At 62.0% G+C, this 56,781-nt stretch carries 50 protein-coding genes (2 of these 50 running past the window's edge); 19 read left to right on the top strand and 31 right to left on the bottom strand.

The genetic code is table 11. The annotated features are described in order from the left end of the window. Positions 1-363 carry the start of a CDP-diacylglycerol--serine O-phosphatidyltransferase gene (gene pssA, locus J3P92_RS13045; protein WP_420763939.1) on the bottom strand. The gene continues 981 nt to the left of window position 1, outside the view, so 363 of the gene's 1,344 nt are visible here — the first part of the coding sequence; it begins with the start codon at positions 361-363; its stop codon lies beyond the left edge, outside the window. Positions 364-486: 123 nt separating this feature from the next. Between pssA and J3P92_RS13050 the strand changes: the two genes are divergently transcribed. Both J3P92_RS13050 and J3P92_RS13055 read left to right on the top strand, forming a co-directional pair. Continuing rightward, complete coding sequence (locus tag J3P92_RS13050; RefSeq protein WP_434564105.1) at positions 487-1,053, top strand: TetR/AcrR family transcriptional regulator; 567 nt, start codon at positions 487-489, stop codon at positions 1,051-1,053. A gap of 87 nt (positions 1,054-1,140) precedes the next feature. Beyond that, positions 1,141-1,620, top strand: coding sequence for a DUF1348 family protein (locus J3P92_RS13055; protein ID WP_434647386.1), 480 nt, complete (start codon positions 1,141-1,143; stop codon positions 1,618-1,620). A 113-nt stretch (positions 1,621-1,733) separates the two neighbouring features. Here the strand turns inward: J3P92_RS13055 and J3P92_RS13060 are convergent, their stop codons facing one another. Beyond that, positions 1,734-2,804: a M28 family peptidase gene (locus J3P92_RS13060; RefSeq protein ID WP_434647389.1), complete on the bottom strand. Its 1,071-nt coding sequence runs from the start codon at positions 2,802-2,804 to the stop codon at positions 1,734-1,736. A 245-nt stretch (positions 2,805-3,049) separates the two neighbouring features. Here J3P92_RS13060 and J3P92_RS13065 point away from each other — a divergent pair, with 245 nt between their 5' ends. Then, positions 3,050-3,451 (top strand): hypothetical protein, encoded by a 402-nt coding sequence (locus tag J3P92_RS13065; RefSeq protein ID WP_420763936.1) that lies wholly within the window; start codon positions 3,050-3,052, stop codon positions 3,449-3,451. Between the two features lie 267 nt (positions 3,452-3,718). On the opposite strand, the gene J3P92_RS13070 is transcribed toward J3P92_RS13065, so the two are convergent. Beyond that, positions 3,719-4,240: an SgcJ/EcaC family oxidoreductase gene (locus J3P92_RS13070; protein WP_420763935.1), complete on the bottom strand. Its 522-nt coding sequence runs from the start codon at positions 4,238-4,240 to the stop codon at positions 3,719-3,721. A gap of 174 nt (positions 4,241-4,414) precedes the next feature. Between J3P92_RS13070 and J3P92_RS13075 the strand changes: the two genes are divergently transcribed. From J3P92_RS13075 to J3P92_RS13090, 4 genes are read left to right on the top strand one after another with little or no spacing between them, the layout of a single operon-like run. Beyond that, positions 4,415-5,599 carry a sensor histidine kinase gene (locus J3P92_RS13075; RefSeq protein ID WP_434647391.1) on the top strand — a complete coding sequence of 395 codons (1,185 nt, stop codon included), beginning with the start codon at positions 4,415-4,417 and terminating at the stop codon, positions 5,597-5,599. Continuing rightward, the gene (locus J3P92_RS13080) at positions 5,596-6,264 is read left to right on the top strand and encodes a response regulator (protein WP_434647394.1); all 669 of its coding nucleotides are present in this window, start codon (positions 5,596-5,598) and stop codon (positions 6,262-6,264) included. The genes J3P92_RS13075 and J3P92_RS13080 overlap by 4 nt, the downstream gene beginning before the upstream one ends. Beyond that, on the top strand, positions 6,261-8,573 hold the full coding sequence (locus J3P92_RS13085; protein ID WP_434647397.1) for an ATP-binding protein: 2,313 nt from the start codon (positions 6,261-6,263) through the stop codon (positions 8,571-8,573). The genes J3P92_RS13080 and J3P92_RS13085 overlap by 4 nt, the downstream gene beginning before the upstream one ends. Further along, positions 8,570-9,052, top strand: coding sequence for a response regulator (locus J3P92_RS13090; protein ID WP_420763931.1), 483 nt, complete (start codon positions 8,570-8,572; stop codon positions 9,050-9,052). The genes J3P92_RS13085 and J3P92_RS13090 overlap by 4 nt, the downstream gene beginning before the upstream one ends. 33 nt (positions 9,053-9,085) lie before the next feature. Here J3P92_RS13090 and J3P92_RS13095 read toward each other — a convergent pair whose 3' ends face one another. The 3 genes from J3P92_RS13095 to nirB all read right to left on the bottom strand — a co-directional run bounded on the left by J3P92_RS13095 (position 9,086) and on the right by nirB (position 12,604). Continuing rightward, on the bottom strand, positions 9,086-9,526 hold the full coding sequence (locus J3P92_RS13095; RefSeq protein WP_434647400.1) for a CBS domain-containing protein: 441 nt from the start codon (positions 9,524-9,526) through the stop codon (positions 9,086-9,088). 145 nt (positions 9,527-9,671) lie between these two features. Then, the gene (gene nirD / locus J3P92_RS13100) at positions 9,672-10,043 is read right to left on the bottom strand and encodes a nitrite reductase small subunit NirD (protein ID WP_420763929.1); all 372 of its coding nucleotides are present in this window, start codon (positions 10,041-10,043) and stop codon (positions 9,672-9,674) included. Continuing rightward, positions 10,043-12,604: a nitrite reductase large subunit NirB gene (nirB, locus tag J3P92_RS13105; RefSeq protein WP_434647403.1), complete on the bottom strand. Its 2,562-nt coding sequence runs from the start codon at positions 12,602-12,604 to the stop codon at positions 10,043-10,045. The genes nirD and nirB overlap by 1 nt, the downstream gene beginning before the upstream one ends. A 501-nt stretch (positions 12,605-13,105) precedes the next feature. Between nirB and J3P92_RS13110 the strand changes: the two genes are divergently transcribed. Further along, positions 13,106-14,089 carry an SDR family oxidoreductase gene (locus J3P92_RS13110; protein ID WP_434647406.1) on the top strand — a complete coding sequence of 328 codons (984 nt, stop codon included), beginning with the start codon at positions 13,106-13,108 and terminating at the stop codon, positions 14,087-14,089. Here J3P92_RS13110 and J3P92_RS13115 read toward each other — a convergent pair. The 3 genes from J3P92_RS13115 to J3P92_RS13125 form a co-directional block, all read right to left on the bottom strand. Continuing rightward, positions 14,078-15,685 carry an alpha-amylase family protein gene (locus tag J3P92_RS13115; protein WP_434647409.1) on the bottom strand — a complete coding sequence of 536 codons (1,608 nt, stop codon included), beginning with the start codon at positions 15,683-15,685 and terminating at the stop codon, positions 14,078-14,080. The genes J3P92_RS13110 and J3P92_RS13115 overlap by 12 nt on opposite strands. 10 nt (positions 15,686-15,695) lie before the next feature. Continuing rightward, positions 15,696-17,222 carry an alpha-amylase family glycosyl hydrolase gene (locus J3P92_RS13120; RefSeq protein WP_434647411.1) on the bottom strand — a complete coding sequence of 509 codons (1,527 nt, stop codon included), beginning with the start codon at positions 17,220-17,222 and terminating at the stop codon, positions 15,696-15,698. Between the two features lie 233 nt (positions 17,223-17,455). After that, positions 17,456-18,085, bottom strand: a complete 630-nt coding sequence (locus J3P92_RS13125) for a TetR/AcrR family transcriptional regulator (protein ID WP_434647414.1) — start codon at positions 18,083-18,085, stop codon at positions 17,456-17,458. Between the two features lie 84 nt (positions 18,086-18,169). Here J3P92_RS13125 and J3P92_RS13130 point away from each other — a divergent pair, with 84 nt between their 5' ends. Continuing rightward, entirely contained in the window at positions 18,170-18,802 is a 633-nt protein-coding gene (locus tag J3P92_RS13130; RefSeq protein ID WP_434611488.1) for an NAD(P)H-dependent oxidoreductase, read from the top strand. An 11-nt stretch (positions 18,803-18,813) separates the two neighbouring features. Here J3P92_RS13130 and J3P92_RS13135 read toward each other — a convergent pair whose 3' ends face one another. Then, positions 18,814-20,376, bottom strand: coding sequence for a L,D-transpeptidase family protein (locus J3P92_RS13135; protein ID WP_434647417.1), 1,563 nt, complete (start codon positions 20,374-20,376; stop codon positions 18,814-18,816). A 162-nt stretch (positions 20,377-20,538) separates the two neighbouring features. On the opposite strand from J3P92_RS13135, the gene J3P92_RS13140 reads away from it, so the two are divergent. Both J3P92_RS13140 and J3P92_RS13145 read left to right on the top strand, forming a co-directional pair. Next, positions 20,539-21,219: a murein L,D-transpeptidase catalytic domain family protein gene (locus tag J3P92_RS13140; RefSeq protein WP_434564106.1), complete on the top strand. Its 681-nt coding sequence runs from the start codon at positions 20,539-20,541 to the stop codon at positions 21,217-21,219. Positions 21,220-21,342: 123 nt separating this feature from the next. Then, positions 21,343-22,344: a class I SAM-dependent methyltransferase gene (locus tag J3P92_RS13145; protein ID WP_434647419.1), complete on the top strand. Its 1,002-nt coding sequence runs from the start codon at positions 21,343-21,345 to the stop codon at positions 22,342-22,344. Here the strand turns inward: J3P92_RS13145 and J3P92_RS13150 are convergent. Next, complete coding sequence (locus J3P92_RS13150; protein WP_434647422.1) at positions 22,301-27,406, bottom strand: dermonecrotic toxin domain-containing protein; 5,106 nt, start codon at positions 27,404-27,406, stop codon at positions 22,301-22,303. The genes J3P92_RS13145 and J3P92_RS13150 overlap by 44 nt on opposite strands. Positions 27,407-27,631: 225 nt before the next feature. Then, positions 27,632-28,234 carry a LysE family translocator gene (locus tag J3P92_RS13155; RefSeq protein WP_434647424.1) on the bottom strand — a complete coding sequence of 201 codons (603 nt, stop codon included), beginning with the start codon at positions 28,232-28,234 and terminating at the stop codon, positions 27,632-27,634. Positions 28,235-28,529: 295 nt separating this feature from the next. Here J3P92_RS13155 and J3P92_RS13160 point away from each other — a divergent pair, with 295 nt between their 5' ends. After that, on the top strand, positions 28,530-30,065 hold the full coding sequence (locus J3P92_RS13160) for a family 10 glycosylhydrolase (RefSeq protein WP_434647427.1): 1,536 nt from the start codon (positions 28,530-28,532) through the stop codon (positions 30,063-30,065). Between the two features lie 6 nt (positions 30,066-30,071). On the opposite strand, the gene J3P92_RS13165 is transcribed toward J3P92_RS13160, so the two are convergent. From J3P92_RS13165 to J3P92_RS13195, 7 genes are all read right to left on the bottom strand, one after another. Next, entirely contained in the window at positions 30,072-30,905 is an 834-nt protein-coding gene (locus J3P92_RS13165) for an AraC family transcriptional regulator (RefSeq protein ID WP_420763917.1), read from the bottom strand. Positions 30,906-30,996: 91 nt separating this feature from the next. Further along, a complete protein-coding gene (locus J3P92_RS13170) occupies positions 30,997-31,422 on the bottom strand; it encodes a GlcG/HbpS family heme-binding protein (RefSeq protein ID WP_434647429.1) in 426 nt (141 codons plus the stop codon). A gap of 68 nt (positions 31,423-31,490) precedes the next feature. Continuing rightward, positions 31,491-32,273: an ABC transporter substrate-binding protein gene (locus J3P92_RS13175; protein WP_420763915.1), complete on the bottom strand. Its 783-nt coding sequence runs from the start codon at positions 32,271-32,273 to the stop codon at positions 31,491-31,493. A gap of 142 nt (positions 32,274-32,415) precedes the next feature. Further along, on the bottom strand, positions 32,416-32,766 hold the full coding sequence (locus tag J3P92_RS13180) for a RidA family protein (protein ID WP_434558848.1): 351 nt from the start codon (positions 32,764-32,766) through the stop codon (positions 32,416-32,418). Next, entirely contained in the window at positions 32,763-34,136 is a 1,374-nt protein-coding gene (locus J3P92_RS13185) for an FAD-dependent oxidoreductase (RefSeq protein WP_434647431.1), read from the bottom strand. Before J3P92_RS13185 ends, J3P92_RS13180 begins: the two co-directional genes overlap by 4 nt. Next, complete coding sequence (locus tag J3P92_RS13190) at positions 34,129-34,458, bottom strand: (2Fe-2S)-binding protein (protein WP_420763912.1); 330 nt, start codon at positions 34,456-34,458, stop codon at positions 34,129-34,131. The genes J3P92_RS13185 and J3P92_RS13190 overlap by 8 nt, the downstream gene beginning before the upstream one ends. Beyond that, complete coding sequence (locus tag J3P92_RS13195) at positions 34,448-35,572, bottom strand: NAD(P)/FAD-dependent oxidoreductase (protein ID WP_420763911.1); 1,125 nt, start codon at positions 35,570-35,572, stop codon at positions 34,448-34,450. Before J3P92_RS13195 ends, J3P92_RS13190 begins: the two co-directional genes overlap by 11 nt. Before the next feature lie 155 nt (positions 35,573-35,727). Between J3P92_RS13195 and J3P92_RS13200 the strand changes: the two genes are divergently transcribed. Next, positions 35,728-36,633 (top strand): LysR substrate-binding domain-containing protein, encoded by a 906-nt coding sequence (locus J3P92_RS13200; protein WP_434647434.1) that lies wholly within the window; start codon positions 35,728-35,730, stop codon positions 36,631-36,633. 245 nt (positions 36,634-36,878) lie between these two features. On the opposite strand, the gene J3P92_RS13205 is transcribed toward J3P92_RS13200, so the two are convergent. From J3P92_RS13205 to J3P92_RS13215, 3 genes are all read right to left on the bottom strand, one after another. Next, positions 36,879-37,514, bottom strand: a complete 636-nt coding sequence (locus tag J3P92_RS13205; RefSeq protein WP_434647437.1) for a hypothetical protein — start codon at positions 37,512-37,514, stop codon at positions 36,879-36,881. Between the two features lie 11 nt (positions 37,515-37,525). Continuing rightward, the gene (locus tag J3P92_RS13210) at positions 37,526-38,752 is read right to left on the bottom strand and encodes an RtcB family protein (RefSeq protein WP_434647440.1); all 1,227 of its coding nucleotides are present in this window, start codon (positions 38,750-38,752) and stop codon (positions 37,526-37,528) included. Between the two features lie 75 nt (positions 38,753-38,827). Then, positions 38,828-39,769 carry an AraC family transcriptional regulator gene (locus tag J3P92_RS13215; protein WP_420763907.1) on the bottom strand — a complete coding sequence of 314 codons (942 nt, stop codon included), beginning with the start codon at positions 39,767-39,769 and terminating at the stop codon, positions 38,828-38,830. A gap of 213 nt (positions 39,770-39,982) precedes the next feature. Here J3P92_RS13215 and J3P92_RS13220 point away from each other — a divergent pair, with 213 nt between their 5' ends. Continuing rightward, entirely contained in the window at positions 39,983-40,756 is a 774-nt protein-coding gene (locus J3P92_RS13220) for an L-iditol 2-dehydrogenase (RefSeq protein WP_434605761.1), read from the top strand. Positions 40,757-40,951: 195 nt separating this feature from the next. After that, entirely contained in the window at positions 40,952-41,803 is an 852-nt protein-coding gene (locus J3P92_RS13225; RefSeq protein WP_420763905.1) for a CAP domain-containing protein, read from the top strand. Between the two features lie 104 nt (positions 41,804-41,907). On the opposite strand, the gene J3P92_RS13230 is transcribed toward J3P92_RS13225, so the two are convergent. Then, positions 41,908-42,774: a LysR family transcriptional regulator gene (locus J3P92_RS13230; protein WP_434647443.1), complete on the bottom strand. Its 867-nt coding sequence runs from the start codon at positions 42,772-42,774 to the stop codon at positions 41,908-41,910. Positions 42,775-42,875: 101 nt separating this feature from the next. Between J3P92_RS13230 and J3P92_RS13235 the strand changes: the two genes are divergently transcribed. From J3P92_RS13235 to J3P92_RS13245, 3 genes are read left to right on the top strand one after another with little or no spacing between them, the layout of a single operon-like run. Next, complete coding sequence (locus J3P92_RS13235; RefSeq protein WP_434647446.1) at positions 42,876-44,222, top strand: acyclic terpene utilization AtuA family protein; 1,347 nt, start codon at positions 42,876-42,878, stop codon at positions 44,220-44,222. Next, on the top strand, positions 44,222-44,545 hold the full coding sequence (locus J3P92_RS13240; protein ID WP_434647447.1) for an AtuA-related protein: 324 nt from the start codon (positions 44,222-44,224) through the stop codon (positions 44,543-44,545). Before J3P92_RS13235 ends, J3P92_RS13240 begins: the two co-directional genes overlap by 1 nt. Positions 44,546-44,599: 54 nt before the next feature. Then, complete coding sequence (locus J3P92_RS13245) at positions 44,600-45,907, top strand: CitMHS family transporter (RefSeq protein WP_434647449.1); 1,308 nt, start codon at positions 44,600-44,602, stop codon at positions 45,905-45,907. A 3-nt stretch (positions 45,908-45,910) separates the two neighbouring features. Here the strand turns inward: J3P92_RS13245 and J3P92_RS13250 are convergent, their stop codons facing one another. Then, positions 45,911-46,810, bottom strand: a complete 900-nt coding sequence (locus tag J3P92_RS13250) for an NAD(P)/FAD-dependent oxidoreductase (RefSeq protein WP_434647451.1) — start codon at positions 46,808-46,810, stop codon at positions 45,911-45,913. Between the two features lie 135 nt (positions 46,811-46,945). Here J3P92_RS13250 and J3P92_RS13255 point away from each other — a divergent pair, with 135 nt between their 5' ends. Then, positions 46,946-47,395, top strand: coding sequence for an Rrf2 family transcriptional regulator (locus J3P92_RS13255; protein ID WP_434605773.1), 450 nt, complete (start codon positions 46,946-46,948; stop codon positions 47,393-47,395). 73 nt (positions 47,396-47,468) lie between these two features. Here J3P92_RS13255 and mqo read toward each other — a convergent pair whose 3' ends face one another. The 7 genes from mqo to J3P92_RS13290 all read right to left on the bottom strand — a co-directional run. Continuing rightward, the gene (mqo, locus tag J3P92_RS13260; protein WP_434647452.1) at positions 47,469-49,112 is read right to left on the bottom strand and encodes a malate dehydrogenase (quinone); all 1,644 of its coding nucleotides are present in this window, start codon (positions 49,110-49,112) and stop codon (positions 47,469-47,471) included. A gap of 379 nt (positions 49,113-49,491) precedes the next feature. Further along, positions 49,492-50,697 (bottom strand): DUF1624 domain-containing protein, encoded by a 1,206-nt coding sequence (locus J3P92_RS13265; RefSeq protein WP_434647453.1) that lies wholly within the window; start codon positions 50,695-50,697, stop codon positions 49,492-49,494. A 186-nt stretch (positions 50,698-50,883) separates the two neighbouring features. Continuing rightward, a complete protein-coding gene (locus J3P92_RS13270) occupies positions 50,884-52,254 on the bottom strand; it encodes an ATP-binding response regulator (protein ID WP_434647455.1) in 1,371 nt (456 codons plus the stop codon). Continuing rightward, positions 52,238-53,395, bottom strand: a complete 1,158-nt coding sequence (gene ercA, locus J3P92_RS13275) for an alcohol dehydrogenase-like regulatory protein ErcA (RefSeq protein WP_434651123.1) — start codon at positions 53,393-53,395, stop codon at positions 52,238-52,240. Before ercA ends, J3P92_RS13270 begins: the two co-directional genes overlap by 17 nt. Positions 53,396-53,525: 130 nt before the next feature. Next, positions 53,526-53,597 carry a pyrroloquinoline quinone precursor peptide PqqA gene (gene pqqA / locus J3P92_RS13280; protein WP_003243383.1) on the bottom strand — a complete coding sequence of 24 codons (72 nt, stop codon included), beginning with the start codon at positions 53,595-53,597 and terminating at the stop codon, positions 53,526-53,528. A 282-nt stretch (positions 53,598-53,879) separates the two neighbouring features. Further along, a complete protein-coding gene (gene exaC / locus J3P92_RS13285; protein ID WP_434647456.1) occupies positions 53,880-55,400 on the bottom strand; it encodes an acetaldehyde dehydrogenase ExaC in 1,521 nt (506 codons plus the stop codon). 269 nt (positions 55,401-55,669) lie between these two features. Beyond that, positions 55,670-56,781 carry the 3' portion of a PQQ-dependent methanol/ethanol family dehydrogenase gene (locus J3P92_RS13290; RefSeq protein ID WP_434647458.1) on the bottom strand. Its footprint extends 664 nt past the window's final position, so only the last 1,112 of its 1,776 coding nucleotides appear in the window; its start codon lies off the right edge, out of view; the stop codon is at positions 55,670-55,672.

Raw genomic sequence — 56,781 nt, forward strand, 5'->3', positions numbered from 1 at the left:
CACGCCGTAGATCGGCACTTCGCTGGCATGGGCGCGGGTCTGTTTTTGATACCACGCCGAGTTGCCCGGCTGTTTTTTGGCCCCGATCAGCCCACGTTGCGCCCGCAACCAGTCCACCACCACCGCAATGTCCAGTTCGGGACGTGCGGTTTTGGCGGCATGCAAGGCATCGAGGATTTCCTGGCCGGCCTCGTCCTCTTGCAGGTAGAGGGCGACGATGTAGATGCGCTGGGTGGCCTGGGCGATTTTCTCAAGCAGGCAACGGCGAAACTCGGCGGCACCGTCGAGGATCGTCACGGCGTCGGCGGTGAGTGGAAAGCTGCGCAGCTTGGGCAGCAAGGAACGTTTGAAAAGCGACGGCATAGGGCTCGCAAAAAGTCGATTCCGAAGAACCGATGAGCTTACACCATGACGCGTGGCTTGGGGTCTCCCCGTCGAGATGAAAAATATTTGACCAAGGAGAATGACCGTTCTACTTTAAGTCGCATGAACGAAATCACTGGCACTGAAACACGAGACATCATCCTTGATGTCGCCGAAAAGTTGATCTACAGAAGTGGCATCGCGGCCACCGGCATGGATCTTCTGGTAAAAACCGCCGGCGTCTCCAGGAAGAGTATCTACCGCTACTTCGCCAACAAGGAGGAGCTCGTCGTCGCGGCGCTCAAGCGCCGTGATGAACGCTGGATGCAGTGGTTCAGCAGCGAAGTGGGCAAGGCGCCGACGCCCCTCGCACGTTTGCTCAGCCTGTTTCCCGTGCTCAAGGGCTGGTTCCAGAGCGAAGGCTTTCGTGGTTGTGCATTCATCAACACCAGCGGCGAAACCGGCGACCCTCAGGATCCGGTCCGCCAGGTTGCGAAAATGCACAAACAGGCATTGCTCGACTATGTGACCCGCTTGTGTACCGAACAGGGTATTGAGCAGCCGCACGTGCTTGCCCGACAGCTGCTCATCCTGATTGACGGCGCCATTACCCTCGCGCTCGTCATGGGCGATCACGATGCTGCCGATCAGGCCCAAGACGTCCTGAAGATGTTGTTGGCGATTGAATAAGCAACACGTGTAAACCGCAGGACCGCTCGTAAAGACCCTCGCTGTAAAGCAATCGTGCAACCCACGTTCATTATCTGGAGATTGGCCATGTCGTCCTCTGCCGAAGTTCGCCCACCGCTGCCACCTTTCACCCGTGAAACTGCTATCGAAAAAGTTCGCCTGGCCGAAGACGGCTGGAACGGTCGTGACCCGCAGAAAGTATCGCTGGCCTACACTCTCGATACTCAATGGCGTAACCGCGCTGAATTCGCCCATAACCGGGAAGAAGCGAAGGCCTTTTTGACCCGCAAGTGGGCCAAGGAACTTAACTACCGGCTTATCAAGGAGCTCTGGGCCTTTACTGGCAACCGTATTGCCGTGCGCTACGTCTATGAATGGCACGACGACTCGGGCAACTGGTTCCGCTCCTACGGCAATGAAAACTGGGAATTCGATGAGAACGGCCTGATGGCCAACCGCTACGCCTGCATCAACGACATGCCGATCAAGGAAAGCGAACGTAAATTCCATTGGCCGCTGGGCCGTCGGCCGGACGATCACCCAGGCCTTTCTGAGCTGGGGCTGTAACCAAACCCTAGTGGGAGCGAGCCTGCTCGTGAATGCGGTGTATCAGCCAATGCAATATTGGATGGGCCGCCGCCTTCGCGAGCAGGTTCGTTCCCACATTGATCCCCGTGGCGTCAGGCACTACGTCGATTCGACAAGAATTCCAGCAATGTCACCGCGCAAGCCTCGATACTGCCTTCCACGATCAGCTCATAGCCGTGGGTATTTTCGGTCGGGATTGCGATACAACCGCCTTGGGCGGACGCCCCGCTGCTCATGATCGCACTGGCGTCACTGGCGAAATCCGCCAACAAGGCAAATTGTGGTGTCAGCCCGCTGCGTTTACCGGCCTGGTACAGCTGGTCGACGAGCCCACGGTGGTAACAGCCATTCTTGTCACCCGTGTTGATGATCGGATCGACGCCCAATCGGGTGGCATATTCCGCGACCACGGGGCCGACCTCGACCGCCACCGTGGCGTCCCCGGGCAAATGGCTGGCGGCATAAAGGGCGCCGGCATTGGACTCTTCTTCCTGGGTGGTAAAAACAAAATAAACGTCGTGTGGCAGCTCTTTACGGCGCTCGGCCAAGAGCTTGGCGGCCTGGAGCGCAGCCACCATGGGCGCGCGGTCGTCCAGGAAATGCGCGGCGATGGCGTCGCCGACCCGGAACGGTCGTCGCCAGTGCTGGCTCAACACCACCCGCGTGCCGGGGCGTACCCCATGGGCCTGCAATTGCTCGCTCGTGCGACGGGTAATCACATGGACGTCACCCCAATTGACGTTTCCCGACAACACGTCCGCGCCCTGGTGGGTTTCACCGGTGCTGTGCATCGACCCGAACGACAACACGCCAGGAATGAAATCCCGGTCGCCAAGAATGTCCACTGGGCAGACCCCGAAGTTGATCGGATTGGCACCGCCCAGGGCCACCACTCGCAACGTGCCGTCAGACTCGATGCGTTTGACCAGCATGGCGATCTCGTCCAGGTGCGCCATGATCCGGATCGACTGATGCGGCTTCGTGTCCGGCCGGGCGCCCTTGATCAGCCCGATGACATTGCCCGCCGGGTCGACCCAGGTTTCGTCGCAATGCGGTTTCAGCTCCCGAAGGCAGATGTCGCGCACTTCATGCTCCTGCCCGCCGGGCCCACGGGCCATCAGCAGCTCTTCCAGCAGCGGCAAGGTAGACGGATTGGGTTGCATCAAATGGGTTCTCCTTTTTCCAGGCGCGGCCCACTGACGAAGCGGGCCGCGACGTGTCTGTCTTCTTGAACACGCCTGGCCTTGGAAAATTTGATCGGATCCTGGCGAAACTGACGAGCGGCCCCCCATGAAGTGCGGACAGGCGGCCTTCCCGAAGGGTTGACCGACACGCCGTCAGGCATCACATTGCCTGGATCGTCCCTACGCCGAAGGCGGTTTGTCGTGTTGCAGAGCTTGTGGAGCCCATGACCGCGTCGATGCCCATCCGCCCCCCCTGCCCGCCTGGTGTCTGTGATTGCGGGCGTGATGCGTTGCTGCAAACGCCGGGCAGCGATCTGCGCATCCTTTGCCTGAATCGCCAGGAAGAGAAACGCCTGCTTGAGCGATTGGAAAATATCCAGAGCCTGGACGAGCTTGAACGGTTGCAGCAGCGGCTGTTCGAGAACCTGGGTGTGCGGGTAACCATCGAGCCCGGCTATAACGAGGTTCGGACGATGCGCGGTATTGCCATCGAATTCCAGGAGCAGCCGGGGCTGTGCCGCAAGATTCGCCAGTCGATCCCGGCTGCGATTCGCCGGGGGCTGGAGAAGCGGCCTGAGATTGCCTGGCGGTTGCTGGACTCGCGGGATCTGTTTCGGGGTGGTTGAGGCTGCTCTTGGCCGGTTTGTATATCCGTCATCCTGGTAACGGATATACCTCCACTTCAGAGAACCACATTCAAAAATCCACGGTCGCCGAAACCAGATAAGTCCGAGGCGTCGCAGCGTCAACCCCGGCTCACTGTCATCCGAAGCCCCCGCCGAACTTCAATACCGCTTATCCCCGACGTTCTCGACATTGGCGCGCAAACCTTGGCGCAGAGTGGGATGTGCCGACGGTGCCGGGGCTGACATATGACAAAGGCACCGGCGGTCTCAATGGCTGGCGTGGAGGGTCTTGGGCACTTCAGGCATGGCCGATGAGTGATGGTTGATGATTTTCCACTGCCCGTCGAGTCGTTCATAGAGGAAGGTGTACCGCGCCTGGACCTCTCGCTTGGAACCGTCGGCCTGGGTCAGCGTGAACGTGTAGACCCCGCTGTCCATCGCAGCGTCGGCGCCCAGGTGACGGATCTCCCGGTAGTTGATTACCCCGACCGGCTTGGCCGCCAGGAAGTGCACGAAGTAATCCTGGATCTGGTCCGGTGTGCTGCGCACCTTGTTGGAAACAGTCGGTTGCAATACCGCATCCGGCGCGTAGAGGGCGGTCACCGCGCTGGCGCTGCCGGTTTGCAGTGCTGCGTTCCAGCGGTCGAAAAGCCCCGCTATTTCCCGGTCGGTTTGCTTTTGCGGTTGCTCGACGACGGTGCGATAGACGAACGGCGCGGTCTCCGCAGCCTGGACAAAGGGAGCAGCCAGCACGAAAAAAGCGGCGATGGCACAGGTTTTCATTTTCATCGTTGTGGTCCTTTGGGTTTCAATGGCCCCACTTTGCCAATCCCCGCAGCGCTCGCCATCGGCCAACCGGTGCTGATCGCCTATGCCATTCGGCAGATAGGCCAGGTGCCGATCCCAAGGTCTAATGTCGCCATCGCGAACCAGGCCGGTTCACGTCCACGCTGGAGTTCCCCCATGCAAAGCCCACCCCACGACCCTGGCAGCGCCCTGGCGATCCGCAGCCAATACCGCCAGTCGCAAAGCCGCGCGGCACGTTTGGGCCTTCTGTTGGGCACCGGGCACGAATTGACCCGCCTGCCCTTGGCGCAAATGCGCGAGCGCGCGGTGCAGCGAGCGTGCGCATTCGTCGCCATGGACCATGGCTTGTTGCTGGAGTGGACGCCGCAAGCCACGTTGCAAACCGTTGCCAGTCACGGCAGCGGCGATGGGCTCGATTTGCTTGCCCAGCTCGCGCAGCCGTCGGCGCCCGAACCGCAGTGGTTGGACTGTCCGGGGAAAACCCTGGCGCAGGTTCTGCGCGTGCCGCTGCGAGGCGCGGACGGCATCGTGTTCGGTGCCCTGCTGCTGGGTAACAGCGTGCCCCTCGGGGCCCCCGACAAAGAGGACATCGAGTCGCTGCAATTGCTCGCGACGCTGCTGGCGGCGCACCTGGAAAACAGCCGGCTGCTCCAGGCGCTGCAAGCCCGTGAGCGGACCATGTCCGAGCTGGTCCATCGGCTATTCAGCGCCCAGGAAGACGAACGCAAGCGCGTGGCCTATGACCTTCACGATGGCCTTGCGCAGAACCTCGCGGGGCTGCATCAGCGCCTGCAAGGTTTCGCCGGCCGCTGCCCGCCGCTGTCGTCGACGCTGGACAGCGAACACCAGGCCATCCTCGACCTGGCCCAGCGTTGCGTCGGCGAGAGCCGGCAGTTGATCGGCGGCCTTCGCCCCCATGTACTGGACGATTTTGGCTTGTACACCGCCATCGACAAGGAAGCCGATCGCCTGCGTGACGCCGGGCTGGCGGTGGACTGGGTCGAGCACAGCGCTGCGCGGCTGTCGGGAAACGCCGAGATTGCCCTGTTCCGCATCGCCCAGGAAGGCATCAACAATATCCTCAAGCATGCCCAGGCCAGGCATGTTTGCCTTGGCTTGGTGGTGCGTGACGGACGGGCAACGTTGCGGGTCGAGGACGATGGCCGCGGGTTTGCCCTCGAACCGCCCATCGAAAGCCATGGCTCCAGCCACCTGGGCCTGGCGGCCATGCAGGAACGTGCCAGCCTCCTGGGAGGCCATCTGGACTGTCGCAGCGAACGCAACGGTGGTACTCGCCTGTTGGCCAGCGTGCCCCTGCCAACCCATGGAGGCCAATCATGAACCGTCCTCTGCGCGTGCTGTTGGCCGATGATCACGAAGTGACCCGTACCGGTTTCATTTCAATGCTTTGCGGTATCGAGGGCTTCGAGGTGGTCGGCCAGGCCAGAGACGGCCAGGAGGCACTCGATTTGTGCCAGCAGCTGCAACCGGACATCGCGATCCTGGATATTCGCATGCCGGTGCTCAATGGCCTCGGCGCGGCGCGCATCCTGAAACAACGCCAGCCGCAGCTCAAGGTCATGATTTTCACCATGGACGACAGCCCCGACCACCTGGAAGCGGCCATCGGCGCGGGCGCCGTCGGTTATCTGCTCAAGGATGCCAGTCGCGCCGAGTTGATCGACGCGCTCAGAAGGGTCGCCGAGGGAGAGGAAGCCTTGAACAGCTCGGTCAGCGCCCGCCTCTTGCGGCGCATGGCCGAGCGCGGCGCCGGAGGTACGGCTCAGGTCCAGGCCCTGACCGCCCGTGAGCGGCAGGTGCTCGGCCTGGTCGCCAGTGGTTTCAGCAATCGTGAAATCGGCGAAAAACTCGGCATCGCCCCCGGCACCGCAAAGGCCCATGTCGAGCGGGTCATCGGCAAGCTTGGCGCCGCCGACCGCACCCAGGCCGCGGTGCGCGGTGTCGCCCTGGGGTTGGTCGCGCAACCGTCGGGGCAATGGCCATGAAGATCCTCGCGGCCCGTCGCTGGGCCGACCTGCCCTTGCGGGGCAAGGCATTGGTGGTGATTTCCCTGCCGCTGGTTGTCCTGTTGCTGTCACTGGTGCTGATCTACATCACCGAGCGCCAGACCGCACGCGCCGAAGAGGATGTGCGCCGGGTGCTGCTGGTACAGGGCGACATCCAGGCGGTGCACACCCTACTGGCCGAAGCAGCCGCCAGCGTGCGCGGTTACCTGCTGACCCGCCGCGAAGATTTCCTGCCCGGCTACGAACAGGCCACCCCAAAGATCCAGGCCGCACTGCAACGCCTGGATCATAATATCCGCGACGCCAGAATGCGCGAGCACCTAAAGACCATCACACCGCTGATCACTGAAAAGCTCAACGGACTGGTCTCCCTGCGCACCGGCAAAGGCGACGACACCGCGACCATCACCGCCATCCTGATCGAAAACAAACAAGTGCTGGACGTGCTGCGCGAGCAGATCAGCGCCATGCGTATCCGTGAGGACGCCCTGCTCACCGACCGCAGCGCCGCCGCTTCCGCTACGCGCATGCGCCTGTTGTTCGCGACTCTGCTGGCGGCGCTGTGCGGACTGTTCGGCGCCATCGTTGCAGTGCTGTTCCTGTCCAAGGGCATCGTCGCCCGGGTCCAGAAGGTGCAAGGCAACGCCCAGCGTCTGGCGCTGGGCCAACCGCTGTTGCCACAACCACCGGAGCGCGATGAGATCGGCCAGTTGGGCACGCGCCTGGTGGAGGCTGGGCAATTATTGGCCGAGCGGGAACGAGCCTTGCGCGACAACGAAGAACGCCTGCGGCTGATCATCGATGGGGTGAAGGACTACGGGATCTTCGCCCTGGACGCCCAAGGCCACGTGATCACTTGGAACGTCGGCGCCGAACGGATCAAGGGCTATACCGAACAGGAAGTGCTCGGCCGGCATTTCTCGTTGTTCTACCTGGCCGAAGAATGCCCGGCGCATCCGGACATGGCCTTGCTCGCGGCCACCCGCGAAGGTCATTACATGGAAGAAGGCTGGCGATGCCGCAAGGACGGCAGTCGTTTCTGGGCCAGCGTGGTGATTACCGCCCAATATGACAGCACCGGCGCCCTGCGAGGCTTCTCCAAGATCACCCGGGACATCACCGACCGACGTGCCGCCGAGATAGCCCTGCGCACGGCCCGTGAAGAAGCCGAAAGCGCCAGTCGCGCCAAGAGTGAGTTCTTGTCGCGCATGAGTCATGAACTGCGCACGCCGTTGAATTCCATCCTGGGCTTCGCGCAACTGCTGGACATGGATTCCATTGCCGGCCAGCGCCCGCAAGTCAGCCACATCCTGCGCGCCGGTCAGCACTTGCTGGCGTTGATCAACGAGGTACTCGACATCGCCCGGATCGAAGCCGGCCGCCTGCCTCTGAACATCGAACCGATCGGATTGCCGGCGGTGCTGCACGAGGCGTTGACGCTGGTGTCGCCGATGGCGGCCGACGCCGGGATCCATCTGGCCGAGCTTGCATCGCTGCCCGAGGGCAGCGGCGTGCTTGCCGATCGCCAGCGCCTGGTGCAGGTATTGCTGAACCTGCTGTCCAATGCCATCAAATACAACCAGCCGGGTGGCGAAGTACGCATTGAGGTCACGGCTGAAGCTCCCCATGTCAGTATCGCCATCAGCGACACCGGGCGTGGCATCGCCCCCGAGCTGTTGGATCAGCTGTTCAAGCCATTCGAGCGCCTCGGCGCGGATCCCCAGGTCGAAGGCACCGGGCTCGGCCTTTCGCTGAGCAAGAGCCTGCTGGAGATGATGCAAGGCAGCCTGCAAGTGCGCAGCGATCCGGGACAAGGCTGTTGCTTCACGTTGCGACTGCCCGGCGCCCGGGTATCCGGCGCTCACCTGCCGCCCATGGTTGCGCTGGAAGTGGCACGCCCACGCACCGAATTCGACGGCAAGGTGCTGTGCATCGAGGACAACCTGTCTAGCCTCGCCCTGATCGAGACCCTGATGCAACGCCGTCCAGGCATTCAGTTGCTGTCCAGCATGCAAGGCCAGATGGGCCTCGACCTGGCTCGCCAGCACGCGCCGCAATTGATCCTGCTGGACGTGACGTTGCCCGATCTGGATGGCCTGGAAGTTCTTCGCCGCCTGCGCCAATCCCCGACCACGGCCTACACGCCGGTGTTGATGATCACCGCCGATGCCAGCGACCTGTCCCACCGGGCCCTGCTTGACGCCGGCGCCACGGCGATCCTCACCAAACCCATTCATATCCAGGCCTTCCTTGGCCACCTTGAGCGTTATCTACCGGAGTCCGCATGAATCGCGACCTGCGCATCCTGATCATCGACGATCAGCGCCCCAACCTGGATCTGATGGAGCAATTGCTCGCCCGCGAAGGGCTGCACAATGTACTGAGCAGCACCGAACCGCTGCGCACCCTTGACCTGTTCAACAGTTTCGAGCCGGACCTGGTCATCCTGGACCTGCACATGCCTGCGTTCGATGGCTTCGCAGTGCTGGAGCAGCTCAACCGGCGGATCCCGGCCAATGATTACCTGCCGATCCTGGTCCTGACGGCCGACGCGACCCGCGACACCCGCCTGCGTGCCCTGGCGCTAGGCGCGCGCGACTTCATCAGCAAACCCCTCGATGCGCTGGAAACCATGTTGCGCGTGTGGAACCTGTTGGAAACCCGCGCCCTCTATAAATCCTTGCGCACCTTGATTCCCGCCCAACAAATCGAATTGTTGCGCCAGCACCGGCCAAGCGCTGATGCGGCCCAGCACGGAAGCGATTGAATGGCTCTCTTGCCACAAGGGCACAGCAGGTGCTCAATGCCCGCGAATGTAATGCTCCAACTGCCGGATCAGGTCCGCTTGTTCGACGATCGCTTCCTTGACCAGGTCGCCAATGGACAACAGCCCGATCAGCTCGCCGTTTTCCAGCACCGGCAAATGCCGCAGGTGGCTGTCGGTCATGACCGCCATGCAGCGGTCGATGCTCTGCTGGCTGTCGGCGGTGATCACCGGCGTGCTCATGATGGTGCGCACCGCAGTGCCCACGGATGAACGGCCCTTGAGGACCATCTTGCGCGCGTAGTCCCGCTCGCTGAACACCCCCACCACCTGCCCGCCTTCGATCACCGGCAGCGCACCGACATTTTTCTCGGCCATGATCTGCAACGCTTCGAGCACGGTCTGATCCGGTGCGATGCTGTGGACCTGCTGGTTCTGTACGCTCTTGAGCCTTACCAGTTGCGCGGCGGTCTTCATTGCTAATCCCCAATCTCAAACAAAAGTGGCCGCTGTCGTGGCGAGGGAGCTTGCTCCCGCTGGGCTGCGCAGCGGCCCAAAAAATCTTACGGTCGCTACGCAACCGAGCGGGGATAAATCCCCTCGCCACAATCAGGCAAGCTAATCAGCCCTCGCCTATTTCCACCACATCGCCATTCAAGCGCACCGGCCAGACGCGCAAGCGCTGCTCCGGGTACTCCAGGCAAAGGCCGTCTTCCAGGCGGAAATGCTGTTTGTACATCGGCGAGGCAATGACCAGTTCGCCCTTGATATTGCCCAACAGGCCGCGGCCGATGACGTTGGCGCCGGACTTCGGATCGCGATTATCGACGGCGTACAGTGGCTTGTCCGCATGCTCTGGGAGATAGAGCAGCGCCACTTGGCTGCCGTCGTGCCAGGCGACCACGCCGGAGTTGGGCACCAGGTCCTCGCGGCTGCACAGGGCACGCCATTGCACGGATTCTTGGGCGATACGAACGACGTTTGGCTGGCTCATCAGAGCACCTCCTCGGTGACGGGAATCAAGTGAAGTTCGCCGGCATGCACCGGCCGGCGCTGGCCGCGTTCGCGGACGAAATGAACGTCTGGATCGCCGCGCTTGTCGTTGACGAAGGTGCGGAAGCGCTTGAGCTTTTCCGGGTCCTTCAGGGCGTTGGCCCATTCGCATTCGTAGCGATCGACCACCAGTTGCATCTGCGCTTCGAGCTCGGCGCCCAGGCCCAGGCTGTCGTGAATGATCACGTCCTTGAGATAGTCCAGGCCACCTTCCAGGCTCTCGCGCCACACCGAGGTGCGTTGCAGCTTGTCGGCGGTGCGGATGTAGAACATCAGGAAGCGGTCGATGTAACGGATCAGCGTCGCATCGTCCAGGTCGGTGGCGAACAGTTCGGCGTGACGCGGACGCATACCGCCATTGCCGGCCACATAGAGGTTCCAGCCCTTTTCAGTGGCGATCACGCCGACGTCCTTGCTCTGGGCTTCGGCGCACTCACGGGTGCAGCCAGACACCGCGAACTTGAGCTTGTGGGGCGAGCGCAGGCCTTTGTAGCGATCCTCGATGGTCAGGGCCATTTGCACGCTGTCCTGCACGCCGTAGCGGCACCAGGTGCTGCCCACGCAGGATTTTACCGTGCGCGTGGATTTGCCGTAGGCGTGGCCGGTTTCGAACCCGGCTTCGATCAATTCGGCCCAGATGTCCGGCAACTGGTGCAGCTGCGCGCCGAACAGGTCGATGCGCTGTCCGCCAGTGATCTTGGTGTAAAGGTCGTATTTCTTGGCAACCACGCCGATGGCGATCAGTTTGTCGGCGGTGATTTCTCCACCGGCGATGCGCGGCACCACCGAATAGGTGCCGTTCTTCTGCATGTTCGCCATGAAGGTGTCGTTGGTGTCCTGCAACGGCACCAGGTGCGGGTCCATGATCGGCTGGTTCCAGCACGACGCCAGGATCGAGCCCACGGCCGGTTTGCACAGGTCGCAACCGGTGTGGCCACGACCGTGTTTGGCGAGCAATTCTTCGAAACTGATGATGCCTTCCACGCGCACCAGGGCATACAGTTCCTGGCGGGTATAGGCGAAGTGCTCGCACAGGCTCTTGTCGACGCTGACGCCGCGGGCGATCAGTTCGTGCTCGAAGACTTGCTTGACCAGCGCCGCGCAGCCGCCACAACCGGTGCCGGCCTTGGTGTCGCACTTGAGCTGGCCGAGATCGGTGCAGCCGCCGTCGATGGCCGAGCAGACCGCCCCCTTGGTGACGTTGTGGCACGAGCAGAGGGTGGCGGTCTCGGGTAAAGCCGCCGGGCCCAGTGTCGGGGCGCCTTCGGACGATGGCAGGATCAGGCTGGCGGCGTCCTTGGGCAACGCGATGCCGTTCTGCATGTACTGCAGCAAGGTGTCGTAGTAGCTGTTGTCGCCTACCAGCACCGCGCCGATCACGCGCTTGCCGTCAGCGTCGATTACCAGGCGACGGTAGCTGGCGCTGGTTTCGTCGATGAACTGGAAGCTGCGCGAACCCGGCGTGTTGCCGTGTGCGTCGCCGATGGAGCCGACGTCCACGCCCAGCAGTTTGAGCTTGGTGGACATGTCCGCGCCGGTAAACGCCTCGCCGGCTTCGCCGCACAGGCGCGACGCGACGTTGCGGGCCATCTGGTAGCCCGGCGCGACCAGGCCAAAAATGCTGCCGTTCCACGCCGCACATTCGCCGATGGCGTAAATGTCCGGGTCGCTGCTCTGGCAATGGTCGTCGATTACCACGCCACCGCGGGGGCCGATCGGCAATTGGCATTGACGGGCCAACGCATCCTGGGCGCGAATACCGGCGGAAAACACGATCAAGTCGGTTTCGAGGAAATCGTCGTTGCCGAAGTTCATCCGATAACGGTACTGCTCGCCCGCGCTGATCGATTGGGTGCCCTTGGACAAATGCACGCCAACGCCCAGTTTCTCGATGCGCGCCTTGAGTGCCAGGCCGCCTTGCTCGTCCAATTGCACGGGCATCAACCGGGGGGCGAATTCCACGACGTGAGCTTCCAGGCCGAGGCTCTTCAAGGCATTGGCCGCTTCCAGGCCCAACAATCCGCCACCGACCACCACGCCACGACGGGCGTTGCTGGCGGCGGCGCGGATCGCATCGAGGTCTTCGAGGGTGCGGTAGACCAGGCAAGAATCACCCTCGGCGCCCTGGATCGGCGGCACGAACGGATAGGAACCGGTGGCGAGCACCAGCTTGTCATAGCCGAGGCGTTCAGTGGCGGTGACCACCTCACGCGCCTGGCGGTCGATTTCCAACACCGGCATGCCCAGGTGCAACGTCACACCCGGCGTCTGGTACAACGTCGCTTCGCCAAGGGCCAGGGATTCGGCGTCTCGCCCAGAAAAATATTCGGACAGATGCACGCGGTCGTAGGCCCGCATCGGCTCTTCGCTGAAGACATGCACGCGGTAATGGTTGAGGGCACCGCGCTCGATCAGTTGCTCGACGCAGTGATGGCCGACCATGCCATTGCCGATCACGATCAGCGTTTGCAGTTTGTTCAGGGAAGCAACGTTGGAATTCATAAAAGCACCCGACAAAAGCCCATCACGGTTTTTTGAAAGCAAAAAAAAGACGCCTGAAACCTTGCGGTTCCAGGCGTCTTTGCCTGTTCTGTGCGGTATCGACCCGGCGGCTGCGCCCTGATCTACCGTTATCCCCCGGCCTGCTGGCGCTCGATCTTCGTTGACCGACGGGGCTACCCACTCGATTGTGTTCACGGTGGGCCTGGACAAGGTCTTGCAGCGAGCGTGCCAAACCTCATCAGCAATCGCATATTCGCCGCCAGCCCCCTGTGGGAGCGGGCTTGCTCGCGAAGGGGTCAGCTCGGCTACCCGAAACCCGTGGGCGACATCCGCCTGTTCCTTTGCCTTGCGATGGTGCGATCGGGCACCGACGGCTTCATATAAGTGCAACCCTGAGAGCCCGCGCGCAAAAAATCCTGAACCTACGCTGGCCGGGATTTTCACAATAACTGGAACCCAACAGCGCCAGAGGGCGCAGGCTATTGATCGGATGTGAACGCAATGGATGAGCGAAACCCACCTGTCGTTGTCATCAGTGGATCCACCGCCGGCGTCGGTCGTGCGACCGCCCACCGGTTTGCCGCGGCGGGCTACCGCGTCGGGTTGCTGGCCCGGGGCGAACAAGCCTTGGCGGCTACCGCAGAAGAACTGAACCAATTGGGTACGACGTGCCTGGCGATCAGCGTCGATGTCGCCGACGCCGATGCAGTCTTCGAAGCGGCCCAGCGGATGGAGCGCGAACTGGGACCTGTCGATGTGTGGATCAACTGCGCAATGGTCACGGTGTTTTCGCCGATCCGTCAGTTGAGCGCCGAAGAAATCCACCGAGTCACGAAGGTGACTTACCTGGGCACCGTCCACGGCACCCTCGCAGCGCTGGACCTGATGAGACGACGTAATCGCGGGGTGATCATCCAGGTCGGCTCGGCACTGTCCTACCGCGCGATTCCCCTGCAAGCCGCTTATTGCGGAGCCAAGTTCGCGGTGCGTGGCTTTACCGATTCATTGCGCTGCGAACTGCTTCATGAGCACAGCAAAATCAAGGTCTGCATGGTGCAACTGCCGGCGGTCAACACGCCGCAGTTCGATTGGGCCCGGAACAAGCTGGGCAAGCGCCCGCAACCGGTGCCACCGATTCATGATCCGGACGTGGCCGCCCGGGCGATATTGAGCGTGGTCAAGCGCACGCCCAGGGAATTGTGGCTGGGTGCGGCGTCGCTCAAAGCCATTGTCGGCACGTGTCTGATGCCTGGGCTGCTCGATCGCCTGTTGGCCCGCAACGCCTGGTCGGGGCAAATGACCAACGAGGATGACGACAATCAGCGCCCGGACAATCTGTTCGAGCCGCAGGAGTCCATGCATCGTACCCGCGGGCGCTTCAACGGCCGCTCCCGGGACTCTGCGCTGGCCCTGAGCTCGACACAGGTGTCGGCCCTGCTGTTGGCCTGTGGCGGGTTGTTGGCGCTCGTGCTGCTACTGTTCTGAGCCACCGCGCCGGAACCAGCGATACCCGTATCCGTTCAGCGCCAGCTTCGATTGCGCCGGGGCCGGGTACGGGCTGTCCGAGAGCACTTCCTCGAAACCCTCCAGGTCCAGCTCGCGCAACTGCACGGTGACCGCGTCGGTGCCGAGATTCGCCAGCATCACCGAGGTGGCTCTGCATTCATGCGCGATGGCGAACACCGCTGGATGATCGACCGTCAACAGGCGCGCCTTGCCGTCGCCCACTTCACCCAACCGCCTGCGCGCCAACAGCAATCGACGGGCGCGAGCCAGCAGCGAATCGGGGTCATCCAGCTGCGCTTCCACGTTCAGTCGCGTATAGGCGAACGGCCCTTCGTCGATCAGCGGCGCGGCCAGGCGCTGGGCCGATGAGAACCCGGCATTGGCCTCGTCGCTCCATTGCATGGGCGTGCGCACCGAAAGGCGCTCGGGACGGGACAAGTCCTCGCCCATGCCGATTTCTTCGCCGTAGCGCACGATCGGCGTCCCGGGCAGTGACAACAACAATGCCTGGGCCAAGGCCTGGCGCCGGACATCGCCGCCGAGCATCGGCGCCAGGCGCCGGCGGATGCCTCGGCCGTACAGGCGCATGTCCGGTTCCGGGGCGAACGCCTGCATCACTTCCTCGCGTTCCTGCTCACTCAAGCGCTCCAGATCGAGTTCGTCATGGTTGCGCAGCCAGACCGCGTAATTCGCACCATCCGGTGGCGCCGGACGCCGGATGATGGCCCGCTGCAAAGGCTCGGCCTTGCCACGGGCCAGTGCCAGGAACAGATGATTGTTGACCCAGAAATCCAAGACCAGGCCCAAGCGTTCCCCGGTACCGAAATAGTGGCTGAAGCGCTCCGGCTCGACATCCACTTCGCCCATCAGCACGCCTTCGGGGTTGATGCGGGTCATGCATTTGTAGAATCGGTCGAGCACCCAGACGCCCTGCTCTTCATCGCCGCCGCCAGCCTGCTCCACCAGGTGTGAAGCGGCATCGAGACGAAAGCCGGCGATGCCCAGCTCGAGCCAATGGACCATGATGCGCTCGATCTCCTCGACCACGCGAGGGTTCGCCAGGTTGAGGTCCGGCTCATGGCGGTAGAACAGGTGTCGATAGTACTGTCCGGCCTGTTCGTCCCAGCGCCAGATACTGTCCTCCACCGATGGGAAGATTGGCTGGTTGCCATCGTCCACCGGCGTGTCGGACCACAGATAATAATCTCGATAGACGCTGTCCTTGTCCCGCCGCGCGCGAAGGAACCAGGGGTGCTGATCGCTGGTGTGCTGCACCACCAATTCAAGGATCACTCGAATGCCGCGCTCACCGGCCTGGACGATCAACTGGCGCAAGTCGTCTTCGCTGCCAAAGCGCGGGTCCAGTGCCATGAAATCGCTGACGTCATAACCGGCGTCCTTGAACGGTGACCGATACAGCGGCATCAGCCAGAGCGCACCGACGCCCAACGCCTGAAGGTAGTCGAGCTGGCGAATGATGCCCTTAAGGTCGCCCCGGCCATCGCCGTTGCTGTCGTAGAACAAGGATGGATCGATCTGATAGATCAAAGTGTTTCGGTGCCAATTGGCTTTCATTGATCACTCCTTATCGACACAGGATCACGGCCTGCTCGGCAGCCAGAAGACCGCTGAACGGCTGGCCTTCGTCCGCCCCATCACTGGCGACTTCCACCCGCCAGGGATCGGCCAAAGGAAAGGTGTGTTCGTTGTCGGCAAAGTTGATGCAGACCAGGCGCTCGTCGCCTTCGCAATGGCGACGATAGGCCAGCACTTGTGGATGGGACGGCAGTTCTTCCCAGCCGCCCAGGCGCAGCGCCAGGCTACTGCGACGGCAGGCGAGCAAACGGCGATAAAGGGCCAACACCGAATCGGCGGCACGTTCCTGCGACTCCACCGACAACACGCCGGCGTCTGCTGCAAATGGCAGCCACGGCGCCTGCCCCGACCAACCGTGCGGCGCCTGGGACGTCCACGGCAACGGTGCCCGGCTGCCGTCCCGTCCGCCAGGATCGACGCGGGTCTGGGCGGTTACTTGGGTGTCTTCCAGCCCCAATTCCTCGCCCTGGTAGATGAAGGGTGTGCCCCGCAGCGTCAGCAGCATCACTGCCGCGGCCCTCGCCCGGCGCAACGAGCCACCATAGCGACTGCGGTGACGGCTGTTGTCGTGGTTGGACAGCACCCACGTGGGCCAGGCCTGCAAGGGGCCGAGGTCGTTTTCCACCTCGCGGATGCACATGCGAAACACCACCGGGTCCCAGGGGGCGTCCAGGGGTGGAAAATTGAATGACATGTGCAATTCGTCACTGGCGCCGTAGTAGGCCGCCACCTGCGCCGTGGAGCGAATGTTCACCTCACCGATCAGCACCCGCTCGCCGGGATAGCTGTCAACGAGGCGTCGCAACCCTCGCAACACTTCATGGCTATAGGGCTGGTCGTTGATCTTGACCATCGTTTCACCGGCCATGCAGCGCGGGTCGTCGGCGAAACTCGGGTCCTTGCCGACGCAATGCACCACGTCGACGCGAAACCCGTCCACGCCGCGCTCGAGCCAGAAGTGCAGGACTTGGTGCATGGCGGCCACGACTTCGGGATTGTGCCAATTGAGATCCGGTTGTTGCGGCAAAAAGAAGTGCAAGTAGTACTGCTGGCTGGTCTCGTCCCAGGTCCATGCGCTGCCGCCATCGATCGAGGCCCGCCAGTTGTTGGGCTGGTCGCGCCAGATGTACCAGTCGCGCTTGGGGTTGTCGCGGCTGGAACGTGATTCGAGGAACCAGGGATGCTGGTCGGACGTATGGTTGGGCACGAAGTCGAGTAGGACCTTCAAGCCTCGTTCGTGGGCCTGGGCAATCAATGCGTCGAGGTCGGCCAGGTTGCCGAAGAGCGGATCGACATCGGTGTAGTCGCAGATGTCGTAGCCTGCGTCACACATCGGCGAGCGGTACACCGGCGACAGCCACAATGCATCGACGCCCAGACGTTGCAGATGGTCCAGACGTGCCGTCAAACCGGGAAGATCGCCAATGCCATCGCCGTTGGCATCGGCAAAAGAGCGAGGATAAACCTGGTAGATCACAGCGTTCTTCCACCAGGGCGAATGGAAGGAGTTGGGCATGTCGCCTCCTTTGATCGCAGTGTTTGGTGGGCAAGACCGCGGCCCCGCCTGATGTCCCTGTTATCAAGGGACATCAGTTAAGAACCGAAAAACGAGCCTGGGGTTCGTTTTTTCTTGGTGGACAATCCTTGGAGAGAGGTTGAATGTGTTGCCGCCATCGCGAGCGGGCTCGCTCCCACATGGGGTTGTTCCGTTCACAAGACTTTGAAAGCGAGCCTGCTCGCGATAGCGGTTCAGTTTGAGGCATTTCCGGCAGCCCGCTCGACCATCGCAACGATGGTCAGGAACAACTCCCGCTTGGCCTCCTCCGCGCTGACCTCTGCATTGGCCGCCGCATCGGACAACGCCTCCGCCGCCCCCAGCATCGCCCGCAGGCTCGCTTGGGAAAGGCGTCCGGTTCCGGCGAAGGGTTCGAGGACCGATCGGCATTTTTCCAGGAAGCTTCGTTCACATTCCCTTTTTATGGACTCAAGTTCAGGCGTGCCGCTCAGCGCCGCGCTGACGCCCGGTATGTCCCTTCCCTGAAGCAGCACGCAATCCACAAAGGAGCCAGCAATCACCTGCGCGCGGCTTTCCAGATCCGGCTCGCTGGCGTCGATCGCGGCACCTATCAACGCGGTCTGACGGACATCGAAATCCTGATAAAGCGCGGCCAGTAGCCCTGATCGCGTGATGAAGTGGTTGTAGACGATGGGTTTGGTCACGCCAGCCTGTTCCGCCAGGCGGCCAAGGGTCAGCGCCTCGCTGCCTTCTTCGCGCACCATGCGCCAGGCAACTTCCAACAGCTGCCGCTGCCTGTCGGCGCGCGATAGCCGCCGCCGGGGTGCAGCGCCGGGGCGCCCATTTTCTTCGTGGGTTGACATGTTAACTATACCAACGGTAACTTACGTTCAGTAACTTAGCTGATCATACGCGCTTGTTAATGCGCGATACCAGAGGAAATCCATATGCATGCCGTTATCGTTGTTGCACACCATAACCCGGGTTCTTTGACCCATGCCCTCGCCCAAGCCATTGGCAACGGGATCAATCAAGCCAATCCGACGGATACGTTCGAGATAGCCGATTTGGCGGCCGAAGGATTCGACCCACGCTTTGATTACGCCGACGGTGCGGTTCATCGCCGCGTTGCAGCACCGCCCGCCGATGTTCTGGCCGAGCAGGCCCGGATCGACCGTGCCGACGCATTGGTCGTGGTGTACCCGATCTACTGGTGGTCGATGCCGGCATTGCTCAAGGGATGGATCGACCGGGTATTTTCCAACGGCTGGGCGTTCGATTACATCCCCGGTCAACCATTTGTCCAGAAACTCCAGCGGCTGCGGGTTCATTTGGTGGGCGTCGGCGGCGCAGATGCCGGCAGTTTCGAACGCCACGGCTACGACAAGGCGATGGTCACGCAAATCGAACACGGCATCTTCGACTACTGCGGCGCCCACGTCGTGAGCTCCGACAGATTGCTCGAATCGGAAAGCCTCGATCCGAAGCTACATCTGCAAACGGCAGAGGCCCTTGGCCAACGGCTCTTTTCGACAACTGACGAGACGGCCCATGTAACGGGCGAAGCGGCCTGCGCCTGAGCCCCCTGTGCTCAGAGCGCACGGCGGTCAGCGGCAGACAGGGCGATATCGCGTTGGTAGATATCCGGGATATACACCGCCCGGCCCTGGCTGTCCGCTTGCACTGTCCAATAGCCCAGCAGGATCGGCACGGGCTTGGCCAGCCTGAATTCATGGGTCAGCTCGCTTGCCAGCAGCGTGTCGGTCCGCTTGCGTTCGGCCGGGGTTACGAGCAAGTCCCGCATGTGCATGACCTGCTCGATGCGCACACAGCCAGAGCTGAAGGCCCGCGGGCCTTTGCTGAACAAAGCCTGGCTGGGCGTGTCGTGCAGGTACACGGAAAACGGGTTGGGAAAGCGCACGACCAGTTTGCCCAAGGGATTCTTCGAGCCGGCATCCTGGCGCAGCATGAGATCGCCGGGGTGCTCCCAGTCGATACTCTCCGCTGCCACCGGCAAGCCGTCCCGATCGAGCACACGGAGATTGTGCCGAGTGAGAAATTCCGGGTCGCGACGGATTTCGGGCAGTTTGTCCTCGCGCATGATGGTCGGCGGGATCGTCCAGGTGGGGTTCAGCGTCAGGCGGGTGATACGCGATTTGATCAGCGGCGTCTGGCGTTCGGCACGCCCCACCTGGGTGCGGGTTTGCCACACTGGAGCGCCGCCCTGGTAAACCGTCAGTTGCGCCGCCGCCACGTTGACCAGCACGCTGTCCGGCTCCAGGTCCTGGGCCAACCAACGCATGCGCTCCAGGTTGATGCGCAACTGCTCGCGACGCATGGCCGGGCTGATGTTGAGCTCGGAGACGGTCCAGGGGCCTACTACCCCATCTGCTTGCAGCGAATGGTCAAGTTGGAAATTCTTCATCGCGTCCACGAGGCTCGGGCTGTAATGCTCATCGGCATCGAGTGGCGGCACGCTCAGGTAGCCTTCGTTGAACAAGCGCCGCGCGAGTGCCGGGACGCGGGCGTCGCGCTTGTCTGGCTGCAAAAGCGGACCACCGGGCACCGATTGCCAGTCCGCCAGGGGTTGCTGCCGCTGCCGGACGTAAAGCTCGCGCAGGTTGCGATAGAGCGTCAGGCTCGGCCGAGCCAGTTCGAAAGCCTCTACCGGATTGTGCAGGCCCGCGATGGCGAAGTGCAGCACCATGGATCGACGATCCGGCGCTTGCGGATTGGCTTTCCAGATCGGCTCCAGGCGGTTCTGTGGCAGATAACCGAAGCGCAAATCATGCAGGGCTTGCAGGTAGCGTTGGCTGATGGCGATGTCGGTACAGGCCGCATTCGAATAGGCGCCCTGGCCCGGTAGGCTGTAGCGGGCCGGATCCATTCCATCATCCGCCAGTTGTTGCAATTGGATTTGTAGCGCCTGTAACCGCTCATCGTCCATCCAGATCGCCTGGCCTGCGTTTTGCTGGTACAGGGACTGCAAGCTCATGACTGTCGGAAAATCAACGCTTGCAGCCAACTCAGGGCAGTTGACCGACAGCTGCGCCAGCGTGGTTTGTGCCTGCCCCGGATCGCCGTCATCGGCCGTAGCGACCAATGGCGCAACGAGCAATAAAAGGCTCAGGTAACATGCGGGCTTTTTAAACAACTGCTTTACTCCAATCCATGGCCGTCTCGTTGACGGTGAATTTTGCGACAGGTACGACCCGCCATCATGCAGACAAACGAAACCGGACGGGATGCCGCAAACGAACGCCACCATAAGCTGTTTTCGCCTGTATCGGCCTACTTGCGCCGACTTTGCCTGGTCATGACCAGCCTGGGCGTCGTGTGCAGCCCCGCGCTGGCCGAAAAGCCCAAGACCCAGCCTCTTTACAACAGCCTCGCCCACGCCGCGCCGGAACTCAATCCCCAGGCGCTGAAAAGTGCCCTGAGTGCGATGCAGTGCGCAGTTGCCAACGGCGCTGGACAGGCCCGCCACCTGGCGGTGATCGACTATTCGCAACCGTCCACGGCCCGCCGGCTATGGATTTTCGACCTGCGCCAGAAAAAGCTGGTGCTGCGCGACCTGGTGGCCCACGGGCAGAAATCCGGGGAAAACTTCGCCACGCAGTTCTCTAATCGCCTGGGCAGTTATCAGTCCAGCCTCGGGTTGTTCCGTACCCAGGAAAGCTACCAGGGCGCCCATGGCTACTCCCTGCGCATGGACGGCCTCGAACCCGGTTTCAACGACTTGGCCCGGGACCGGGCGATCGTGATCCACGCCGCCGATTATGTGAATCCGCTGTGGAGCGCGCGCCAGGGTCGCATCGGCCGCAGCCTCGGCTGCCCCGCCGTACGCCCGCAAGTGGCGCGCCAGGTGATCGACAAGCTCAAGGGTGGGCAATTCATGTTTTCCTGGTACCCCGACCCGGCGTGGCTCAAGCGTTCGGCCTATCTCAATTGCCAGCCGCAGCAGGTGGCGAGCATCCTGGCGACCAGCGGCGGTTAGTAGCAACCCCAATCGTGTGAGCGTTTCGCACTCAAGCGCGAGCAAGCTTGCTCGCCACAGGGATTGCACCCGGTTCGCCGGTGGTTAAAATGCCGGCCTTTCGAGTCGCTGGCGTTTTTCCTGATGAATCCTCAAGCCCTTCAAACATTGCAGAGCCACTTGTCGACGGCGCTGGGATCGGTGCCCGACGAAACCCGTCGCCTATTCCACGGTCGCGGGCGCTGCTGGCCAGGGCTGGAGCAAATCACTGTCGACTGGCTGCAAGGCGTGGTGCTGGTTTCGCTGTTCAAGGAGCCCGATCCAACGCAACTGGATGACTTGTTCACCATGCTGCGCGCCCTCGCCGCCTCGCCCGCCTGGCAACACAGCGGCGCCCATACCCTCGCCGTGCAGTATCGATACCTGCCCGACAGTCTCACCCAGTGGCTGATAGGCGAACCGATCGATGAATGGACCCTGACCGAAGGCGGCCTGCGCTACCGAATCGATCTGGGAAGGAAGCAGAACAACGGCCTGTTCCTCGACATGCGCTACGGGCGCGACTGGGTGCGGGCCAATGCCTCTGGCATGCGGGTGCTGAACCTCTTCGCCTACACCTGCGGTTTTTCGGTAGCGGCCATTGCCGGCGGTGCGCACCACGTGGTCAACCTGGATATGTCCCGCGCGGCCTTGAGCCGTGGACGCGACAATCACCGGTTGAATGGCCATGACCTGGGCCAGGTCAGTTTCCTCGGCCACGACTTGTTCAAGTCCTGGGGCAAGGTCATCAACAACGGGCCGTACGACCTTGTCATCATCGATCCACCCACTTTCCAGAAAGGCAGCTTTCTGCTGACCAAGGACTATCAGCGTGTACTGCGCCGCCTGCCGGAACTGTTGACGCCTGCCGGAACCGTCCTGGCTTGCAGCAACGATCCGGCCACCGGCCCGGACTTCCTCATCGACGGTGTCATGCGCGAAGCGCCGGGGCTGTTATTTGCAGAGCGGCTGGCCAATCCCCCGGAGTTTCCAGACGCTGATCCGGCCTGTGGCCTCAAGGCCCTGGTGTTCAGGCGACAGGCCTCAGGCAAGGGTATGGACGCTATTGAGGCCGCAACGGCCACCATGGATCGACCAGATCGGTAGTCACGCGACGAACCAGGGTGTCGATCTCCCGAGTCCTCACTGAGCGGTAGATCGCCATGGTGCGCCGGAACTGATCATCATTGAGTGCCACCGGCTGGCCAGCAGTCCACTCCACATCGTTCACGGCCTCCAGGGTCGCTCGGCGCCAAACCATCTGGCCATCCACCGGAGCGTGCTCCCAGGCACTCGGTAGATCGGCGGCCGGATGCCTGAGGTTGTCCAGCAGCGCTTGCGGCCAGCCGGCCGGGTCCACCGGTTCGCTGAAGGCATCCGACAGCTTCTCGTCCACGCTTTCCCAAATGGCCGCTCCTTCAGTCCAATCCCGGGACATCAGGCCAAGGTACGGCCGCCAAGTGGTTTCCCCTACGCGAGCGACTTGATCAGCATCGTTGAAAATGTCCTGGGCCGTGCAAAGCCAGTCGATGAACGCCTCCCGGCTCATCAGTGCGGCACGCTCGGCAACAGTGAGCGGCCTGAGCGATAGCGAGTAATTCCAGAAGTCGTATTGAATTCTCATGAAACTGGCAAAAGGCACGGGTTCATTCAAAAGGCGGGCGCGCTGTACCGTAATGAACATGGATATGTGTACTTCAAGCTCTGACAAATCAGGCGATACCCTGTCCAGGATGCGCTGCTGCAAGCGGCTGCGCAGCGCTGCCAGTTGTGGATCAAAGTCTGTCAGTCGGCTCGGAAGCTCGGCATAAATGTCCTCGAAATTCGTGTAATGCTGGAGCACGGCGGCTCCCCTGGAACGAGCATTGGACGGCAGCCCCGGGTCGGCACTGTTGATATCGCTGGTCATCCGGACTGAAAACCAGTCAATGAACCGCCTGTTCCCGGGCTCATCGCGCGCCGCCTCCAGGGAGCCTCGAAAAGAGTCAAAGCCCTCCAACCAATCATCGGCTGTGTAGCGAAAGGCCTCCGGTCGCAAGACGCGAAGCGCTTGGATCTGGGCGCTCGGCAACGGATTGTTCTGAAGGAGTATTGCCAGCACATCAGGTGTTGGCTCACCGCCCAATAGAGGCAGCAGGTCATCCTGGATATTGCTGATCCGATTATTCATGAGGTCGAGGGTGATATGCGAGGCGGATGGATTGGACAGCATCGCCAGGGCCGCCGGGGGCACCGTATCGAGCCCGGTATTGGCCAGTCCCAGGTCCCGCAACAGTCTGAGCTCGGGCAGGCTTGGCAGACGGGTGCAATTGTTGCCGTTCAAGGCGAGCTCCTCCAGCCCGGTCGCCGTGCGCAGGAATGCGCTGCCTTCCTCATCGAGCCTCAGGCCACAGCGCGACAGGTTCAAGATGCGCAGCTCCGGCAAGGCGGCGATGGCTCGCAGCTGCTCGGGAGTGAAATGCAGATTATCAGCCCATACCAGGTCCTGCAGCGAAGGCAGCTCGGCGAGGCGACCGATGGCCTCGACCGTGGCGGCACTCATCGACGGCCCTACCCCACTGCTGACTCCCGACAGGTTCAGGATATGCAGGTTGCTCGCCGAATCGCCGCCAAGCAGAGGTACGAAGACATCGGCGGTCATCAACAAGGGATTGTCTTTCATCGACAACTCCAGCAGCCCGCGCAACTCGCCGGAAGCCACGGGTATCGTATTCAGCTGGTTGCCCCGCAGGTGCAAGGTATCGATGTTGGGAAACAACCGGAGGAAATCAGATGGGTCCTCATCCAGGCTCAGATTCGTCAACATCAACTCTTCGATTTGCTCGAAATTTGCGCTGATGGTCGGTAATCGGCCGAGGTAGTGCCCCGACAGCTTCAACCGCACCTCGCTCCCCTCCTGGCCCGGAACCGGGGTGCGTCGCCAGGCACGGCGGATTTCCCCGCCGACGATCCTGCGCTGCTCGGCACGCGCCTGCGGGTCGAGCAGGTTCTCGGCGGGGTGATGCACGTCTCCATGGGATTCCCAGTGATGCAGCTCTTGGTCAAGTGCCGTCCACTGGGCTTGCAGCCGGTCGACCAACACCTCCAGCGTCGTGCCCGCCCGCCTCGCCTGCTGGCTCAGATCCAGCCGAAGCTGGACCATGGCATCACCGGCATGACCGGGATAAAGCTGTTCGATCCGATGGTCCAGGCCGTTGCGCCACGCCGATAGAGGAAGGCGTCCACGCCCGCTGAGCGGGTAACCCATGCGGCCGTTGAGCGATTGCAGGCCGGGCCCGTCATCACCGATGCGCTTCATCTGTAGGAAACCACGGAGTGCCTGCCGATCATCCAAGGCCTGGTCAAGCAAACGGGTGCGCAGCTTCGTCGCTTCCCATATATCCAGGCCGAGCGCCTTGCGCGCGTCATCGGGCATGGCCCTGAGCAGCGCTTCCTCCAACGGCAGAGGGCCCGCCAGTTCTTCACCTTGTTCATCGAAAGGCTGGTATCGCTCACCTTCCTGGCGGATGGTCTTCATCGGCCCTTCTCCTTCCAGCTCAAGCGGAGTCCGGAGTTCCCGCGACCACAGGCGAAGATGCAAACGCCCCTTTGCCAGCGGCGACTGGTCGAGCAGGCCCATGACCAGGCGATCCCGGTCGCCGGTGCTTTCACCGCGTTCCAATGCGCCCAGCGCGCGGGTCAGGCGCAACTCACGCAACGCTTCGGCGCATTGGTCACCCAAGTCCCCGGCCACACGCCCTTGGACCAAGCGCAACCGTTCATCCCCCGTCGTTTGACGGGCAAGCTCGTTGGCGACGGACTCCGGCATACCGGGAAAAGCACGCTTGATCGGCGCGGCCAACGGATCCAGCTCGACACCGCGACGCATGCCATCGGTCACCCGTGCCGCGTTGCGCTCCAACAGGTCGGCCCAGCGGTCCGCCAACAGCCGACTACGCTCTGCTGGGCGCAGGCCGACGCTGCGTTGCCCGAGTATCTCGGTCTGTTCTTCCCTGCCCAAATTCGAGAGCACATAGTTGGCCCAGGCATCGCTCTGCAAATCTGTGCTGGTCAATCGGATAAACCGCACGTCGCCCGCACGCCCAATGGGGTAGACCCTGACGCCATCGTCGTAGCGCAGCGTGGCGCCTCTCGGCCAGCCTGGAAGATCGACAAGGGTCTGGACGATCCGAAAGTGCGCGCCCCCCATCGACTCATTGCGGCGCAGTCGCGCGACGGCCTGTTTCAGGTCCTGCCAGTTCCTCGCGTCATCCAGACTGTCGGCGAGTATTGCCGGCAATGGCTGGCCCTCGACCTGCAAATAGCGTAGATGTTCCTCGTTGATACCTGTCTGGCGCTGCAATGAGAGGATTGTCTGGTCATCCAGCTCGGAGGGTGTTTCGGCGAAGGATCGCAGCAGCTCCAGGTTGCCCTGCTGCATCGGATCGCGATGGGCCCACTGCCAACCACGGGCACGGTTCCACTTCAGGGGCGGTCGGATACCACGATGGTCGGCAGGCAAGCGCAGGTCGAGCACGTCGCCGGCTCCCTGGACTTCGAAGTAGTCATCGTCGATTCGAACCCAGGCCTGCTCCGGTGTGCGCCAGACGCCCCACGCGTCCTGTTCGGCTTCTGCCGGCGGCACGCCTTGCGCCCGGAAACTACGCACATCGCCGTTCCACAAGCGCGTGCTACCGTCATGGGCGGACATCGGCTCGAGGGTCCCGCCCACGAATCCCAGATAGGCACCTTGGGCGATCCCGAACAAGACATTGAAGATATGGTCGATGCCCTCCTGGGCCTGGCCTTCGTTGAACGCCTGGATGCCTTCAAAAATCTCATACACCATCTGCGCGCCCCCGACCGCCGCCGCGGTCATGCCAACCGGTGCGTAGAAGGGGAACAGCATGGCCGTGACCATCAACGCACGCTCGGCAAGGCTTTCCCAGTAGGCAAACCGCGCCATCCGCGCCTGCCAGTCCTTCTCCTCGGTGGGAACCATCAGCGTAGCCGCGTTGGCCAATACATGGCCGCGCCACTCGCGATAGCAAGCGGGCCAGGGCTGCTCGCGCAGATCACCCAGGCCCCAGGCAACCTTTGGTATCGGCACCCGGATGCGTTCCCGCGTCCCGTCCTCGCCCCGCTCACCCTCGCGCCAGCCGGTGATGCGGCCGTAGATCTCCTGCATCACGTTAGGGTGGGCATCCACCCGCCATTCCACCTGATCGTGCAACGCGGTCCCCAACGAGGCCTGCAAGCGCAACGGGAAGTAATGCATCAGGCTCTGGCGATAACTGCGTTTACGTACCCGTTCGATCAGCTCGGCAGACATGGCTTGCAGGCTTTTGAATTGCTTGAGGGGCGCCACCGCATCATGGGGCATGTGCAGGACGACTGGCCGAACGCCTTCGGCGTTGCCTTGCACGCCCCAGTAAACCCGTGCACCGAACAACGGCACCGACAGCAGCTCAAGGGACTTGACCTCGCAAGCCAGCGGCACGGCAGGTCGCTCTTCCAGGTGCACACCAACGTGGGCCAGCATCCGCTCGCCGGTTTCATCCAGGCGCCCGTCCAGCTTCGCTTCATAGGCATCGTAGGCGAGACGGCTGCGTGCATAGCTCATGTAGACATGCGCAATGGCGGGGACTTCGGCGCCGAGGTGCGGCAACCTGCTTTCGAGCACCTGTCGGTAAGCCCCGCCTGCGTTAATCCGGCGGCAAAGACGCGCAAATTCGGCGGGTGATATGGGCAATGCCGCGGTATCCGATCGTTCATCGGCGTCCAGGAACTCCAGGCTGCGACCTTGAATGTTGAGCACGCCGTCCTTATCGAAGTCGCTGCCTGTCACAGCATCGGCGGGCGGGAAATTTTGCATCGCGGCTTTCACCACCGTCAGGGCGGGGTCACGGATGTAGTGGGTGCGACTCACCCTTGCCCTGCGCACCGCATCGACAGCCGTGCCAAAGCCGTTTACCGCAATCCAGCGTTGTATCTGTGGCTCGGCTTGCAGCAGGTTGGTTGCGAAAACCGCTGGTTTCGGCAGGTCGGCAACCAACGCGTTGAGTGCGTCGCTGTCGCTCTGTAACTGCTTCATGAGGGCTTTCAAGCGCGTCTGATGAGGGCGCGCGGCTCGCTTCAACCAGCCGGGCAGCTTGGCCTCGATGATGGCGACATGAGTTTGAATGGACATGATGGACCTCCTTCCTTGGGGTCGTTCGAGCGTTCGAAGTGGTGAGCACGCTCAGCTCAGGGTTGGGCGATGCTGTCGAAATCGGACGCTTTTTGAAACCGGCGAAGCGTTGCAAGGGGTTGCGAGACTGGGGCACGGGCTCGCGGCTAATCGCACCCGGCGCCTGGGTGCGTGCAGCGAACCCGTTGCCCCTTCGCGTCAGGCCGCCATCTAAGCGGCTCTCGACTAGACAACCAACGTCAACCACGCCGAGACCAGCAGCAACACCGCCATGGCCCGATTGAAGCGGCCCATCGCAACGGCGGAACGGCAAAACCTCGCCGCGCCACGCCCCAAGCAGGCCCAGGCAGTCATGCAGGGGATCGAAATCGCGAAGAATGCGAGGGACAGCCACAGCACCCGCGCCGTACGGTCGGCCTCGGACCCGGCGAACACGCTGACCACCGCCAACGCCATCATCCAGGTCTTGGGATTCACCAGCTGCAACCCGGCGGCGCCCGCCAGGCCGAGTCGGGGCCCGTCCACAGGTCGGTCCGGGTCGATGGCTTCAGCCGGTGCGCTGTAGATCTGCCAAGCCATCCAGCTGAGCCAGGCGATGCCGGCCCATGACAGCGCCGTTTGAACCATGCCATGCCGGGCCAGCACGTCCCCCAGCCCGGTGCCCACCAATAGCACCAACATGACGGCGGCTGCGCAAGCGCCGAGGATTATCGGCCAAGTGGTCGCCAGGCCGTAGCGTGAGCTGTGGCTCAGTACGAGGATATTGGTCGGGCCCGGCGTGATGGAGGCGACGAAGGCAAACAAGGCAAACGGCAGTAATTGGTCCATGGAGCGACTTCTCATTGGTGATCGTAGAGCTGATCATCCCGATGCCGCCGTATTGAGTCTGGAACAATTGAGCAGCGCTTGCGCTAGTCCACCGGGCTCAGTGCATTACTGTAAAAACCGACCCGCGAAGCTAGTCGAGGAACCCTGTTACCGGACGCATATGGCAATGCCAAGTTACACACTTCGATCGTGCAATATCTCGCCGCAAAATTGACAGCACGCTGAACAACCAATCCTGACTACTTCATTTATATTCCTATCCGGACACATCATATTTTCTGCGGGGAGTAATACTTTGACTAACATCAAGCGCCATCTTCGAGGCACATGGATCTCGACAGTAATCAATCTCGACTGGCCATCAAAAAACTCCCTCTCGCTTGTTGATCCTCAGGCACGCATCAACCAACAAAAGAACGAACTCAAAAACCTGCTGGACGAGGCAGTCAAGCTGCGGCTCAATGCGGTGTTCTTTCAGGTCAAACCGGCTTGCGATGCCTTCTACCGTTCGCAAGTACTGCCTTGGTCGGCCTATCTTACTGGCACTTTGGGCCAGGATCCCGGTTACGATCCATTGCAGTTCGCCATCGAGCAGGCACACCTGCGCAACTTGGAGCTGCACGCATGGTTCAACCCATACAGAGTCTCCATGAATACAAGACAAAGCACTGTCGAGGCGTTGAGTAACGTGCCCCCCGCCACGCCCGTCAGTGTTTACTCGTCGAATCCTGACTGGGTCCGCATCGCCGCGCAGCGATTCGTGCTGGACCCAGGGGTTCCACAGGCAAGGGATTGGGTTATTCAAGGCATCATGGAAGTGGTCGACAACTACGACCTCGATGGCGTTCACCTCGATGATTATTTCTATTACGAAACGCCAGACTCGCCACTTGATGATGCGGACACTTTTGCGAAGTATGGTAATGCCTTTCAAGACAAGGGCGATTGGCGCAGAAATAATATCACCGAGATGATAGCCCTGCTTTCCAGGCGAATACGAGCCTCGAAATCACATGTCAAGTTCGGTGTCAGTCCCGCAGGAGTATGGCGCAACCAAAGAGACGATATAGAGGGGTCGGATACCACGGCCGGCAGTCCCACCTACGATAAGCAGTTCGCCGATACGAGACAGTGGGTATTGGATGAACTGCTCGACTATATCGCGCCTCAAGTGTATTGGCCGCTGACGCGCAGAATAGTGCAGTACGACATTATTTCGAACTGGTGGGCAAGTGTCGTTCGCGGCAAAAGTGTGCATCTATATATCGGCATGGCACTCTATAAAGTAGGAGTCGCCAGCAGTGCGGAACCACAGTGGCTCGTGGAAAATGGCACGACTGAAATCGGTAACCAACTCCTGTGGAACCTCACATCGGAGGGCGTTCACGGAAGTGTTCTTTTTCGAGCGTCATTCTTCCATGCCCCGGCGGTGCTGCCCGCGACAGGTGTGATCAAGCAAAGTATATGGCCAACCCTGGCGCTCGTTCCTTCCATGCCGTGGAAAGGCACAAAGCCCCCCGCCCCACCCATAGAGCCGGAATGCCGCACGGCGTCGCAAGGGGTTGAACTTCGATGGGTGGATGGAAATGACGAGGGGACCGTGTACTACGCGATTTACAGATTCGCGTGCAATCAGTCAGTCATGATCGACAATCCTGAAAATCTGATCGCTACGGTGCGTAGGGCGGGAACACAACAGTGTTGGGTGGATACGTCACCGTCGAGTTCCGAGGGGATGATGTATGCCGTGACAGCACTTGATCGCAACCACAATGAAAGCGCCATGGCGCTCGCCCGTTGGAGCGCCCTTGTACCGCAACAAAGCGAATGAACCGGTTCATTGGTTCCGGAGTGCTCGCTTGCGATAGTCCGCCGGGCTCATGCGATAGGCACGCTGGAACCAACGGCCGAGGTGGCTCTGGTCGGCAAAACCGAGCATCGCAGCCACCGCCACGGCGCTTTCGCCACGAGCCAGCAGACGTCGCGCCCGAGCCAGGCGCAGCTGGATCAGGTAAGCATGGGGCGCCAGGCCGAAAGCGGTTTTGAACGCGCGGCTCAGGCGAAAGCGATCCACACCGGTGGCCCGCGCGAGGTCGTCGAGGCCGATGTCCTCGCTCAAATGGCTGTGCAGGTAGTCGCGGGCCTGCTGGGCCACCAGCGGCAAGCGCGGGTCGGGATTGATCCGCGCGCGCCAGTGCAGGTGTTGGGTGAGGTTGGACAGCAGCATGTCGAGGGCGGTTTGGCGCACGATCAGGATGTCCTGTTCATGCAAGCTCTGGAAAGCCGTGGCGGTGGCGCGCGCCAGTTGTGCGTCGTCGTTGAGGGTTGCGGCGAAGCCCAGGCGGGCGTTGTCCGGCGCTTCTTCGAACAGCGAGCGCAGTTCGCGCTCCAGCCATTGCGGTTCGAGATACAACGTGCGGTAGGTGAAACCGTGTTCGTGAGGGGCGTTACCGTCATGCAGTTCGCCGGGCTCGAGCAGGAACACTTTGCCCGGTGTGCTGGTGTGTTGTTGTCGGCGACAATGGAACTGCTGCACGCCCTGCTCCGTCACGCCCACCAGGTAGGCGTCGTGCCAATGCGGATCGTAGGCATGCCCCTCGAAATGCGCGCGCACGGTCTCGATGCCGGACGTGGCGTCCTGCTTGAGATCGATCCAGTTGCGCGCTGTCATGTTTCTTTCCGTCTAGTCGATGTGTTCCGGCAGATTAACGGCTGCTCGGGCCTCTGTCTGGAAGATTTGTGCAGACCGAGGGGAAATAGCATCACGCATCGGGCGTGATTACCGGCAGCACCGTCTCCACCGCCAACCGCGCCAGCTCCGCATCTTCCTCAGCCTTCACACCGGAAACCCCGATGGCGCCGATGCATTGGCCGTCATGGCGGATCGTCACGCCGCCCTCGAGCATGCCCTGCAAGTGCGGCGCGCTCAGGAAGGCCAGGCGGCCGCCGTTGATCATGTCCTCGAAGGCTTTGCTGTCACGCCGTCCCATGGCGGCGGTGCGGGCTTTTTCGGTGGCGATGTAGGTCGACAAGGGCGACGCGCCGTCCAGACGCAGCAGCCCGAGGGGATGCCCGCCATCGTCCACCACACACACCGACACCGCCCATTGGCGCTGGTGAGCAAGCTCCTTGGCCGCCACCAGTAGTTGTGCAACGTCCTGTTCCGTGAGTATCGCTTTGGTTTTCATGAATCACCCCGAGTTATGGAACATGAGGCCTGCCGGCCAGCGCCTACAGGCCGTAGACAATGCGCTGATTATTCACCGTAGATATCGAAATCGAAATATTTTTGGCGAATCCGATCGTACGTGCCATTGGCGCGAATGGTTGCCAGGGCCCGGTTGAAGCGGCTCGCCAGCGGATCGTTTTTGCGCACCGCGATACCGATGCCCGTGCCGAAGTATTGTTCTTCGACGAAATTGGGTCCGACAAATTCAAAATCCTTGCCTTCCGGCCGCTTGAGCAAGCTTTCGTCGATGACGACCGAACTGGCCATCGTCGCGTCCAGACGGCCGCCCAGCAGGTCGAGGAAGATCTCGTTCTGCGAACCGTAGCGGATGACTTCGGCGCCGGCCGGGGCAAGCTTGTCGGTGACGTAGCGATCGAAGTTGGTCGCCCGTTGCACGCCGATTCGTTTGCCCTTGAGCTGCGCGGGAATCGCGTTGATGCCGCTGCCCTTGCGAAACACCAGGCGAGCCGGGATTCGGTAGTAACGGTCGGTAAAGTCGACCGATTTCATCCGCTCCGGCGTGATCGACATGGAGGAAATCACCGCGTCGACTTTCTTCACTTTGAGCGCCGGGATCAAGCCATCGAACTCCTGCTCTTTCCATTCACAACGGACCTTCATCTCGGCGCACAAGGCCTGGCCGATATCGTAGTCGAAACCCACGATGGCGTTGTCCGGGGTTTTAGAGGCGAACGGTGGATAGGCCGCTTCGATGCCGATGCGCAACGAAGTCTGCGCGGCCTGCAGGTTGGCGCCGAACGCCAGCAACGAGACGATGCCCAGGTTAAGTGCAATGCGTTTGATGTTCATTCATTAGCTCCGGATGCGATGTTATTGATTTCGGACGCTCCGGGGGAAGCCGTCCGTTATGGCAGCAGCAACGTGAACAAGCGCGGGCGACGGCTCTGGTGGTCGTCTTGCCCGGGGACGGCAGCACAGCGGTCCGGCGGTGCTACACCGCCGCGGTGACGATCAGTTCCAGCAGGATCTGCGGGTCATCGAACACCACCTGTGCGGTGGCCCGCGCCGGGGTATGCGCGGCCTCGACCCAATCACTCCACAGCGCATTCATCGCGGCGAAATCGCGCCCCATGTCTTTCATCCAGATTTGCACGCTGAGCAGCCGACGTTTATCGCTACCCGACGCGGCGAGCAGTTCATCGACCCGTTGCAGCACCTGGCGGGTCTGGCCCTCGATGTCCTGGCTACAATCGGCGGCGACGATGCCGCTGAGCCAGGCCACGCCGTTGTGCACGACGCTACGGCTCAGGCGCGGGTTGCTTTCGATACGTTGGATGGTCATGACAGTTGCTCCAATGAGTGGCTTTCGCCGGCCAGTTGGGCCAGCGTGATGGGTTTGAGGGGCGCACGGATGCGGTAGTCGCCGACCTCGGCGGGTGAAACCCGGCGATGGGCGGCGATGATCTGCGTGACAGTCAAGCCACACTGGCGGCCCTGGCACGGGCCCATGCCGCAGCGGCCGAAGGCCTTGGTCTGGTTGGGCCCCAGGCAGCCGAGGTCGACATGACGGCGGATATCACCGGCGCTGACTTCTTCGCAGCGGCACACCGTGACGTCATCGGCGGGAACGCAGCTCTGCGTCGATGGGCGATAAAGGGCATCGATAAATGGCCGCGCCGCACGGGCGCGGCGTAATGCCTTCTGGACGCGACGCGCGGGCTCCTGACATCCGGCCACGGCCAGCGCCGCCAACCGCCCTTCGAGTCGCGCCACCTGGGCGCCGCCGATGCCACCGCCGTCACCGGCAATGAAGATGCCAGGAGCACTGGTTTCGCCAAAGCCATTGCGGCGCGGGACCCAGCACAGCTGCGACTCGCTCCAGTCATGTTCCAGGCGCAGCGACCGGCTGACCTGCGTATGAGGGACCACGCCCTGGTGCAACAAAATCAGCTCGGCACCTACCTGGTGATGCCGCCCGCCACTGTCGAAACTCAACGCCCTGGCACGATCCTCGCCCTCGATGCGCAAATGAGCGGCACCGCGAAAATGGCGGATACCGGCACGCTTCAATTCAGCCAGTAACCCCGCCCCCTTGAGCAAGTCACGCCAACCTCGGAGCGCCCCGGGTATCTCACGCCAGGCCTTGATGAGATCGCGCCGATGGCTGGTATCGACCAGCGCGTCGATGACGATCCCGGCCCGCAGGTACTGCACTGCCAGCAGGTACAACAGCGGACCACAACCTGCCAGGACCACGGGCCCGGCCGGAACCATCGCCGCGCTCTTGAGCAAGATCTGCCCCGCGCCGGCGGTCATCACCCCGGGCAAGGTCCAGCCGGGAATTGGCATCGGCCGTTCGAGGGCGCCGGTGGCAATCAGCAGATGGCGCCCCTGCAAGACTCGCGCACGGCCGTCGATCAGGTAATGAACCGCGCGCTGCGGTGTGACTTGCCAGATTGCCGCGTTGGGCAAATAGCGGGCTCCACACTGCATGAATTCCGCCGCCAATCCAGCGCCCACGCGGTAATCCTCACCCAGGACCGCGCGGCTGCGGGCATCGGCGTGAAGGACCTGGCGATAGATCTGCCCGCCGGGGCTGGCCTGTTCGTCCAGTACCACCACTGACAATCCACGGGACCGGGCTTCGAGCGCCGCGCTCATGCCGGCAGGTCCGGCGCCGATGATGACCATGTCGATCGCGACGTTACTCATCGCTTTGCTCCCGGCCCGTTACCAGGCTGGCGGCGCCACATTGACGGCGCACGCGCATGCCGGCGCGCACGGCAACCAGGCAGGATTGGACGTTGGCCTGGTCATCCACCTGCACCAGGCATTCGAAGCACACGCCCATCATGCAATACGGCGCCCCGGGCCTGCCGTTGATGGCGCTTTCGCGGGTATGGCGGACGCCGCTGGCGAGCAAGGCGGCCGCCAGCGAGACATTCCCCGGCACGCTCAACGGTTGGCCTTCGAATTCGATCAACACATTGTGCTGCGCAGCGGCCAAAGGTCTGAAAAGGCTGTCAGCCAGCATGGCGTACCTCCACGGATGAGCTAAAGCGGTGCAAGCCGAATGGCTTCACGGCCGGGTCATCGAATTCACCGGCAATCCACGGGGCCAGGCGCAGGGCATGAGCGGCGGCCAACGTCACACCACTGTGGCAACTGACGACCGACAGCCCGGGGCAGCCCTGGTACATTTCGTAGATGGGGAACCCGTCCGCGCTCATCACCCGCAACGCGCCCCAGGCACGCACCAGCCGCACGTCACCCAACAGCGGGAAACACTGCACCGCGCGCCTCGCGATAGCAGCCATGACTTGGCTACCGGTGCCATCGTCGAAACCTGCCGATTCATGGGAATCGCCCAATTGCACGGTGCCCTCGTCGGTCTGACGCACGTAAGTGGTGGGGTAATCGAGAAAGGGCTTGAGGCGCTCGGTCACCAGGATCTGCCCTCGGTTCGGTTGCACGGGCACATCCAGACCAACCATTTCACCCAAGCTCCGATTGCCCAGGCCGGCGGCCAGGACAACCTGCCGGGCCGACCAGTGCTGGTCGCCGGCACGTAGCCGAAAACCACTGGCATCGGGTTCGATTGCATCGACGTGATGACCATTAATCAACGTTACGCCCCGGGCCTGGCATGCGGCGTAGAGCGAACGCAACAGTTTCAACGGATTCACATGACCGTCCATGGGCGAGAAGCAACCGCCCACCACGTCTGGCCCGATGCCGGGCAGACGGCTGCGCAGTTGTGCCGGTGCCAGCAGTTCGTAGGGGTAATCGCCGTCAAGGGCTTCGCGCAGCCAGCCAAGGCGCGCGGCCTCCTCGGCCATTTCCGCGTCGCTCAGGCACAGTTGGAAACCGCCCTGCTGGCGCAGGTGGATATCGATGCCGGTATCGGCCTGCAACGCAGCGGCGAAGCGTGGCCACAGCGCCACGGACTCACGGGTCCATTGCGCATAAGGACTCATCCCAAAACCCTTGCCCTGGACCCAGAGCAAACCGAAGTTGCCCCGGGCGGCGCGTATGGCGTCGTCGCCCTCGTCGAGCACACTCACCTGGCGTCCGAGCAGGGCCAGGCCATAAGCGATGGACATACCTACCAACCCACCGCCGACGATGATGACATCAGTTTTTTGCATGGCAGCTCTTTACCGTGGAGGTGCTTCTTGCAGGGGTCACAGGCCTTTATTCCGGCCACATGCTTTAATGGACAAGATGCTAGGGCGCTGCCGCGCTCGTGAAAAATGCTTTATTTTGTCCAGCTCATGTCTTTTTGTTATGGATAGGTAAGCCCATGAACCTTCGTCAGCTCGAAGCCTTTCGCGCAGTGATCCTGGGGCAGACGGTGACCCGCGCCGCCGAGATGCTGCACATTTCCCAGCCCGCCGCGACCCGGCTGATCGCCAGCCTGGAAGAAGACATCGGCTTCAGCCTGTTCGACCGGATCAAGGGGCGGCTGCAACCCACCGCCGAAGCCATGACGCTTTATCAGGAGGTGCAGCGGTCGCTGCTGGGCGTGGAACGCATCGCGCGGACCGCACAGGACATCCGCAACCTCAAGCGCGGATCGCTGCACATCGCCTGCGCGCCGGCCATGGGCTTGTCGTTCCTGCCACGGGCCATCGCCGCGTTCATGGCCGAGCATGACCAGGTGCAGGTTTCCCTGGTGGTGCAATCCTCGCGGGAAGTCGTGGACCTGGTGGTGGGCCAGCGTTGCGACCTGGGCTTGATCGTCCTGCCCAACACCTACCCGAGTCCCCGCGCTGAAAAACTGCTGGCGACACGGATGCTCTGTGCCCTTCCCGCCGGCCATCGTCTGACGGATCGCCGGATGATCGTGCCGCAAGACCTGCACGGCGAGCGGTTCATCTCCTATCCGCAGTCCATTGGTTCTCGCCAGCATATCGACGCGATTTTCGCCGCACACGGCGTGGAACGTGAATTGCGCCTGGAGACGCAGCTTTCCCAGCCCATGTGCACGTTCGTCGAGCAAGGCCTGGGCGTTGCGTTGGTGGACGCCATCAGCGCGGTCGAATACCGGGGCAACGGCATCGTCTTCCGCGCCTTCGAGCCGGCGATTGAAATGGACTTCAGCATGTTGCTGCCGATTCAGGGACCCTTGTCGAGATTGCAGGCGTGCTTTCTGGAACACATGCAGCGATTCATCGAGGCGCAGGTGCCGGCGGCGTATCGGTTTTAGCTGGCTCAATGGATCCATTGGGCAAATCAGTGAAGACTTGATGGATCACTTGACACCAAAACTGAACTGCCGCAAAACCCGTGGCGAGGGAGCTTGCTGCCGATGGCCTGCGAAGCAAGCCCCTTAATGGAATCAAGGTAAAGCTCACTCGCCGTTTTGCGGCTGCTGTGCAGCCGAGCGGGAGCAAGCTCCCTCGCCACGGGTTTTGTATAGGCTCGACTATCGGGACGTGTCTCTCCTGGGCCTCAATCCGTCGTGCTCGCCGCCAGCACCCCCAGCGTGCGACGCTCGGGGTTCCAGATACTCAGGCACCAAACGCCCCACCATTCCATGCCATCGTCGAAATAATCACTCCAGGGGTCCCGGGCCGGGTCGGGCTCGTCGCTGGCCAACCCGTTGAAGTTGAAATTATCGACCCAGTCCACCACCACCACGCGGGCATCCGGTGCAAGCCCCAACAGGTCAAGCCATTCCTTGAATAGCGCCTGGGGCGTGTCGTCAACGAAGCGAGTGCCATAGGGTGGCTCGCAGAACGCGTCGTACAAAGCGAAGGATTCCGGGTTTCGCCCGGTCTTTTCAACACTCACCAGTTGAAGGATCTCATCGCGCCCTAGCGCTCTGGGCCGGGCTTTGGCCAAGTCCCAGTTCATGTTTGGAGGCGGGACGTCGGCAACGGACGGATCCACGACCAACTGACGGTGCTGTTCGAGCCATTGAGCCTTGATGTGCTGGAACAGCCGGTCTACCGCCTGGCCATGCAGCGCTTGGTCGACGGTATCAACCGCCTCGGGCGCGAAGACCAGGAAGTCAAACGCGCAACCGGCTTTCTCCATCCGCTGGCGCAACGCATCACTGGCCGACTGTTCAACGATCCTCAACATGACGAGCTCCGCTAACCCTTCACGCACACCACTTGACGCAGTGTATGCAGCACTTCGACAAGTTCACGTTGTGCATGCATTACCTTTTCTATGTCTTTGTAAGCCATGGGGATTTCATCTATCACGGCGACGTCCTTGCGGCACTCGACATGGGCGGTGGCGCGCACTTGGTCGTCGACGGTGAAACGCTTTTTCGCTTCGGTGCGGCTCATGACCCGACCGGCCCCGTGGCTGCACGAACAGAACGATTGCTCGTTGCCCAGGCCCCGGACGATGAAACTTTTGGCGCCCATCGAGCCGGGAATGATGCCCAGTTCGCCTTTTTGCGCCGATACCGCGCCTTTGCGGGTCACCAGCACCTCGCGTCCGAAGTGTCGCTCCCTCTGCACATAGTTGTGATGGCAGTTCACCGCTTCCAGAGCCACATCGAACGGTTTGCTGATCACCTGTCGCGTGGCCTGTATCACGGCATCCATCATCAACGCCCGGTTCTGCCGGGCGAAATCCTGGGCCCAGCCCACCGCTTCGACGTAGTCATCGAAATGTCGGCTGCCTTCTTCAAAATAGGCCAGGTCTCGATCCGGCAGATTGGCGAGGTGTTGGCGCATGTCGGCCTGGGCCAGCTGGATGAACAGGTTGCCGATGGCGTTGCCCACGCCCCGGGAGCCACTGTGCAACATGAACCAGACCCGATTTGCCTCATCCAGGCACACCTCGATGAAATGATTACCGCTGCCCAGGGTCCCGAGGTGCTGGCGATTGTTGGTGCGGGCCAGCTTCGGGTATTTGTCGGTAATCGCCTTGAACCGCGCGGCCAGCGCGGACCACGCCTGGTCCGCGTGCCGTGGGACGTTGCTCCAGGCGCCTTTGTCGCGCCCGCCATGGCTGAGGCTGCGGCCATGGGGCACGGATTTTTCAATGGCGCTACGCAGGGCCTGGAGGTTGTCGGGCAGATCGGCGGCATCCAGTGAAGTACGGGCCGCAATCATGCCGCAACCGATGTCCACCCCCACCGCAGCGGGAATGATTGCCCCCACGGTCGGGATCACGCTGCCTATGGTCGAGCCCTTGCCGAGGTGGACATCGGGCATCACCGCCAAGTGCTTGAAGATAAACGGCATCTTCGCGGTGTTCATCAATTGCTGTCGGGCCTCGGGCTCCACCGGGACGCCCTGGGTCCAGAGCTTGATGGGCTTGCCGTTGGCGACTTCCAGCAGATCGTAGGTATTTTCTTGCATGACCGGAGCACTGTCTGTAGGCGAACCGGCTTGATTGCCGGTTCATGATTTTCGACACCGGCCATGAACGCAGATTCAGGTGCGGTCTGTCGAATGCGATTGCGTGACGGGATGTGGCGAGCCTGCCTCGAGGCTGTGGCGATACTCGCTGGGCGTCTGGTTCATCTCGACGCGAAAGTGCCGATTGAAGTTGGACAGGTTGTTGTAACCGACTTCAAAACAGATGTCGGTCACCGCCATTTCGCTCTGCGACAGCAACCGGCAGGCGCGCTGGACCCGGAGCTTGCGCGTCAGGTCGATGAACCCGTGCCCGGTGATGCGTTTGAAGAACCGAGAGAACCCGGGCTCGCTCATGCCCAGTTGCTGGGCGATCTCTGACACGCGCAGGTCGCCCGTGAGTTCGGCTTGCAGGTATTCGAACGCTTTTTGGATGCGCTCCGAGCTGCGCGCGTCAAGGACCGGCGCATAGCAAGGACTGGCCAGGCATGAGGCCTCGCCGTCGCCGGCATGGCCAAGGGTGTCGAGCAGTTCGAGAAACAGCGCCAGTCGCGCCAGCCCCCTGGCCGGGCCGATCGCTTCGAGCAGTTGCGCGGCACGGCGCGCAGTGCCGCCGCTAAAGGCCAGGCCACGTCTGGCCCGCTCGAACAATCGCTGCAGATCCCCCAGTTCAGGTAAGGTCCGGCGCAACGACAACAGCGTGGCACCGTCGAACTGCAACACCACGTCGCGCCCGACCAACTGCTCCCCGGGTGCGACATCGCCGATCCAGTCGTGAGGCAAATCCGGCCCGATCATCGCCACATGGCCTGGCCCGAAAGGGCCCATGTAGTCACCGACCAGCAACCTGCCGCTGCCCTGGCGGATCAGGTGGATTTCAAACTCCGGATGATGGTTCCAGCGTGCCAGCGGATAGGGATAATCGTGTTCGTACCAGCGAAAACTGTGCTCGGGCTCGGTCAGGATGACTTCCAGCTCGGCAGGCCGGTGATCGTACAGCAGCGTTCGGTGGTCAGGCATGTCGCGCCTCTTTCTCGTTATTGCGGGCACCTTACGCCGAGTGCCTAGGGCCTCGCCAGCGTCGTCGCGACCGCGCACCGATACTTTTTTAACACGGACGCTGGGGTAGTCGATCGCGTTAAAAAAGTATCAGCTTTCAGCCCCACTGGCGTTTGTCGGCTTCCGCCCGCGCTGCTGTAATCGGTCTGCCCCTAACAATGACAGGACTTCCCCATGAAACGACTGGAAGGAAAAAGCGCCCTGGTGACCGGCGCCGCCCGCGGCATCGGACGCACGTTTGCCCAGGCCTATATCAACGAAGGCGCGACGGTGGCGATTGCCGATATCGACCTCGAGCGTGCCAAAGCCACCGCCACTGAACTGGGCGACAGCGCCTTTGCGGTCAAGATGGACGTGACTGACCAGGCGTCAATCGATGGCGCCATCGACGCAGTCGTGGCCCGTGCGGGCAAGCTGGATATCCTAATCAACAACGCGGCCCTGTTCGACCTCGCGCCCGTCGTCGAAATCACGCGCCAGAGCTACGAACGGCTGTTTTCCATCAATGTCGCCGGCACGTTGTTCACCTTGCAGGCCGCCGCTCGGCAGATGATCAGCCAGGGCCACGGCGGCAAGATCATCAACATGGCAAGCCAGGCCGGCCGGCGCGGCGAGGCCCTGGTGGCGGTCTATTGTGCCTCCAAGGCTGCCGTGATCAGCCTGACCCAGTCCGCCGGGCTGGACTTGATCAAACACCGGATCAACGTCAACGCCATCGCCCCTGGCGTGGTGGACGGCGAACATTGGGACGGCGTCGACGCGCTGTTCGCGCGCCATGAGAACCTGCCGTTGGGAGAAAAGAAGCGGCTGGTCGGGCAACAGGTCCCGTATGGCCGGATGGGCACGGCCCAGGACCTGGTCGGCATGGCGATTTTCCTGGCGTCGGCGGAAAGCGAATACGTGGTGGCACAGACCTACAACGTCGACGGAGGCAACTGGATGAGCTGACGCGCTGGAAGTTTTATGGCCTTGAGACGACGAAAATGGACCTAATCGCCTGAAAATTGATCCGACTACTTGAGGATCGTCCCAAACGGTACCAAACGGTGCCGTTGCAAGGGATTTCAAGAGAGCGTGAATACCGTTGCCCCAGCGGGGCAAAAATTGCGCATCATAGGCGCCGTCCGCTCAAGGGAGATTTACATGCGTGCCATTTTTTCCGTCATGCGTCTTGCCGCGCTGTCGCTGGGACTGGCGTTTGCCACCAGCGCCGCAGCCACCGAGGAGACGCAACTGGTCGAGTCCATCAACCTCTACCGCAGCCAGTCCCAAAGCTGCGCGGGCCAGGCGTCCCTGGAATTGCCACCGCTGGCGATGGATTCGCGGTTGATCCTGTCGGCCAATGGCATCGGCGATCTGCAACAGGCGTTGGCGCGGGCGGCCTACCCGATGGTCAACGTGCAAGCCATCAGCCTGTCCGGGCCGCGCGACGCCCAAGCGGCAATGAAGGCTGTACAGGAAAGCTTCTGCCAAGTTGTGCTGGACCCACAATTTGTCGATATCGGCGTCAGTCGCCTGGACCGTGAGTGGCGCATCGTGCTCGCCCGCCCGCTGTTATCGGCGCGCCTGGGTGATTGGCAGGCCGAAGGGCAGAAATTGCTCAAACTGATCAACAGCGCCCGCGCACAGCCGCGCCGCTGCGGCACCGATGCGTTCAGCGCCACGACGCCGCTGGCCTGGAACGCCACGCTGGCCCTGGCCGCTGTCAATCACACCCGGGCCATGGCCAACAACAATTTCTTCGATCACAAGGACCGTGACGGACGCATGCCGGGCGATCGCGCTGAATTGGCGGGTTACCTGGGCCAGGCCATCGGCGAAAACATCGCCGCCGGCCAGGACACCGCGCTGAAGGTAGTGGACGGCTGGCTGGCAAGTCCGGGGCACTGCGCCAACCTGATGAATCCGCAATATCGCGAACTGGGCGCCGGGTATGCGGTGGACCCGAAGAGCGATGCGGGGATCTATTGGACGGCGATGTTTGGCACTCAGTAATTGTATTGATCGACCTTGCGCCTTCGCGAGCAGGCTCGCTCCCACATGGATTGCGGTTTTCCCCTGTGGAAGCGAGCCTGCTCGCGAAGGCCGCGCATCGGCCCTCATTCCAGCCGCAATACCTGCCGCACATGCCCCATGAACTGGCTCAACGACGGTGACGGGGCTACTGGCTTGCGCTGCAGCAGACCAATCGAACGTTTTGCCGGTTGATCGATGGCGGTGACGGCGCATTGCTCGCCGATGTTGAACACCGCCGTGCAACTGGCCGGCAACAGCGAGAATCCCAGCCCTTCCCGCACCAAAGCCGTGGCGGTGCTCATATGCGCCACTTCCCAGGCAGGCAACGGATCGACGTTCAGGTAACGCAACGCAGCGTCAGCCAACGGCCGGATGCTGGTGTCCGGCGTCAGGGCGATATAAGGCTGCTGCGTCCAATCGCGTTGATGATCCTTGTGGCTCAGCAGCACAAGGTTGTCATCCAAAAGGCGCTCGAAGCTCAAGCCAGACAGGTCGTCCGGCAGTGAACTGATGCCGGCATCCACCTCGCCGCGCTGCACCCAGCCCATGATTTCCCCCGCTCGGCCATCCAGCAGATGCACGTTCACGCCCGGATGCTCACGCTGGAAAGAAGCGATGACCACCGGCAGGAACGACGCGGCAGCGGTCGGCAACGCTGCGAGCCTGAGCGTGCCCCGGCTCAAGCTGAGGGTGTCGCGGGCGTCGCGCACGGCATCGTCCATGTCCCGAAGCATGCGCCGGGCCTGGGGCAGGAAATGCTCGCCGGCCGGGGTCAGCTCGACGCTGCGGGTGTTTCGCGCGAGCAATTGCAGGCCCATGCTTTCTTCGAGTTTGCGGATGCTGTAGCTCAGCGCCGGCTGGGACAGGTGCAGCTGTTCGGCGGTGCGGGTAAAGCTGGACGTTTCAGCGATCAGGATAAACGCACGCAGCTGGCGGAAGGATACGTTCATGGCCCGCTCATAAAATTAATGGATCAATTGATTCTACCTTTAAAATTCACAGAACAATCCAGCCTCTCCACTATAGGGCCACCCTTCAGTGGAAAACGGACATGACAAAAACAATTCTCGTCGGGTGTGGCGCCGGTTTCGCCAATGACCGGCCAGACGCGGCCCTGCGACTGGCCCAGGACCTGGCACAACGCAGCGGCCAGCGGTACATCATGCTTGAGCTGCTGGCGGAGCGGACCCTGGCCGAAGCGCAACTGCGCAAGCGCCTCAATTCACAGGCCGGTTATTCCGCCCGGTTGTTCGATTTTCTCGAGCCCATGCTGGACCTTTGCATCGAAGCCGGGATCCCGATCATCACCAACGGCGGCGCCGCCAACCCGAGGGCGGCCGCCCAGCGACTGCGCGGTGCATTGGCCGGTCGTTTCCCTGGGCTGAAAATTGCCTGCGTGCTCGGCGACGACCTGCTTGAAGAAACACCGCCGCGCTATAAGCGATGGCTGTCGTCCGATACTCAACAGCCTGTCTCCGTGAACGTCTACACCGGCGCCGACGGTATCGTCCAGGCGTTGACCGGCGGTGCCGGCATCGTTCTTTGTGGCCGTGTAGCCGACCCTTCGCTGGCGGTAGGCGCGATTCGTCATGGGTTGGGTTGGAGCGCCGACGATTGGCAGAAAATCGCCGTCGCCACGGCGGCCGGCCATCTGTTGGAGTGCTGTACCCAGGTCACCGGCGGTTATTTTGCTCATCCCGGGATGAAAGACATTCCAGACCCGGTCAATCTCGGTTGTCCGATTGCCGAAATCCACGAGGACGGCCGCTTGATCCTGGGCAAGACCCGCCACAGCGGCGGCCGGGTCAGCGAGCAGACCGTGAAGGAGCAGCTTCTTTACGAAGTCCACGACCCTCGCCGCTACCTGACGCCGGATGTTGTACTGGATCTGGGCGAAGCACGCGTGCAGGACTTGGGCGACGACCGTGTGGAGATCAGCGGCCTGCTCGGCCATCCGCGTCCTGACACGCTCAAAGGATTGGCGGGCGTGCGTGGCCTCTGGTTCGGCGAGGCGGAAATATCCTATGCCGGCCCCGGCGCCGTGGCGCGTGCGGCATTGGCGCGAGAAATCCTGCTGGAGCGTTTCGACCGGTTGGCGCCAGGCGTACAGCCCTGGATCGATCTTTCCGGCGTCGCCAGCCTGTTCAACGACCAGGGCGGTCGCTATCTGCAAAAGCAACTCGCCCAGGCACCAGCCCTCGAAGATGTGCGCGTGCGCATCGGCCTGACCCACACCGACCGGTCGTTGCTCGAAGTGCTGTTGGCCGAGGTGGAATCGCTCTACACCAACGGGCCAGCCGGCGGCGGTGGCGTTCGGCGACACCTCGTCGAGGCCGTCACCACTCGCAGTTTCCTGCTGCCGCGCGGTGAAATCCATACAACCCTGGAGTGGTACTGATGAACCTCGTCACGCTCGCCGATTTTGCCCACGCCCGTGCCGGCGACAAAGGCAACATTCTCAGCATCGCGGTGTTTCCCCATGACGCGGCCCACTACGCCTGGTTGCTGCGGGAGCTGACCTGCGAACGGGTGGCCGAGCAATTCGCCACGCGGCGGCCTTCCATGGTGCATCGCTATGAACTGCCGAACCTCAATGCACTGAATTTTGTCCTTGAAGACGCCCTGGAGGGCGGCGTGAACCGCAGTTGCGGCCTGGACCGCCACGGCAAGAGCTTGAGCTATCTGCTGTTGGCCCTGCACCTGCCAGGCCCGCGAGACTGACCGATCCTTCGCCCGCCCGAACCATCCGACAAGAATAAAAAGAGAGGCTGCAACATGATTACAACCCTGGGTTTTTTGATGATGCTTGCCATCATCGGACTGATATTGCTGCGCAGGATCAGCCCGGTGGTGGCGTTCACCACCCTTCCCGTGATCGTTTGTCTGCTCGCGGGGTTCAATCTCGGGCAGATTGGCGAATTCATCAAGGCCGGCCTGATCACGGTTGCGCCGACTGCCGCGCTCTTCCTGTTTGCCATCCTGTTCTTTGGCATCATGCGTGACCGGGGGTTGTTCGATCCTCTGGTCAACCTGCTGATCCGCAGCACGGGCGGCAAACCCCTGGCTGTGGCGTTGGTGACCGTATTGGTGACGTCGGTGGTGCACCTGGATGGCGTGGGCGCCGCCACGTTCCTGCTGACTATCCCGGCGCTGCTGCCCTTGTACAAACGCTTGAACATGAGCCCGGCGATGTTGCTGTGTCTGGTGGGCACCACGGCGGGCGTCATCAATATGGTGCCTTGGGGCGGCACGACCGCCCGCGCCGCCGCGGTGTCGGGCCTGGACGCCACCGAGCTGTGGCTGGGCTTGCTGCCGGTGCAGATGGTGGGCCTGGTGTGCATGCTTGGGGTGGCGACGATATTGGGTATGCGCGCGCAGCGTCGCCAACCGATGTCGCTGGGGGCGGCCGCAACGTGTGATGTAGATGGTCTGCAAACCCAGGATCGCGAATTCAGTCTTTCTCCCCGGGAGCCGCGCTACTGGCTGAACGTGGCCCTGACCGGTGGCATTCTGGTGTGCCTGTTCACCGGTATTTTCCCTTTGTATGCGTGTTTCATGGTGGGACTGGGCATCGCCCTGCCGCTGAATTTCCCATCCCTGGACGCCCAGGCCGAACGCCTCAAGGCTCATGCATCCGATGCACTGCAGATGGTCCTGGTGATGATGGCTGCCGCCGTCCTGCTGGGCGTGCTCTCCGGCGCGAAGATGTCCGACGGCATGGCCTTGGCGCTGATCGATATCCTGCCCGCGGGTTCTGCCCAATACCTGCACGTGATCGTCGGTTTCTTCGGCGTGCCCCTGGGCATGATTTTTTCGCCGGACGCCTATTATTTCGCCCTGCTACCGGTGATCAGGGACGTGGCCGCCGCGGCCGGCGTTCCCCTCGAAGCGGTCGCCCGGGCCATGTTGATCGGCGAGAACACCGGGTTCTCCATCAGCCCGGTGGTGCCCAGCGTCTACCTGGCGCTTGCGCTGTCCGGCGTCGAACTGCGCAAGCACATGGCCTATACGTTTTTCTGGGCCTGGGGCGTCAGCCTGGTGATGCTCGCTTTCGCCGTGGCAACCGGCGCGGTACAGGTCTGAGTTTCAAGGGTGGGTCTGGAAGATCAACGACCGATGCACCCCGGAGCCCGCCCTCACCCCATCACCAACGGCCAGCGCGACCGAGCCGAACGGCATCGCCGCGTCGCCACAAGCAAACACCCCGGGAATGCTGGTTTCCCGGGTCATCGGGTCGGCCTGGATGAACGCCCCGAGCGGGCCTTCTTCAAAGTTGCAACCCAGGGATCTGGCAAGGGAACTGGCAACGCGGGTATGCGGCAAGACAAACAGGCCTTCAATGGCGATCACTCGCCCGTCCGCCAACACCACATTGGCCCGATCGCCTTCAATACGTTCGACACGTTCCGGCACCAAGGTCACACCGCGTTGCGCCAGGCTGTCCTGTTGCTCACGGTCAGGCTCGAACACACCATTGGTGAAAAACGTCGTCGGGCCCCAGTCGGGCAGCATCAAGGCATGGTGCAGCGACATCGGCGACGTCGCCAGCACACCAATCGGCCCTTGCTCCAATTCATAGCCATGACAGTACGGGCAATGGAAAACGTTTTTTCCCCAACGCTCCCTCAATCCTGGCACATCGGGCAACTCATCGATCACGCCGGTGGCGAGCAACAGGCGTTTGGCACTGTAGCGTTGTCCCCGGGCCGTTTCGACGACGAAGCCGTCCGCGTCGCGGGTGGCGTGGATCGCGCTATCCGACAGCCATTCCACGGTCGGGTAAGCCATGAGTTGGGCACGGGCGTCACTGGCAATGTCACCCGGCGCGCGGCCGTCCTGTCCGAGGAAACCATGGGAAGTCGCTGCAAACCGGTTGCGACGCTGGTCGGCGTCGATTACCAGCACCCTTTGACGGGCGCGGGCCAATTGGAGGCCAGCGGACAGGCCGGCGTAGCTGCCGCCAGCGATGATGATGTCGTGTTCCATGGGGCGATCTCCATTTTTCGAAGGAGTGGGATTTTCTCGAAACATCGTATGTTTCTTGAAAAGCGCCTGTCAATGGTCTCGTAACTTTTGCGATTACAGGCGATACTCCGCGCAGATTTACCTTCGGACCCGCCCATGAGAAACGACACCCGCCTATCGCGCATGCTGCACGTCTTGATTCATATGGATCGCCACCAGCAATCGGCGACCTCCGACACCCTCGCCCAGATGCTGGGTACCAACCCGGTCGTGGTACGCCGAACCATGGCGTTGCTCAAGGAACGGGGTTACGTCACTTCGGAGAAAGGCCATCGCGGTGGATGGAGCCTGGCCAAACCGTTGGCGGAGATGACGCTGCTGGACATTCATCAGGCGTTGGGCAGCACGTCGATTTTCGCCATCGGCCTGTCCACTGATCATCCGCAATGCCTGGTTGAACAAGCGGTGAATGCGGCGCTGACGGATGCGTTCGATGAGGCCCAGGCGTTGTTGCTTGAGCGTCTGGGCAGTATCACGTTGGCCCAGTTGGCGGAGGATTTTGATACGCGGTTTCGGGACGAGCCCAAGGTCGAGCGTCACCTCTGATTCCTGGCGCACGCACATAAAAAAGCGCCGCTCAATGAGCGGCGTTTTTTTACCTGACCAGACAGCGTCCGGTTTACAGCGCCATGTCAGCCGCTGGATTGGATTCCCGGGCAGCAGCCGGCTGGGCCGGAGCTACAACGGTGCCAGCCTTGCCGATAGCCGGTGGCGGGTCCAGTTGCAGCACTTCGCTGGTGTAGGCCCATTCCTGCGCAACACGCTCAGGGCTTTCGTTCAGCTTGGTGCCGTAGCTCGGTACGATCTGGCGCAGTTTTTCCTGCCAGGCCGGGGTGGCGACTTTGTCCTTGAAGACTTTTTCAAGCACGGTCAGCATGATCGGCGCAGCGGTCGAGGCACCTGGCGAGGCGCCCAGCAGGCCGGCGATGCTGCTGTCCTGGGAAGCGACGACTTCAGTGCCGAGTTTCAGCACGCCGCCCTTCTCTTCGTCACGCTTGATGATCTGCACGCGCTGGCCGGCTTGCCACAGGCGCCAGTCTTCCTGCTTGGCGTCCGGGAAATACTCTTTCAGAGCATTGAAGCGGTCTTCGTCCGACAGCATCAGCTGACCGGCGAGGTATTCCACCAGCGGGTACTGTTCGATACCGACCTTGGTCATCGGCCACACGTTGTGGGTCGTGGTGCTGGTCAGCAGGTCAAAGTACGAACCGTTCTTCAGGAACTTGGTGGAGAACGTCGCGAACGGGCCAAACAGGATCACGCGCTTGCCATCAAGCACGCGGGTGTCCAGGTGCGGCACCGACATCGGCGGCGCGCCAACCGAAGCCTTGCCGTAGGCTTTGGCCAGGTGCAGCTGAGCGATGGTCGGGTTTTCGGTCACAAGGAACGAACCACCCACCGGGAAACCGGCGTATTCACGGGCTTCTGGAATGTCAGCCTTCTGCAGCAGGTGCAGCGCGCCGCCACCGGCACCGATGAACACGAACTTGGCGTCGGTCTCGGTTTCGGTCCCGTCTTTGAGGTTCTTGTACGAAACGCGCCAGGTGCCGTCTTCGTTGCGGGTGATGTCTTCCACTTCGCTGGAAAGCTTGAGGGAGAAGTTCGGCTTGGATTGCAGGTGAGCTGCGAACTGACGGGTGATTTCGCCGAAGTTCACGTCGGTACCCAGCGGACTCCAGGTGGCCGCGACTTTCTGGCTCGGGTCACGCCCTTGCATCATCAGCGGAACCCATTTACTGATCTGCGCCGGATCCTCGGAGTACTGCATGCCGGCGAACAGCGGGCTGGCCTGGAGCGCGTCGTAGCGCTTCTTCAGGAACGCGATGTTGTCATCACCCCAGACGAAGCTCATGTGCGGCGTGGAGTTGATGAACGAGCGCGGGTTCTTCAGCACACCGTTCTTGACCTGCCAGGACCAGAACTGACGGGAGATCTGGAACGCTTCGTTGATCTCGATGGCCTTGACGATCTCGACCTTACCGTTCTTGTCTTCCGGCGTGTAGTTCAGCTCGGCCAGCGCGGAGTGACCGGTACCGGCGTTGTTCCAGCCGTTGGAGCTTTCTTCGGCAACACCGTCCAGGCGCTCGATCATTTCCATGGTCCAGCCCGGCTCCAGCTCATTGAGCCAGACGCCGAGGGTCGAACTCATGATGCCGCCACCAATGAGCAAGACATCCACTTTTTTCGGCTCGGCGGCGTGCGTGGTCGCAAGACCCATCGCCATCGCCAGGCCCAATAGCGCCGTGTGTGTTTTCTTCAACATGTGTGTATCCCTAGGATGGAACGCCATTCCGTCCTCCGATTTCGTTCAAGCATCAACCACACCCCATTGCGGCAAGGCCGGCGGGCGGGTATCGAGTGGACTGGAGGATGGACCTACAGGGGCCGAGCATATCGGCCTCACATTTATGTCTCTCCGGCGCTGACTTCTTGTAGGTCTTGGCTTCAGCTGGGTGAGGGACACTGCAAAACGGTCTGGATCGGGCCCGGCGTGGCCGTGCCCGATTGTCGCAGCGGGGGGGAGTTTACAGAATGAACCAAACAGACCGAAGCGTATTTTTACATTCCAGGCAAAAACGCCGACCAAATGGCGGCGTTTTAATGGCTCGGTTGCGTCCCGCAAATATCGCGGTTTCGCCAAATCAGAGGTACTTGAGGAGCGAGATATCGCGACGGCGTTGTTTCAAGGCGGCGAACCAACGTGTTGGAAAAAACAGCACGACGGCCAGCATAACGCTCCACAACCAGACCATTGGCAAGTGATCGAAGCCGAAATACGCGCCCTGGTTGGCTCCCCACAAGGCGACCGCAACCAGGTACATGGCCTTCAGCACGTAGAGGTGCAGCAAGTAGAAAAACATCGGCGCGCCGCCGTAGATCGCCAGTTTCGCGATGCTCCCCCGCTCCTGGGCTTTTTCGAACAGGGCCAGCAGGATCAAGCCCAGCCCCAGCGTCGGCATGAGAAACATCAACGACGGCGGATATTTCGTCGCACTCATGAAACTCATGAATGTGCGCAACCCATCACCGGTCTGGACCCAGGGTTTATCACCGTAGACATTGACATAGCGGATCAACGCGAAGGCGATCAATAAGCCAAGGCCGACCATGAACAACCGCCGCAGGCGCACGGCGGGCTCCACGTCCTTGGCGAACCATGGCCCGATACCCCAACCCAGCAGGATCACGCCGATCCATGGCAGCACCGGATAGGTGGTGCGGGCCCGGGTGAACTCGGTGATGTCGATGAACGCCCGCTGGTGAAGAATCGACCACGGCACGAAAAACGGTGAATCCGGCCCGAGCACGATACCGTCCAGCAGGTTGTGCCCAGCGACGATGGCGACCCCAAGCACAATCAGCCAGCTGCGCTTGAAATGCAGCAGCGCCGCCAGGACGATCATGCAGATCCCGATGCACCAGATCACCTGCAACCACAGCGTCTTCGGCGGAAACTCGGCGTTCCACGCGAAACACACGAACGTCAGTTCCAGAAACACCAGAAACAGACCGCGCTTGAGCAGGAACACCGAGGTCTGGCCGGCGGTGTGTTTCTGGCTGTAGAGCCATGCCGACAAACCGGTAAGGAAGATGAACACCGGCGCGCACAGCGTGCTGAGCAAACGGGTGAAAAACAGGTCCGGGGTCACGCTCAGGGCATCGATCGGATCAGTGACCTGACGATGCAGAAGAAACGTTTCGCGCACATGGTCCACCAGCATCAACAACATGACGAATCCCCTCAGGGCGTCGATGGCGAGCAAGCGTGTGGCGGCTGTTGCGGTGGTGGATGCAAGGGTCGGCGCGATGACAGCGGCTGGGCTTGTCGCGCTTGGGGATAGACTCATAGCGGTACTCGGGCGGTCGTGGTCCGGACAAGGCAGATGAGAACACCTGCCAAATGAAAGCGGATAACATAACACGAATACCTGCAAATGCCTCGTTCTTGTGGGAGCGAGCCTGCTCGCCAAAGCGGCTTGTCAGCCCCATCATTTCCGTTGACCCAGCGGCCACGGGGATCTGTGTACGGCGGCCTATGCGAGCAACTGGCTCAACACCGCCCGCAACTTTCCAGGCTTGACCGGTTTGTTCAGCAGCGGCGCGTTCAGTTTGCGCAAGGCGCGGCGGCATTGGTCGCTGCGGTCGGCAGTGATGATCACGGCGGGAATCGCCCGCTGGAAATGCTCACGCAGATGCCTGACCACCTCGCAGCCGACCACACCATGATCAAGGTGGAAATCCGCCAGGATCAGTTCCGGGGCACGGCCCCGCAGGACGTCGAGGGCAGCGGCTTGATCGGTGGCGGTCAGTACTTCACAACCCCACTGTTCCAGCAGCGCCGCCATGCTTTGCAGAATGCTCACTTCGTTATCGATGACCAACAGCCTTCGACCCGGCAGCGGATTGCCCGCCACTGGCTGGACCGGGACCTGGGACATGGGCAGCGGCCGCTCGGCCGACAGCGGCACGTCGATGCTGAACACCGAGCCGCGTCCCGGCCGCGAACGCACCTGCACCCGATAACCGAGGATATGGGCAATGCGTTCGACGATCGCCAGTCCCAGGCCCACGCCCTTGCGATCCGCCGCACGACCGACGTCCAGTTGGTTGAACTCCAGGAAGATCGACTCCAGGCAATCGGCGGCAATGCCTCGCCCCGTGTCCCAGACTTCCAGACGCAACCGCCCTCCCCGACGCCGAGCCGCCAGCAGGATGCCGCCCCGGTCGGTGTATCGGCAGGCGTTGCTGAGCAGGTTGCGCAGGATGCGAGTGATCAATCGCAGATCCGTCAGTACCGCGTCATCGGCAAACCGCACGCGCAATTCCAGGCCCGCGGCACCGGCCACCGATTGGAACTCGGACACCAGCGGCGCGAGTAGCTCATCCACTCGATAAGGCGCCAGGTCCGGCCTGACAGCAGCTTGATCCAGGCGGGAGATGTCCAGCAGGTCAGTGAGCAAATCCTCGGCGCCTTCGAGCGCCTGGTGGGTCCGCTCCACCAGTACGTGTTCCGGGGCGGGCAGTTGCCGCTCGCGCAACGTCGCAATCAGCAAGCGCGCGGCGTTGAGTGGTTGCAGCAGGTCATGGCTGGCGGCGGCCAGGTATTTGTCCTTGCTGCGGTTGGCCGCCTGGGCGGCGTCCCGGGCATCTCGCAGCTGTTGCTCGACCAGCTCGCGCTGGGCAATTTGCTGCTGCAGGTTGTGATTGGCCTCCAGCAACGCATCGGTGCGTTCGGCCACCCGTTGTTCCAGTTGATCATTGAGCTGTTGAAGGTGCCGTCGGGCCTGCTCCAGCTCATCGAGGCGCGCCGCCAGTTCAGGGTAGTGGCTTTTGCGTGTCGAGTGGTTGCCCAGCCCCAGCAAGCCTGCCAGGGCTTTTTGCTGCTCCTCAGAGGGCTTCGCCATAGACGACCTCGACATCCCGCTGGCTCGACTCTCGAGGGTTGGTGAGGATGCACGGATCGTCCATCGCATGTTGCGACAAGAATGGAATGTCCGACGTGCTGACGCCATGCAGTCCGAGGGTTTCATGGAAGCCGATGGTGTGCTTGAGAGCGATCAGGTGCTCCACCAACCGGGTGCGGATCTGCCGATGGTTGAGGCCCCGGCAATCGAGGCCCAGGGTCTCGGCAATCACTTTGAAACGCTCCGGTGCCGAGGTGTAGTTGAACGCCACCACATGTTCCACCAACACTGCGTTGCACAACCCATGGGGCAGATCGAGGAAGCCCCCCAGGCTGTGGGACATCGCATGCACGGCGCCGAGGATCGCATTGGAGAATGCCAACCCGGCCTGCATGCTGCCGAGCATGATCTTCTCCCGCAGGGCGACGTCCGCCGGGTTGGCGATCATCTGCACCAGGTTGTTGTTGATCAGCCGCATTGCCTCCAGGGCATGGGGATCGGTCAGCGGCCCGTGGCCCGTGGAGACGAACGCCTCGATGGCGTGCACCAGGGCGTCGATACCGGTACAGGCGGACAGGAACGGGTCCATGCTCAGGGTGGTTTCCGGGTCGATCAGCGACACGTCCGGCACCGCCGCCTTGCTGACGATGGAAAATTTCATGCGTTCCTGCTGGTTGGAAATGATGACGAACTGCGAGACGTCGGCCGAGGTGCCGGCGGTGGTGGGAATGAGGATCAGCGGCGGGCTGGGCACGTGCAGCGTATCCACGCCTTCGAATTCAAGGATGCTGCGGCCATGGGCAACCACGATCCCGATCGCCTTGCCACAGTCCATGGGGCTGCCGCCACCGACCGCGACGATGACGTCGCAATGGTTCTCGCGGTACGTCTCGGCACCGAGCATCACTTCCTCGACCCGTGGGTTGGGCGAGACGTCGCTGTAGAGGCAGTAATCGATGCCCTGGGCTTGCAGGCTGGCTTCGACATCGCCGACCCAACCGGCGGCGATGACCCCGGGATCAGTCACCACCAACACCTTGCGCGCGCCGAAGGTCTTGGCGTAGTTGCCGACGTTGTGCCGACATCCTGCGCCGAACATGATTTCAGGGGAAACGAACTTGCGCAGCGGGCTGAGGCTCATTTTTTCAGGGGGGCTCATCGGTAAGCCTGTTGTTATTGTCATGGGATACGTTGAGCCTAAAGCATCCCGCCATGAATGCAATCCGACCAATGGGGAGCCCGGCCCGAACGCATCAGGCCGGGCCGGCGCCTCATCGGTTAGCGAAGTACATCGTCACTTCAAAGCCGATACGCAGGTCGGTGTACGCGGGTTTAGTCCACATGGGTCTTACTCTTCTTGTACCGGGCGATTCCGGCAAGGTCATTAATGCACGCCGCGCCCAAGGCTCGAATGCTACTTTCGAAGCGGTGGGTGGGGTGCGTTGGTACTACTGGAGCAGCGAGCACTTGTGGCGAGGGAGCTTGCTCCCGCTGGGCTGCGCAGCAGCCCCAAATAAGCAGCCACACAATCAATATGTGCATCAAGGAAAGGGCCGCTTCGCGGCCCAGCGGGAGCAAGCTCCCTCGCCACAGGGTCACTGCAACTGCCTTGTTATCTCCCAGGGTCAGAAGAACCCCAGCGGATTGATGTCGTAGCTCACCAACAGATTCTTGGTCTGCTGGTAATGGTCGAGCATCATCTTGTGGGTTTCACGCCCGACGCCGGATTTCTTGTAGCCACCGAACGCCGCATGAGCCGGGTACAGGTGGTAGCAGTTGGTCCAGACGCGACCGGCCTTGATCGCCCGGCCCATGCGGTAGGCACGGTTGATGTCGCGGGTCCAGAGGCCGGCACCGAGGCCGAACTCAGTGTCGTTGGCGATCGCCAGGGCTTCGGCTTCGTCCTTGAAAGTGGTCACGCCCACCACCGGCCCGAAGATCTCTTCCTGGAACACGCGCATCTTGTTGTGGCCCTTGAGCAGGGTCGGCTGGATGTAATAGCCGCTCGACAAGTCTCCTTCAAGGCATTCGGCCGCGCCGCCGGTAAGCAGTTCGGCGCCCTCTTGCCGGGCGATGTCCAGGTACGAAAGGATTTTGTCGTATTGCTGCTGGGACGCTTGGGCACCGACCATGGTCTCGGTGTCCAGCGGGTTGCCGCGCTTGATCCTGGCGATTTTCTTCATGACCTCGGCCATGAACGGCGCATAGATCGATTCCTGCACCAAGGCACGGGATGGGCAGGTGCAGACTTCGCCCTGGTTGAAGAACGCCAGCACCAGGCCTTCCGCCGCTTTCTCAATGAACGCCGGCTCGGCTTGCATGATGTCTTCGAAGAAGATATTCGGCGACTTGCCGCCCAGTTCCACGGTGGACGGGATGATGTTCTCGGCCGCGCACTTCATGATGTGCGAACCCACCGGTGTGGAGCCGGTGAAGGCAATCTTGGCGATGCGCTTGCTGGTGGCCAGGGCCTCACCGGCCTCGCGGCCAAAACCATGGACGATGTTCAACACGCCGGCCGGCAGCAGATCGGCGATCAGCTCGACGAACACCGTGATCGACAGCGGCGTCTGCTCCGCCGGCTTGAGCACGATGCAGTTACCGGCGGCCAGGGCCGGGGCGAGTTTCCAGGCGGCCATCAGCAGCGGGAAATTCCACGGGATAATCTGCCCGACCACGCCCAGCGGCTCGTGGAAATGGTAGGCGGTGGTCAACTCGTTGATCTCGGCGGCCCCGCCCTCTTGCGCGCGAATGCAGCCGGCAAAGTAGCGAAAATGGTCGGCTGACAACGGTACGTCGGCGTTGAGGGTTTCGCGCACGGCCTTGCCGTTGTCCCAGGTCTCGCTGACCGCCAGGATTTCCAGGTGCTGTTCGATGCGGTCAGCGATTTTCAGCAGGATCAGGGAGCGGTCCTGGACCGACGTCTTGCCCCAGGCATCGGCGGCGGCATGGGCCGCGTCCAGGGCCTTGTCAATGTCGGCGGCGCTGGAGCGCGGAAACTCGCCGATGACTTCGCCATTGACCGGCGAAGTGTTGGTGAAATACTCGCCGTGGACCGGCGCGACGAACTCGCCGCCGATGAAATTGCCATAGCGCGGTTTGAAGGAAACGACGGCGCCTGGGGTTCCGGGTTGTGCGTAGATCATGATGGGCCTCTGCCTGGTCGATGCCTGTCGCGGGACAGGCGATAGGCCGATGGTAGAGAGCCCCGCGCGGTGGACGAATGCGTCATTGGCAGGGGGCTCTCTCGTTATTTGGTCGTAGGTTTCAAGCAATAAGCGCAAGTTCAAGGCCGGCGCAGGCCCTTGTGGCGAGGGAGCTTGCTCCCGCTGGAGTGCGCAGCACTCCCCGCTTTTGGCGGCTGCTGCGCAGCCGAGCGGGAGCAAGCTCCCTCGCCACGGTTCTCGGCAACGTTTTAGCGCTTGGCGACAAGTTCCTTCGGCAACTTGAAGGTCCAGAGCATGCCGCCCTGGTTGAAGTCCTTCACGCGCTTGGCCACTTCACCGCCCCACAGCGGCACCGCACCGCCCCAACCCGAGACCACGGAGACGTACTGTTCGCCGTCCATTTCCCAGGTGATCGGCGAGCCCAGCACGCCGGAGCCGGTCTGGAATTCCCAGACCTTTTCCCCAGTCTTGGCGTTGAACGCCTGCAAGAACCCTTCAGGCGTACCGGTGAACACCAGATTGCCCCTGGTGGTCAGCACTCCGCCCCACAGCGGCGCGAAGTTCTTGTGGCGCCACACTTCCTTGCCGGTTTTCGGGTCTATGGCCCGCAGCACGCCGATGTAATCCTCGTTCAGCGGCTTGATGGTGAACCCAGCGCCGAGAAACGCCGCGCCTTTCTTGTAGGCGATGCCTTCGTTCCAGATGTCCATGCCCCACTCGTTGGATGGCACGTAGAACAGACCGGTGTCCTGGTTGTAGGCCATCGGCATCCAGTTCTTCGCGCCGAGGAATGCCGGAGCGACGAAGACTGAGCTGCCCTTGGCCTCGCTGCCCGGCGCACCCGGACGGCTGGCCTCGTTGTAAATCGGACGGCCATCCTTGTCCAGGCCAGTGGCCCAGGTGATCTTGTCGACGAATGGGAAGCCGCGGATGAACTTGCCGTTGGTGCGGTCGAGCACGTAGAAGAAGCCGTTACGGTCGGCGGTCGCCGCCGCCTTGATGTCTTTGCCGCCGTCCTTGTAGTTGAACGAGATCAGCTCGTTGACGCCGTCATAGTCCCAACCGTCATGGGGCGTGCTCTGGAAGTGCCATTTGATGGTGCCATCGTCCGGGTTCAGGGCCAGGCGCGACGACGAATAAAGGTTATCGCCAGGGCGCAGGTGGGAGTTCCACGGTGCCGGGTTGCCGGTGCCGAACAGCAGCAGGTTGGTCTCCGGGTCGTAGTAGCCGCCCAGCCAAGGCGCGGCGCCGCCGGTTTTCCAGAGATCGCCCGGCCAGGTCTTGCCCGCCTCGCCGCCGGAAATACCGTTCTCCACGGCCTTGCCGTCCTTGTAGACGTAGCCCATGTGGCCCTCAACGG

Origin of the sequence: Pseudomonas sp. D3-27, from assembly GCF_051132165.1 — a bacterium.
In the GTDB taxonomy this organism is placed as follows: Bacteria; Pseudomonadota; Gammaproteobacteria; order Pseudomonadales; family Pseudomonadaceae; genus Aquipseudomonas.

What these genes read in the sequence shown, in the direction of transcription:
- J3P92_RS13050 (WP_434564105.1), top strand. Translation starts at nt 487, where the DNA reads ATGAACGAAATCACTGGCACTGAAACACGAGACATCATCCTTGATGTC.
- J3P92_RS13055 (WP_434647386.1), top strand. Translation starts at nt 1,141, where the DNA reads ATGTCGTCCTCTGCCGAAGTTCGCCCACCGCTGCCACCTTTCACCCGT.
- J3P92_RS13060 (WP_434647389.1), bottom strand. Translation starts at nt 2,804, where the DNA reads ATGCAACCCAATCCGTCTACCTTGCCGCTGCTGGAAGAGCTGCTGATG.
- J3P92_RS13065 (WP_420763936.1), top strand. Translation starts at nt 3,050, where the DNA reads ATGACCGCGTCGATGCCCATCCGCCCCCCCTGCCCGCCTGGTGTCTGT.
- J3P92_RS13070 (WP_420763935.1), bottom strand. Translation starts at nt 4,240, where the DNA reads ATGAAAATGAAAACCTGTGCCATCGCCGCTTTTTTCGTGCTGGCTGCT.
- J3P92_RS13075 (WP_434647391.1), top strand. Translation starts at nt 4,415, where the DNA reads ATGCAAAGCCCACCCCACGACCCTGGCAGCGCCCTGGCGATCCGCAGC.
- J3P92_RS13080 (WP_434647394.1), top strand. Translation starts at nt 5,596, where the DNA reads ATGAACCGTCCTCTGCGCGTGCTGTTGGCCGATGATCACGAAGTGACC.
- J3P92_RS13085 (WP_434647397.1), top strand. Translation starts at nt 6,261, where the DNA reads ATGAAGATCCTCGCGGCCCGTCGCTGGGCCGACCTGCCCTTGCGGGGC.
- J3P92_RS13090 (WP_420763931.1), top strand. Translation starts at nt 8,570, where the DNA reads ATGAATCGCGACCTGCGCATCCTGATCATCGACGATCAGCGCCCCAAC.
- J3P92_RS13095 (WP_434647400.1), bottom strand. Translation starts at nt 9,526, where the DNA reads ATGAAGACCGCCGCGCAACTGGTAAGGCTCAAGAGCGTACAGAACCAG.
- nirD (WP_420763929.1), bottom strand. Translation starts at nt 10,043, where the DNA reads ATGAGCCAGCCAAACGTCGTTCGTATCGCCCAAGAATCCGTGCAATGG.
- nirB (WP_434647403.1), bottom strand. Translation starts at nt 12,604, where the DNA reads ATGAATTCCAACGTTGCTTCCCTGAACAAACTGCAAACGCTGATCGTG.
- J3P92_RS13110 (WP_434647406.1), top strand. Translation starts at nt 13,106, where the DNA reads ATGGATGAGCGAAACCCACCTGTCGTTGTCATCAGTGGATCCACCGCC.
- J3P92_RS13115 (WP_434647409.1), bottom strand. Translation starts at nt 15,685, where the DNA reads ATGAAAGCCAATTGGCACCGAAACACTTTGATCTATCAGATCGATCCA.
- J3P92_RS13120 (WP_434647411.1), bottom strand. Translation starts at nt 17,222, where the DNA reads ATGCCCAACTCCTTCCATTCGCCCTGGTGGAAGAACGCTGTGATCTAC.
- J3P92_RS13125 (WP_434647414.1), bottom strand. Translation starts at nt 18,085, where the DNA reads ATGTCAACCCACGAAGAAAATGGGCGCCCCGGCGCTGCACCCCGGCGG.
- J3P92_RS13130 (WP_434611488.1), top strand. Translation starts at nt 18,170, where the DNA reads ATGCATGCCGTTATCGTTGTTGCACACCATAACCCGGGTTCTTTGACC.
- J3P92_RS13140 (WP_434564106.1), top strand. Translation starts at nt 20,539, where the DNA reads ATGACCAGCCTGGGCGTCGTGTGCAGCCCCGCGCTGGCCGAAAAGCCC.
- J3P92_RS13145 (WP_434647419.1), top strand. Translation starts at nt 21,343, where the DNA reads ATGAATCCTCAAGCCCTTCAAACATTGCAGAGCCACTTGTCGACGGCG.
- J3P92_RS13150 (WP_434647422.1), bottom strand. Translation starts at nt 27,406, where the DNA reads ATGTCCATTCAAACTCATGTCGCCATCATCGAGGCCAAGCTGCCCGGC.
- J3P92_RS13155 (WP_434647424.1), bottom strand. Translation starts at nt 28,234, where the DNA reads ATGGACCAATTACTGCCGTTTGCCTTGTTTGCCTTCGTCGCCTCCATC.
- J3P92_RS13165 (WP_420763917.1), bottom strand. Translation starts at nt 30,905, where the DNA reads ATGACAGCGCGCAACTGGATCGATCTCAAGCAGGACGCCACGTCCGGC.
- J3P92_RS13170 (WP_434647429.1), bottom strand. Translation starts at nt 31,422, where the DNA reads ATGAAAACCAAAGCGATACTCACGGAACAGGACGTTGCACAACTACTG.
- J3P92_RS13175 (WP_420763915.1), bottom strand. Translation starts at nt 32,273, where the DNA reads ATGAACATCAAACGCATTGCACTTAACCTGGGCATCGTCTCGTTGCTG.
- J3P92_RS13180 (WP_434558848.1), bottom strand. Translation starts at nt 32,766, where the DNA reads ATGACCATCCAACGTATCGAAAGCAACCCGCGCCTGAGCCGTAGCGTC.
- J3P92_RS13185 (WP_434647431.1), bottom strand. Translation starts at nt 34,136, where the DNA reads ATGAGTAACGTCGCGATCGACATGGTCATCATCGGCGCCGGACCTGCC.
- J3P92_RS13190 (WP_420763912.1), bottom strand. Translation starts at nt 34,458, where the DNA reads ATGCTGGCTGACAGCCTTTTCAGACCTTTGGCCGCTGCGCAGCACAAT.
- J3P92_RS13195 (WP_420763911.1), bottom strand. Translation starts at nt 35,572, where the DNA reads ATGCAAAAAACTGATGTCATCATCGTCGGCGGTGGGTTGGTAGGTATG.
- J3P92_RS13200 (WP_434647434.1), top strand. Translation starts at nt 35,728, where the DNA reads ATGAACCTTCGTCAGCTCGAAGCCTTTCGCGCAGTGATCCTGGGGCAG.
- J3P92_RS13205 (WP_434647437.1), bottom strand. Translation starts at nt 37,514, where the DNA reads ATGTTGAGGATCGTTGAACAGTCGGCCAGTGATGCGTTGCGCCAGCGG.
- J3P92_RS13210 (WP_434647440.1), bottom strand. Translation starts at nt 38,752, where the DNA reads ATGCAAGAAAATACCTACGATCTGCTGGAAGTCGCCAACGGCAAGCCC.
- J3P92_RS13215 (WP_420763907.1), bottom strand. Translation starts at nt 39,769, where the DNA reads ATGCCTGACCACCGAACGCTGCTGTACGATCACCGGCCTGCCGAGCTG.
- J3P92_RS13220 (WP_434605761.1), top strand. Translation starts at nt 39,983, where the DNA reads ATGAAACGACTGGAAGGAAAAAGCGCCCTGGTGACCGGCGCCGCCCGC.
- J3P92_RS13225 (WP_420763905.1), top strand. Translation starts at nt 40,952, where the DNA reads ATGCGTGCCATTTTTTCCGTCATGCGTCTTGCCGCGCTGTCGCTGGGA.
- J3P92_RS13230 (WP_434647443.1), bottom strand. Translation starts at nt 42,774, where the DNA reads ATGAACGTATCCTTCCGCCAGCTGCGTGCGTTTATCCTGATCGCTGAA.
- J3P92_RS13235 (WP_434647446.1), top strand. Translation starts at nt 42,876, where the DNA reads ATGACAAAAACAATTCTCGTCGGGTGTGGCGCCGGTTTCGCCAATGAC.
- J3P92_RS13240 (WP_434647447.1), top strand. Translation starts at nt 44,222, where the DNA reads ATGAACCTCGTCACGCTCGCCGATTTTGCCCACGCCCGTGCCGGCGAC.
- J3P92_RS13245 (WP_434647449.1), top strand. Translation starts at nt 44,600, where the DNA reads ATGATTACAACCCTGGGTTTTTTGATGATGCTTGCCATCATCGGACTG.
- J3P92_RS13250 (WP_434647451.1), bottom strand. Translation starts at nt 46,810, where the DNA reads ATGGAACACGACATCATCATCGCTGGCGGCAGCTACGCCGGCCTGTCC.
- J3P92_RS13255 (WP_434605773.1), top strand. Translation starts at nt 46,946, where the DNA reads ATGAGAAACGACACCCGCCTATCGCGCATGCTGCACGTCTTGATTCAT.
- mqo (WP_434647452.1), bottom strand. Translation starts at nt 49,112, where the DNA reads ATGTTGAAGAAAACACACACGGCGCTATTGGGCCTGGCGATGGCGATG.
- J3P92_RS13265 (WP_434647453.1), bottom strand. Translation starts at nt 50,697, where the DNA reads ATGAGTCTATCCCCAAGCGCGACAAGCCCAGCCGCTGTCATCGCGCCG.
- J3P92_RS13270 (WP_434647455.1), bottom strand. Translation starts at nt 52,254, where the DNA reads ATGGCGAAGCCCTCTGAGGAGCAGCAAAAAGCCCTGGCAGGCTTGCTG.
- ercA (WP_434651123.1), bottom strand. Translation starts at nt 53,395, where the DNA reads ATGAGCCTCAGCCCGCTGCGCAAGTTCGTTTCCCCTGAAATCATGTTC.
- exaC (WP_434647456.1), bottom strand. Translation starts at nt 55,400, where the DNA reads ATGATCTACGCACAACCCGGAACCCCAGGCGCCGTCGTTTCCTTCAAA.